Raw genomic sequence first — 55,932 nt, forward strand, 5'->3', positions numbered from 1 at the left:
CAGGCTGCATCGCCACCACGTCGAGCAGGCCGCCACAGAAGCGCTTGTCGCGCAGCTTCAGCGCGTACTCCCACAGCCGCGGCTGGCGCTCGCGGAAGTGGCGGGCCATGCCGATGGTGGCGTAGACGTCGGACAGGGCTTCATGCGCGTCGCCGTCGCGCACGCCGTTGGCCAGCGCCAGTTGCTCCAGCTTGAACGAGGTGGCGCCGTCCTCGCGCCGCGGCCAGACGATGCCGTCCGGGCGCAGCGCGTGCATCAGCCGCAGCATGTCCAGCAGGTCCCAGCGCGAATTGCCGTTGCGCCACTCGCGTTCGTAGGGATCGTGGAAATTGCGGAACAGGCCGTGGCGCACGAACTCGTCGTCGAAGCGCAGCGAGTTGTAGCCCAGCGTGCAGGTCTGCGGCCGCGCCATCTGCTCGGCGATGCGCGCGAATGCATCGGCCTCGTTGACGCCGTCGCGCAGCGCCTGTTGCGGGGCGATGCCGGTGATCAGCGTGGCGATCGGCGAGGGCAGCAGGTCGTCGGCCGGTCGCACGAAGAAGCTGATCGGCTCTTCGATCACGTTCAGCTGCGCATCGGTGCGCACCGCCGCGAATTGGGCGATGCGCGTGCGCCGCGGATCGGCGCCGAAGGTTTCCAGGTCGTAGAAGAGGAAGCTGTCGGGCATGGGAATCGATTGGTGCGGGCAAGGCAGGCGAGGCGCGTGTGTAGGAGCGGCTTCAGCCGCGACGGGCGTTACCAGGCATGCTGTCGCGGCTGAAGCCGCTCCTACGAAGGATCGAGCGCCCGGGTAGGGTACGCCGGTTCAATGCGCGCCCTCCAGCGGCGCCAGCCGCGCGTGCACGATCCGCTCCAGCCAGGCCCAGTCGATCCGCGACAGGTCGCTGTGGCCCTGCGTGGCCTGCACCAGGATGTCGCGCTGGATCTCGCTGCGCTGCAGGGCCAGCGCGTACGGCGTGCGCAGGAAGGTGACCATCGTGTAGTGCGGCACGAAGCGGGTCGGGTAGCGCGTCTGCAGCGCCTGTTCCAGGTCGCGCTGCAGCAGGAAGCCGGCATCGCCGACGCGGTCGCGCATCTCGATGTAGTTCTCCAGCGCCATCTGCTGGATCGCGCTGGCACTGGGTTTGCGCTCGGCCTCGAACGCGGCATAGGCGCGCGCCAGGTCCGGTTCGCGCTGCAGGTGCGCGGCCAGCGCCACGCAATCCTCGAATGCGCAGTTCATGCCCTGGCCGTGGAACGGCACCATCGCGTGCGCGGCGTCGCCGAGCAGCACCGCGCGCCCGCCCAGGTGCCAGCGCTGCAGCCGCAGCGTGCCGAGCAGGCCCGGCGGATGCTGTTCCCAGTGCTCGGCCAACTGCGGCATCAGCGGCAGCGCATCGGCGAAATCGCGCGCGAACAGGGCCAGCGCCTCCTCGCCGTTGCGGGTGCTGGCGAAGCTCGGCTCGCCGGTGTTGGGCAGGAACAGGGTGACGGTGAAGGTGCCTTCGTCGTTGGGCAGGGCGATGCACATGTAGTGCCCGCGCGGCCAGATGTGCAGCGCGTTGGCCTCGATGCGGAAGCTGCCGTCGGCGTTGGGCGGGATCTCCAGTTCCTTGTACGAATGGTCCAGGAACTCGGTGTGCTCGGCCATCGGCGCCTTGCGCTGCATCGCCGCGCGCAGCGCAGAGCCCGCGCCGTCGGCGCCGATCATGCTGTGGAAGCGGATGTCGTGCGGCTGGTCGTCGCGGTCGTCGATGAAGCGCGCGTAGCCGGCATCGAAGTCCACCGTGTGCAGGCGGCGGTAGAAGTGGATCCGCGCGCCGGCCTGTTCGGCCAGTTCCAGCAAGGTGATGTTGAGATCGTTGCGGTGCACCGACCAGATCACCTCGCTGTCGTCGCGGCCGTAGCGCTGCAGTTGCTGGCGGCCATCGGCGAAGTGCACCATGCGCCCGCGCATCATCACCGCCTTGGCCATCACCGCGGCGTCGGCGCCGGCCTGGCGCAGCGCGTGCAGGCCGCGTTCGGCCAGGGCCAGGTTGATCGAGCGGCCGCGCTCGTAGTCCTGGATGCGCGGGTCGCCGCGGCGCTCGTAGACGGTGACGCGCCAGCCCTGGCGCGAGAGCAGGATGGCGAGCAGGGAGCCGGCCAGGCCGGCGCCGATCAGGGTGATGCTGCGGGGGGAGGCGCTCAAGGAGAAATCCGGCAGGACGCGCGGCCGTGGCCGCGCAGGAGGGGCGGCTCAGACGCCGGCCCAGGTTTCCACTTCCTCGACGAAGCGGTAGATGTCGCGATAGCGGCTGTACAGCGGCACCGGGCTGATCCGGATCACGTCCGGCTCGCGCCAGTCGCCGAGCACGCCGACCGAGTGCAGGTACTCGAACAGCGCACGGCCACGCTCGCGCCCGCCGACCACGCGCAGCGACAGCTGGCAGCCGCGGTGCGCCGGGTCGGTCGGAGTGAGGATCTGCAGGGTCTCGGCCAGGCGTGCGCGGATCAGCGTTTCCAGGTAACCGGTGAGCTGCAGCGATTTTTGCCGCAGCGCGGCCAGCCCGGCACGCTCGAACAGGTCCAGCGAGGCGCGCAGCGGCGCCATGCTCAGCACCGGCGGATTGCTCAGTTGCCAGCCGTCGGCGCCGGGCGCGGCGACGAAGTCCGGCCCCATCTGGAAGCGGGTGCGCTTGTCGTGGCCCCACCAGCCGGCGAAGCGCGGCGTGTCGCCGTGGCCGTGGCGCTCATGCACGAAGGCGCCGGCGACCGCGCCGGGGCCGGCGTTGAGGTACTTGTAGTGGCACCACACCGCGAAATCGGGCGCGGTGTCGTGCAGGGTCAGCGGGATGTTGCCCACTGCATGCGCCAGATCGAAGCCGACCGCGGCGCCGGCCGCGCGCGCCAGCCGGGTCACCGCGTCCAGGTCGAAGGCCTGCCCGGTGCGGTACTGCACGCCGGGCCACAGCACCAGCGCCAGACGCGGGCCGTGCTCGGCGATGGCGCGTTCGATCGTGGCCATCGAAATCAGGCCGTCGGCGTCGGGTTGCACCTCGATCAGGTCGGTGGCCGGATCGAAGCCGTGGAAGCGGATCTGCGACGCCACCGCATGCTGGTCGGACGGGAATGCGCCGGCCTCGATCAGGATCGCCGGGCGCTCGCGCGTGGGCCGGTAGAAGCTGACCATCAGCAGGTGCAGGTTCACCGTCAGCGTGTTCATCGCCACCACCTCGTGCGGCAGCGCGCCGACGATCCGCGCCAGCGGCGCGGCGAGCAGTTCGTGGTAGGTCAGCCACTGCGTGTCGCCGGTGAAGTGGCCTTCCACCGCCAGCGTCGACCATTTGTCCAGCACCTCCTGCACCGCGGCGCGGGCGCCGCGCGGCTGCAGGCCCAGCGAGTTGCCGACGAAGTAGGCCTGGTCGGCGCCCTGGTGCTGCGGGAACAGGAACTCGCGGCGCAGCTCGCGCAGCGGGTCGGCGGCATCGAGCGCGGTGGCGTGGTTGCGGGTCAGGAGGTCGTTCATCGGCGGCAGGTGACGGGACGAGGGCACAGTCTACCGGTCGGGACGCGGCGCTTCGTCGGCGGTCGCGGCAGCGGCGGGCAGCAGGGCGCCGCGCACCAGGTGGGTGAGGGTGCCGACGCTGTCGGCGACGCGGTCGCTGGTGTCGGCCAGCGCGGACAGCACGGTGGCGTCGGCGGCGTCCGCCGGGCACGCGGCCAGCGCCTCGGCCAGGCGGCGTTCGTCCTGGCGCAGCGTGGCCTGCACCGGCGCGACACCGCTGCCCAGGCTGTCGGCCAGTTGGGTCAGTGCCGCATGCGCCTGGCGCTGGAACTGCTGCAGTTCCGGCAACGGCGGCAGTGCCGGGCTGTCGCGCAGCACCGCTTCCAGCGACAGCGAGGCGCGGATCAGGCGGTTGCCGTTGGCCAGCACCGATTCGGCCAGGGTCAGTTCGCGCAGGTTGCGCTTGCGGCGCGGCTCGCCGCGCAGGCGCTCGATCGAGGCCTGCACGTTGGTGCGCGCGGTGCGCGCCGCGGCGCGGGTTTCCGGCAGCGCCTGCAGGCGGCCGTCGAGCAGGGCGGCGAGGTGGTCGCGGTAGGCCAGCAGCAACTGCGCCAGGGTGGCGCGGATGTGGCGTCGCTCCCAGGTCGGCCACAGCGCGTAGGCGACCAGCGCCAGCGCGCTGCCGAGCACGGTGGCCTGGATGCGCTCGCCGATCGCCTCGCCCGGGGCCATGCCTTCGAACGACAGCAGCAGCACTAGCATGCCGGTCAGGCAGGCCACGCCGAGGCCGTAGTTGACCTGGGTCAGCAGGCGGAAGCCGAGGCAGAACACGGTCAGCAACAGCAGCCGCACCACCGCGCCGTCCATCGTGAAGTGGGCCAGCACGGTGGCCAGCAACAGCCCGGCGAAGGTGCCGGCCACGCGCAGCGCGCCGAAGCTGAGGGTGCCGCCGAAGTCGGGCTTGAGCACGATCGCGGTGGTCATCGGGATCCAGTAGCCGTGCGGGATCGCCTGCCAGCGTTCGAACAGCACCGCCAGGCTCAGGCATACGCCGCAGCGCAGCGCATGGCGGAACGCCACCGAGGACAGGCGCAGGTTGGCGCGCAGGGTCTGCAACGGCGCCAGCGGCCGCAGCGCGGCCGGCAGCCGGGCCTCGGCCAGCTCGGCCTGGATCTCGCCGCGGCTGCTGGCCCAGTGGCCGTTGCGGACCAGGGCGCGCAACTGTCCGCCCAGGCCCTGGGTGCGGGCGACGGCGATGCGCAGCAGGCGCCGCGCGCGGGTGTCCTCGGCCTGCGCCTGGGCCTGCGCCAGCGCCTCGGCCAGGTCGTCGAAGCCGGTCATCGAGGCCTCCGCCGCGGCCGGGTCCTCGGCGTTGTCCAGCGCGTAGGCGAGCTGGTCAAGCACCACCGCGCTGCGCTCCAGCACGCGCTCGATCGGCAGTCGCGCCTCCGCCGCGCCCTCCAGGCGCCCGTGCAGGTCGGCCAGGGTCAGCAGTTCCAGCCGCGCGCGTTCGCACAGTTCGGCGATGATCCGGAACGACTGCACCGCCAGGCCGCGCGCGCGATGCTCGCCGTGCAGCATCACCATCGCTTCCAGCACCGCCTCGGTGGCCGGCGGCGCCAGCGTCGCGCTCGGCCGCTGGCGGGCGATGCCGGCCAGTTGCCGCATCAGCTCGGCCAGCGCGAAGCGTTCCGGGCGGTAGCGCTGCAGCGGCCAGGCGGCCAGCGCCATCAGCATCTGCAGCACGCCGCCGGCGAAGATCAGCGCGGCCACGCCGACGCTCTGCAGCGGCGGCAGGCGCACGTCGGCGCTGACCACCAGCAGGATCATGCTGGTCAGCCCGACCCGCGCCGCGACCGGCCCCAGCGCCACCAGCAGGCCGCCGCCCAGGCCCAGCAGCAGCGCCGCCAGCGCCAGCGCCGGCGTGTGCGCGCCGATCAGCATGCCCAGCAGCGCGGCGGTGCCGGCCGCCAGCGCGGCCATCAGCATGCGCTGCATGCGCGCCCGGTACGGCCCGGGCTGGTCGGAGAACATGGTGTTGAGCGCGCCGGTGGCCATCGCCAGGCCGAGCGCGGCGTGGCCGCAGGCCACGCCCACCGCGAGCGGGGCCACCACCGCGAAGGTATTGCGCAGGGCGACGCGCAGCGGGACGTCGCGCGGCTTCAGCGCGATCAGGCTGTGCAGCATCGCCGCTCCGCGCGAGGCTCGATGCGACTCACCGCGCGGCGGCGGGCGCTGGCACCGGGTGCACCTGCCCGCAGCGGCTGCAGGTGCGCAGCGCCTCGGAGGCGTAAAAGCGCGCGAACACCGGCGGGAAATCGGTCTCGATGTCGCGCAGCGGGAAGTACTCTTCGTACAGCAGGTGATTGCAGTGTTCGCAATACCACTGCAGGCCGTCGTTCTCGTGCGGCAGGCGCCGGCGTTCGATCACCAGTCCCACCGAGTCGGGCATGCGCTGCGGCGAATGCGGTACCTTGGGCGGCAGCAGGAAGGTCTCGCCGGCGCGGATCGGAATCTCGCGCACCGCGCCGTCCTCCTGGATCCGCAGCACCATCTCGCCTTCGAGCTGGTAGAACCACTCCGGGCCTTCGTCGTAGTGGAAGTCCGAGCGCGCGTTCGGCCCGCCCACCGCCATCACGATGAAGTCGCCGGCGTAGATGCACTTGTTGCCCACCGGCGGCTTGAGCAGGTGGCGGTGCTCCTCGATCCAGGCGTGCAGGTTCAACGGGGCGGGCAGCATGCGGATCCTCCTTGGCCAAGGCGCGCCGGCGGCGCGCTCAGCGGTCCTCGCGGTCGGCGCAGATGCGCGCCAGCGCGGCGTCGTAACGTGGGGCCAGGTCCTCGATGCGCTCCAGCTCCATGCCCAGGTCGTGCACGCGGCCGTCGCGCAGGCTGTAGACCCAGCCGTGCACGGTCAGTTCCTGGCCGCGCGTCCAGGCGTCGCGCACGATGGAGGTGCGGCTGACGTTGACCACCTGTTCGAGCACATTGAGCTCGCACAGGCGCGCGTGCTGGAGGCTCTCGTCGCCGGCGCGCTGCAGGCACTGCTCGTGCTTCTCGGCCACGTCGGTGACGTGGCGGATCCAGTTGTCGACCAGGCCCAGCCGCGCGCGGGTCAGGCCGGCGTGGACGCCGCCGCAGCCGTAGTGGCCGACCACCAGGATGTGCCGCACCTTCAGCACTTCCACCGCGAACTGGATCACCGACAGGCAGTTGAGGTCGGTATGCACGACCACGTTGGCGATGTTGCGATGGACGAACACTTCGCCCGGCGCCATGTCGATGATCTGGTTGGCCGGCACCCGCGAATCCGAACAGCCGATCCACAGATATTCCGGGGTCTGCTGTTTGGATAGGCGACTGAAGAACTCCGGGTCCTCGCGGTTGATGCGATTGGACCAGGCGCGGTTGTTGTTCAGTAGCTGATCGATTTTGCTCATTGCGCGCATTATTCCAGAAGCCGGCACGTATCGGGGTGCCGCTCGCGCCTGGCCGCGGATGCGGGGACGGCGCCGATTGCACACGCCTGCGTATGGCGTGATCGCGTGATCTGGATGTCCAGCGCAGGCGGGCAGCCGTGCCGCCGCGCCGTACGCCCGCGCTCAGGGCGTGGCCAGGCGCGTACGCATCAGTTCCGCCACCGCCTGCGCGCCCGGGTCGTCCATCGCCTGCAGCGCCTGCGCCACGGCCTGTTGGTTGGCCTGGGGATGATTCTGGTTGAGCTTGAACTTCAGTTCGGCGCGCTCGACCTCGATCCGGAAGCCGACGATGCCGCGCAACTGGCGGCGATGCGCGGGGTTGTGCGGCTCGTAGCGCCAGTCGCTATCCAATGCGCGTTCGTGGCGTTCGCTCAGTCGCGCCACCAGGTCGGCGAGCTGCGCTTCGTCCTCGCTGCGCTGCAGTTGCCCATGCAGGTGCGCGGTCGCGTAGTTCCAGGTCGGCACGCGCGCCAGCGCGTCCTTGTCCGGATACCAGCCCGGCGACACGTAGGCGTGCGGGCCGTGCACGATCAGCAGCGCCGGCCCGGTATGGCTGGACTGCGGATTGGCCCGCGCCCAATGGCCTTCGATCACGATGCGCGCGCCGTCGCGGCGGTACAGCACCGGCAGCGGCGTGGCGCAGGGCAGGCCCTCGGCCACGGTGACCAGGGTGGCGAACGGATTGCGTGCGATCAGCGCGTCCAGCGCGCCCAGGTCGGCTTCGGCGAAGGCGGGCGCAACGTGCATCGGTTCAGGCGCGCGCGCCCAGCGTCTGGGTCATGCGCCCGCGCAGCCCCGCATCGTCCTCGGCCTGTGGCGGCGACACCTCGGCCAGCGAGAAGCCGCGCGCCAGCGCATCCTCCTCGTCCAGCCCGTCGTAGGCGACGAATTCGGCGTCGAACAGCGCCGCCTGCGCGGTGTCCTCGCTGTCGTAGCTGAGCGTGTTGCCGTCGCTGTCCAGCACCTCGGCGGTGCCGGCGGCACGCACACGCAGGCGCGCCCACACCAGGATGCGGCCTAGGCTGGCCAGGAACCAGCGGTCGGCGGGAAGGTCGGAGGTCATGGAATCACCGTGGAAAGCAGCCAGAGCAGGGCGGCCATGCCCAGGCCGAGGAAGATGGTCAGCAGCGACAGCCAGGCCGGCGTCGCCAGCCCGGACAGCGCGCGGTCGCCGAGCGGGCGGTAGCGCCGCGCCAGCAGCCAGCCCAGCGCCACCGGCTTGAGGAAGGCGCCGGGGCCGAACGCGGCGACCAGCGGCGGATGCCGGTCGCGGATATGCACCAGGGTCAGCGGCCAGAAGATCACGAAGGCGCTGAAGCCGGCGATCGCCACGCCGACGAAGCACAGGGCGAAGAACAGGATCATGGCGTCGGCTCGCTGCCGTCGAAGCGGCCGACGATCTCGATCGGCCCGACGATGTTGTCGTTGAACGCCTCCAACTGCTCGGCCGGGATCCACCATTCGGTATGGTGCGCGCCACCGACCTTCTGCACCGGATAGGCGGCCATGAAGTCCGCGCGCACCGCGAAGCGCGCCACGTAGCCGACGCCGCTGTCCTTGACGTTCCAGCGCGCCGAGATCTCCTCGGCGTAACGCTGGTTGGTCACCGGATAGAAGATCGGCTGCTCCGGCAGCCGCGGCGGCCAGCGCCGGAACCCGCTGGCGCGCACCAGTTCGAGCTCCTCCGGCCCGAGCGGGCGATACATGGTGATCGTCGCGGCGTCGCCGGCCATGCTCAGAACTCGGCGCTGCCCGGCGCGCGCGGGTAGGGGATCGCATCGCGGATGTTGCTCAGCCCGCAGACGTAGACCACCAGGCGCTCGAAGCCCAGGCCGAAGCCGGCGTGCGGCACCGTGCCGTAGCGACGGAAATCGCGGTACCAGCCGTAGTGCGCCGGATCCAGGCCGAACTGCACCATGCGCGTGTCCAGCACGTCCAGGCGGTCCTCGCGCTCGCTGCCGCCGATGATCTCGCCGATGCCCGGCGCCAGCACGTCCATCGCCGCGACGGTCTTGCCGTCGTCGTTCAGGCGCATGTAGAAGGCCTTGATGTGCTCGGGGTAGTTGGTCACCACCACCGGGCGACCGACGTGCTGCTCGGTCAGCCAGCGCTCGTGCTCGGTCTGCAGGTCCAGGCCCCATTCCACCGGGAACTCGAACTTGTGCCCGGACTTCTGCAGTAGGGTGATCGCGTCGCCGTACTCGATGCGCTCGAACGGCGAGTTGATGAAGGTCTCCAGCCGCTCGATCGCGGTCTTGTCCACGCGCTCGGCGATGAACGCCAGGTCGTCGGCGCGCTCCTCCAGCACCGCGCGGAACAGGTACTTGAGGAAGTCCTCGGCCACGCGCGCGTTCTCGGCCAGGTCGGCGAAGGCGATCTCCGGCTCGATCATCCAGAACTCGGCCAGGTGGCGGGTGGTGTGGCTGTTCTCGGCGCGGAAGGTCGGGCCGAAGGTGTAGACCTTGCTCAGCGCCAGGCAATACGCCTCGACGTTGAGCTGACCGGACACCGTCAGGAAGGTTTCCTTGCCGAAGAAATCGCGGCCGAAATCGACCTGGCCCCTGGCGTCGCGCGGCAGGTTGGCCATGTCCAGGGTGGAGACGCGGAACATCTGCCCGGCGCCTTCGGCGTCGGAGGTGGTGATGATCGGCGTGCTGATCCAGTTGTAGCCGTTGAGGTGGAAGTAGCGGTGCACCGCCTGCGCCAGGCAGTTGCGGATGCGGGTCACCGCGCCGAACAGGTTGGTGCGCGGGCGCAGGTGCGCGACCTCGCGCAGGAACTCCGGCGACATCGGCTTGGGCTGGATCGGATAGGTCAACGGCTCCTCGACCCAGCCGACCACGTCGACCGCACTGGCCTGGATCTCGTACGACTGGCCCTTGCCCTGCGACTTCACCAGCACGCCCTTGGCGATCAGCGAGCAACTGCCGGTCAGCCGCTTGATCTCGTCGAAGTTGGGCAGCGCGTCGGTCGCCACCACCTGGATCGGGGCGAAGCAGGAGCCGTCGGTCACGTTGATGAAAGCCAGTCCGGCAGAGCCGCGCAGCGTGCGCACCCATCCCCGCACCGTGACTTCGCCGCCTTCGGGGATCTTCCCCGCCAGCGCATGTGCAACGCTCACCACCGTCATGACTTGAATCCTCGCCGCAGCGACTCGATATGGAAGGGGCAAGTGTACTGGCTGGAGCGCGGCGCTTGCGAGGCGTGACGGCGATCGGCCGTCGTTCTTTTCCTATAATGCGCGCTCGCAGTTCCCGGAGTCGTTGCCATGGCCATCCGTCTTACCCCCGTCGCCCACGCCCGCGTGCAGCGTTTCGTCGCGCAGACGCCCGGCGCGCTGGGATTGCGCTTCGGCGTCGAGCGCACCGGCTGCTCCGGCTGGGGCCACGTCACCGACCTGGCGCGCGAAGCGCATTCGGACGACGCCGTGTTCGAGCAGGACGGGGTGCGCATCTACGTCAATGCCGCCAGCCTGCCGCTGGTCGATGGCACCGAGATCGACTTCGCCAAGCAGGGCCTGGGCGAGACCTTCATCTTCCGCAATCCCAATGCCACCGCCGAATGCGGGTGCGGCGAGAGCTTCACCACCGACGCCGAACACGCCGGCGCGCCCTGAGGCGTCGCCGCTACCCGGCGGCTTCCCTGGAGAGCGCCGGGCATCCGCTCGCATGCAGCCGCCGCCGTTCCGCCATCACCCCAACGCCTATGCGCTGTGCTTCGCGCAGGAGCGGGGGGTGTGCGACTGCTGCGGCGCAACCCGCGCATGGCGCTACCAGGGTCCGTTCTACTGCGCCGGCGACGGTCCGCAGTTCCTGTGCCCCTGGTGCATCGCCGATGGCCGCGCCGCGGCCCGCTTCGACGGCGAGTTCACCGGCTGGACCGAGATCGAGGGCGTCTCGCCCGACCCGGACGACCCGCCGCCGTCGATCGATGCCGCGCTGTTGCAGGAGATCTGCACGCGCACGCCGGGCTACTCGGCCTGGCAGCAGCCGGTCTGGCTGACCCATTGCGACAGGCCTTGCGCCTTCCTCGGCTACGCTGGCCGCGACGACCTCGCGCCGATCCTGGAGCAGGTCAGGCCCGACATCGTCGAGGTCAATCCGCGCGATGCGGACTGGCTGCTGGCGCGGTTGTCCCGCGACGGGATGCTGGTCGGCTGCCTGTTCCGGTGCCTGGCCTGCGGCCAGCATCGCCTGCATGTCGACATGGGCTGACTCAAGCCTTTGATTGGATTCGGTTCGAGGCCTTCGCGCGTGCGGTCCCAGGCGCGGTCGAGCGCTGCGCCATCGAAGTGAGCGCCTTGCTTGCGGGTGCCGTCACCACGCGTAGTGGGTGAGCACCAGTTGCGGATCTAGGTCCAGCCGCGCGAAGCCGATCACGCAGACCTGTCCGGCGACGAACTGGGCGCAAAGCGTTTCGGTCAAGCGCAGGTGCAGACGCTGCTGCGCCAGGTCGATCGCGCAGACGCGGGCGGCGGCGAAGTCGAAATAGCGTCCGACCACGCCGAACGCGGCCTTGAACAGGCTTTCCTTGGCCGAGAACAGGGCGGTCAGCAGCGCGTCGTACGGCCACTGCGCATCGGCGGCCGTCGTCAGCAGCGCGGCCTCCGCGGCGTCGATCGCCACGTCCAGCACCGCCTCGCGCGCGGCGGGCGCGAGCAGCCGCTCCAGGTCGATGCCGATGCCCTGGCCCCGGTCGCCGGCCAGCGCCAGCGCCGCGGCGCAGCCGTCGCTGTGGGAGATGCTGCCCAGGCTGCCGGGCGGCCAGCACGGCTGGCGCGAGGCGCCGATCGCGATCTCGGCTTGCGCCCGCGCCGGCCCGAGCGCCTCGCCCAGCGCCAGGCGCGCGGCCAGGCGCCCGAACAGGAATTCGGCCTGGCGCTTGCGCACGCTGCGCGCCACGCTGTCCGGGCAGGCGATCGCCGCCGCGGCGAAGGCCCGCGCATCGAAGCGCGTGGCATCGAAGGCCAGCACGTAGAGCGGCGTGGCGACGCCGAGCAGATAGCGCCGTGCTCCCCGCGACGCGGCGGCGACCGCCGGCGGCAGGTCCAGTCGCAGCGGCTGGCCGATCAATGGGGCGGTCTTCACTGTGCGCCTTTGGCGCCGATGGCGCGTAGCGGCGCCTCGGAAAGCACTGGCGCAGTCGGGCGCCGCCAGGCCCGTCCCGGGCCGGGCTTGGCGGTGGCGCCGACGAGCGGCCGCGCCCAGGCGCCCGCGGCGCGTGGGGTGGCAGACAGGTGCGGAAGGTTCGGGGGGCGGGCGTTCACCCGGCCAGTGTCGCAAAACCCGCACTTGCTCGGCACCGCCACCGCCGCGGGGGAGGGCGCAAGGTGTCCGGCCTTGCGGCGCGGTCCCCGCACTGCCATACTTTCCGGCTTCCTGTGCCCGTCGTGGCAGGAACCCTTGCTCCACCGCACCCGTCCCGGGCTCGCGGGGGGCTGTCCGGCCCTCGGGCCACATCCGAAAGGTATACCCACATGAGTCGTCATTACGAAATCGTGTTCCTGGTCCATCCGGACCAGAGCGAGCAGGTCCCGGCCATGATCGAGCGCTACAAGTCGCTGGTCGAGAACGGCAGCGGCACCATCCACCGCCTGGAAGACTGGGGCCGCCGCCAGCTGGCGTACCCGATCCAGAACCTGGTGAAGGCGCACTACGTCATGCTGAACATCGAAGTCGACCAGGCCATCCTGGCCGAGCTGGTCGAGAGCTTCCGCTTCAACGACGCCGTGCTGCGCCACCTGGTGATCAAGCGCGACGGCGCCGACACCGAGCAGTCGCTGATCATGAAGAGCAAGGACGAGAAGGGCGACAAGCCCGAGCGCAGTGAGCGCCGTCGCCGCGACGACGAGGAAGGCGAAGCGCCTGCCGCCGCCACCGATACCGACGGCGACGCCGCCGAAGCCGCCTAAGGAGCACTGCCATGTCCAAGTTCTTCCGTCGTCGCAAGTTCTGCAAGTTCACCGCCGAGGGCGTCAAGGAGATCGATTACAAGGATCTCAACACCCTGCGCCAGTACCTCACCGAGAACGGCAAGATCGTGCCGAGCCGCGTGACCGGCACCAAGTCCAAGTACCAGCGCCAGCTGGCCACGGCGGTCAAGCGCGCGCGTTTCCTCGCGCTGATCCCGTACACGGACAACCACGACGTTTAATTCCGGGTCTCCCGGCATGTAATGGCCCGCACCTCCCGGTGCGGGCATTCGAACGAAGTCTGGCGATTGAAGAGTGCGGTGCGGTCGGGACGCGATTCCCGATTCCCGTTTCCCGATTCCCGGCTTCTCCTATTCGGACAGCACCCGTTGCGGCGGCCACGTGCCGACGCTAACGAATAACGGAGCAAGACCATGCAACTGATTCTTCTGCAGAAAGTGACCAACCTGGGCGGCCTCGGCGACAAGGTCGACGTCAAGCCGGGCTACGGCCGCAACTACCTGGTGCCGCAGGGCAAGGCCGTGCCGGCCACCGCCGCCAACATCGCCGAGTTCGAAGCCAAGCGCGCCGAGTACGAAGCCAAGGCCAAGTCGATCCACGATGACGCGCAGGCCCGTGCCGCCAAGCTGGAAGGCGCCAGCGTGACCATCAAGGCCAACGCGTCCACCGAAGGCAAGCTGTACGGCTCGGTAGGCCCGCGCGACATCGCCGAGGCCTTCACCGCCGCCGGCCTGCCGCTGGAAAAGGGCGAAGTGGTGCTGGGCGAAGGCGCGTTCCGCAACATCGGCGAGTACGACGTGCTGGTGCGCCTGCATGCCGACGTCGAGACCTCGGTCAAGGTCGTGGTCGAAGCCGACGCCTGATCCTCGGCGTCGTACGCTGTACCGAAACGGGCGCCGCAAGGTGCCCGTTTCGTTTGCGGCGCGCGGCCCCGGCGCCCGCCATGGCCGTTATACTCACCGGTTCGTGCCTGTTTCCTGTCCGGCGATCGTAGTCGTATCAAGGGGTTGGAGGCGGGACTTCACCTGGATATTCATTAGCGGCAGCGCGTGCCGGCCTGCCGGCCGCGCGCCTGCCATGGATTGCCCGACCCATGCGCCTGTCGACCATCAAGCTGTCCGGCTTCAAGTCCTTCGTCGATCCGACCACGCTGCACCTGCCGACCAACATGACCGGCATCGTCGGTCCGAACGGCTGCGGCAAGTCGAACATCATCGACGCGGTGCGCTGGGTGATGGGCGAAAGCTCGGCCAGCCGCCTGCGCGGCGACTCGCTGACCGACGTGATCTTCTCCGGCTCCTCGGCGCGCAAGCCGGTGTCGCAGGCCACGGTCGAACTGATCTTCGACAACTCCGACCACACCATTTCCGGCGAGTACGCGGCGTTCAACGAGATCTCGGTCAAGCGCCAGGTCAGCCGCGACGGCAGCAGCAGCTACTACCTCAACGGCACCAAGTGCCGGCGCCGCGACATCACAGACCTGTTCCTGGGCACCGGCCTGGGCCCGCGCAGCTACTCGATCATCGAGCAGGGCATGATCAGCCAGATCATCGAGGCGCGCCCGGAGGACCTGCGCGTGTACTTGGAGGAGGCTGCCGGCATCTCCAAGTACAAGGAGCGGCGCAAGGAGACCGAGACCCGCATCCGCCATACCCGCGAGAACCTGGAACGCCTGGGCGATTTGCGCGAGGAGATCGGCAAGCAGCTCGAACACCTCAAGCGCCAGGCGCGCCAGGCCGAGCAGTACCAGGCGCTGCAGGAGGAACGGCGGATCAAGGACGCGCAATGGAAGGCGCTGGAATACCGCGGCCTGGACGGACGCCTGCAGGGCCTGCGCGAGGCGCTGGGCCAGGAAGAGACGCGGCTGCAGCAGTTCATCGCCGAACAGCGCGATGCCGAGGCGCGGATCGAGACCGGCCGCGTGCGCCGCGAGGAAGCCGCCGAGGCGCTGAGCAAGGCCCAGGCCGAGGTCTACCAGGTCGGCAGCACCCTGGCCCGCATCGAGCAGCAGATCCAGCACCAGCGCGACCTGTCGCAGCGCCTGCACAAGGCGCGCGACGAGGCGCAGCTGGCGCTGGCCGAACTCGGCCAGCACATCAGCGGCGACGAGGCCAAGCTGGCGCTGCTGCGCGAATCGGTGGACGTGGCCGGGCCGCAGCTGGAGGAATTGCAGGAAGACAACGAATTCAAGCAGGAAGCGCTGCGCGAGGCCGAGGCGCGCCTGGCCGACTGGCAGCAGCGCTGGGAATCGCATCAGCGCAACACCGCCGAGGCCTCGCGCGCCGGCGAAGTCGAGCGCACCCGCGTCGACTACCTGGACCGGCAGTCGCTGGAGGCCGAGCGCCGCCGCGAGGCGCTGGTCGCCGAGCGCGCCGGGCTGGATCTGGACGCGCTGGCCGCCGCGTTCGAGCAGATCGAACTGCAGCACGAGACCCAGCGCGCCGCGCTGGATGGCCTCAACGAGCAGGTCGAGACCCGCAAGCAGGCGGTGGTGGCGCTGCAGGAGCAGCAGCGCGGCGCGCAGGCCGAACTGGCCGAGGTGCGCAAGCAGGCGCAGGCCGCGCGTGGCCGGCTGTCGTCGCTGGAAACCCTGCAGCAGGCCGCGCTTGGCCAGGAGCAGGGCGCCGCGGTGGCCTGGCTGAAGGCGCGCGGGCTGGACTCGGCGGCGCGCGTGGGCGAGCGCATCAGGGTGGAGAGCGGCTGGGAGAACGCGGTCGAAGGCGCGCTCGGGCAACTGATCGAAGGCGTGCTGGTCGATGCGCCGGAAACCCTGGTCGATGCGCTGGGCGAACTCGGCGAAGGCCGCATCGCGCTGGTCAGTGGCGCCGAGGCGGCCGGCGATTTCGCGCCGACCTCGCTGGCTGCCAAGGTGCAGGGGCCGATCGCGATCCGCCGGCTGCTGGCGCGGCTGCACGTGGCCGAGGATCTGGCCACCGCGCGCGCCTTGCTGCCGCAGCTGGGCGAGGGCGATTCCATCGTCACCCGCGATGGCGCGCGCCTGGGCGAGGGCTGGCTGCGCGTGTCGCGCTCCGGCGCGGCCAAGCAGGGCGCGCTGCTGCGCGAACGCGAGATCCAGACCCTGCGCGGCCAGATCGACGCGCTGCAGGAGCGCGAGGCGGAACTGGAACAGCGCCTGGCGAATCTGCGCGAGCAATCGCTGGCCGCCGAACAGCAACGCGAGGAAGCGCAGCGCCAGTTGTACCAGGCGCACCGCAGCGTGTCCGAGCTGGCCGGGCAATTGCAGAGCCAGCAGGGCAAGGTCGACGCCGCGCGCACCCGCATCGAGCGCATCGAGGCGGAGATCGCGCAGTTGCTGGAGACCCTGGACAGCAGCCGCGAGCAGGCGCGCGAGGCGCGCTCCAAGCTGGAGGACGCGGTCACCAGCATGGGCGACCTGGAGTCGGTGCGGCACGCGCTGGAAAGCGAACGCCGCCAGCTCACCGAGGCGCGCGACCTGGCCCGCGACGCCGCGCGGCGGGTGCGCGAGGCGGCGCACGCGCTGGCCCTGACCCTGGAGTCGCAGCGCGCGCAGATCGCCTCGCTGAGCCAGGCGTTGGAGCGCATGGGCAACCAGCGCGGGCAACTGGATACGCGCCTGGGCGAACTCAGCGCGCAGTTGAGCGAAGGCGACTCGCCCGTGGTCGCGCTGGAAGCCGAACACCAGGCGGCGCTCAGCGAACGCGTGCGCACCGACCGCGTGCTCGGCGAGGCGCGCACGCTGCTGGACGGCATCGACCACGAACTGCGCGCGCTGGAGCAGACCCGCCAGCAACGCGACGAACAGGCGCTGGCGCAGCGCGAGCGCATCGCCCAGCGCCGCCTCGACCAGCAGGCGCTGGTGCTCAGCGCCGAGCAACTGTCGGCGGCGGTGGTCAAGGCCGGCTTCGTGCTCGAGGACGTCATCAACGGCCTGCCCGAGCAGGCCGATCCGGCCGAATGGGAACAGGCGGTGCAGCAGATCGACGCGCGCATGCGCCGGCTGGAGCCTGTCAACCTGGCGGCGATCAGCGAGTACGGCGAGGCCGCGCAGCGCGCCGAGTACCTGGAAGCGCAGGACGTGGACCTCAACACCGCGCTGGAGACCCTGGAGGACGCCATCCGCAAGATCGACCGCGAGACCCGCGGCCGCTTCAAGGACACCTTCGACCGGGTCAATTCCGGCGTGCAGGCGCTGTATCCGCGCCTGTTCGGCGGCGGCCACGCCTACCTGGAACTGACCGGCGAGGACCTGCTCGACACCGGCGTGGCGATCATGGCGCGGCCGCCGGGCAAGCGCGTGTCCAGCATCTCGCTGCTGTCCGGCGGCGAGAAGGCGATGACCGCGGTGGCGCTGGTGTTCGCGATCTTCCAGCTCAACCCGGCGCCGTTCTGCCTGCTCGACGAGGTCGACGCGCCGCTGGACGAGGCCAACGTCGGCCGCCTGGCGGCGATGGTGCGGGAAATGAGCGAGAAGGTGCAGTTCCTGTTCGTCAGCCACAACAAGGCGACGATGGAAGCGGCGCATCAGCTCAGCGGCGTCACCATGCGCGAGCCCGGCGTCAGCCGCCTGGTCAGCGTGGACCTCGAGGAAGCTGCGCGTTTGGCGGGCGCGGCCTGACGTGACATGCTAGATCAGTTGCATTTCCCCTACGCACCCCTGCCGGAGTAACCCCCGAATGTCCGACATGGCAATGCTGCGCATCGGCATCCTCGCCGCCGGTCTGCTGTTGATCGCGGCGATCTTCCTGTTCGGCCGCCCGAAGAAACCCACCCAGGGCCGGCGCGTGGACGCGGCCGATCCCGCCGCCGCGCCGCGTCGCGAACCCTCGCTCGGCGACGCCGCGCTGCCGGCCGACGGCGACAGCGGCGTTGCCGCCGAACAGGATGGCGCCCTGGGCCAACCCGAGCTGGGCCTGCCCGCCGCCGAATCGGCCACGGCCGACCTCGGCAAGCGGCCGAGCCAGGATTTCGACAAGATCGTCTCGCTGTACGTCGCCGCGCGCGCCGGACAGGTGCTGCGCGGCGAGGACATCGTCGTCGCCGCGGAAAAGACCGGCCTGGTGTTCGGCCACATGAACGTGTTCCACCGCCTGGTCGAGGGCCATCCCGAGCGCGGCCCGATCTTCAGCATGGCCAGCATCATGAAGCCGGGTAGCTTCGACATGGCGCACATCCGCGAGATGGAGACCCCGGCGATCGCGTTCTTCCTGACCCTGCCGGCGCCACTGACCGCGCTCGACGCCTGGGAGAAGATGCTGCCGACCGTGCAGCGCATGGGCGAACTGCTCGACGGCGTGGTCCTGGACGACAGCCGCAACGCCCTGGGCCGCCAGCGCATCGCGCACATCCGCGACGACCTGCGTGCCTACGACCGCCAGCATCAGGCGCCGCCGTTGACGAAGTCCCCACGCTGGTAGCGTGGGGACGGGAATGGGGAGTCGGGAATGGGGAATCGTAAAAGCGGCTCCCCGGCGCTGATCGTCCGCCGCGCTTTTCCCTTCTCCCTGCGGGAGAAGGTGCCCCGCAGGGGCGGATGAGGGTACGACAGCCGCGGACGCAAGAAGCCTCCGCTTGGCTTGCCAATCTCCACTCCTAGGCGCGCTGAAGCCGGGACAGAGAATCTGCGTGCCTACGACCGGCAGCATCAGGCGCCGCCGTTTACGAAGTCCCCACGCTGGTAGCGTGGGGCCGGGAATGGGGAGTCGGGAATGGGGAATCGTAAAAGCGGCTCCCCGGCGCTGATCGTCCGCCGCGCTTTTCCCTTCTCCCTGCGGGAGAAGGTGCCCCGCAGGGGCGGATGAGGGTACGACAGCCGCGGACGCAGGAAGCCTCCGCTTGGCTTGCCAATCTCCACTCCCAGGCGCGCTGAAGCCGGGACAGAGAATCGGAAAACCGGAAAGTGGGAAGCCGAAGGAAGGCTGGCCAGCGTGACCCGCACGGAACCCGCCTTCACGATTCCCCATTCTCCATTCCCAATTCCCAGCTACTTACGCGCCTTCAAAAACGCCTCACGAAACCGCAGCATCTCCGCCTCGGTGCCGACCGTGACGCGGACCAGCTTGGGCCAGATCGGCCAGTTGCGGCCGACCATCACGCCCTGCTTGGCCATCGACGCGGCGAAGGCCTTGCCGTCGCGCTTGACGTCGACCATGAAGCAGTTGGACTGCGAGGGCAGGCACTTGTAGCCCTTGCTCTGCAGCCAGGCGATGGTGTCGTTGCGCACGCGGGCGTTCTCGGCGCGGCGCGTCGGCACCAGTTGCACGTCGCGCAGGCTGGCGATGCCGGCGGCGACCGCGGTCACCGCCACCGGGTTCTCGCCGAACGCCGCCAGCTTGGTCAGCAATCCCGGCGAGGCCACCGCCAGGCCCAGGCGCAGGCCGGCCATGCCGTACAGTTTGGAGAAGGTGCGCAGCACCAGCAGGTCCTGGCGCTGGCCGATCAGGTCGATCACCGAGGGTTGCTCGCTGTAGTGGATGTAGGCCTCGTCCACCAGCAGCACGCTGGAGGCGGGCTTGTTGGCCAGCAACCACTCGATGTCGGCGCGCGCGGTGATCGAGCCGGTCGGGTTGTTGGGGTTGCACAGGTAGATCAACCCCGCGTTCGGATCGGCGCTGGCCATGGCCTTGACGTCGTGCCCGCCGTCGGCGCGCAGCGGCACCCGCCGCACCGGTGCGCCGTTGGCGGCGGCGACATCGGCGACCGCCTCGAAGGTCGGGTCGGCCACCACCACGCCGGCGCGTGCCGAGGTGAAGGCGCGCGCGGCGCGGTTGAGCGGATCGCTGGAGCCGGGATAGACCGCGATGTGGTTGCTGGGCAACTGATGCTCGCCGGCGAACAGCGCGATCAGGTCGTTGGGCAGCTCGAACAGGTAGCGGCCGGCGCGCGGCAGGATCGCCTGGGCGGCGTCCAGCGCGGCCGGGGACGGGCCCAGCGGGCATTCGTTGAAGTTCAGATAGACCGGGCCGGCCGCCGGCGCCACCCCGGGCGTCGCGGCGGCCGCGGCCTTGCGCTTGGCCGCTTCCGCGCCGGGGGCCAGGCCCAATGCCCCGACCGCCAGACCCGAGGTCGCGAGGGAAAGAAAGGAACGACGCGAAACCGGTAGCGACACGGCGATGCTCCAGCGAGGACGGGGAGGGGAGCGCAAACCTAACGTTCTCTTAACGATGCGGCAAGCACCATCGCGCCGCGGAAGCGGGGCCGCGTGACCGGAAGCCCGGAAAGAGCGCCATATCACCATCCCAGGTTGCATCGGCCGGGCTGCGTCGCTTGCCTGGGTGCGGCGGGCTGCAGGCCGCCGCGCGCGCATTTTCCCCTCGCCGGTCCCGCAGTTACTATCGCCTCCCTCTCCGTCACCTCCGGCCGCGCATGACCGCCACGTCCGATCTCCAGCAGCGCGTCGCTGAGTTGCGCCGCCGCATCGAAGACGCCAATGATCGCTACTACGTGCACGACGATCCGTCGATCCCAGATGCCGAGTACGACGCGTTGCTGCGCGAGTTGGAGGCGCTGGAAGCCGAGCATCCGCACCTGGCCAGCGACGACTCGCCGACCCGCCGCGTCGGCGCGCGTCCCGACGGCGGCTTCCCCGAAGTGCGCCACGCCATCCCGATGCTGTCGCTGGCCAACGCCTTCGAGACGCCAGGCGTGGCCGAGGACGCCGACGATCGCACCCGCTTCGCCGAGGTCGCCGATTTCGAGCGGCGCATCGAGCGCGAACTGGAGCTGGCCGCGCCGGTGTTCTCGGTCGAACCGAAGCTGGACGGCCTGGCGATCAGCCTGCGCTACGAGGACGGCCGGTTCGTGCAGGGCGCCACCCGCGGCGACGGCGCCACCGGCGAGGACGTCACCGCCAACCTGCGCCAGGTGCGCTCGGTGCCGCTGAAATTGCGCGACCTCGGCATGCCGTTCCCGGCCGTGCTGGAAGTGCGCGGCGAGGTCTACATGCCGCGCGCGGCCTTCGCCGCCTGGAATGCGCAGGCGCTGGAGCGCAACGAGAAGCTGCTGGCCAATCCGCGCAACGGCGCCGCCGGCTCGCTGCGCCAGCTCGATCCGGCGGTCACCCGGCGCCGGCCGCTGGCGTTCTTCGCCTACTCGGTCGGCGAGGTGCGCGGGCTGGAACTGCCCGAGACCCATTCGCAGACCCTGGAGCTGCTGCGCCGCTTCGGCTTCCCGGTGGCGCCGGAAGTGGCCACCGCCACCGGTTTCGATGGCCTGATCGCCTACTTCCGCCGCATCGGCGCCGCGCGCGACAGCCTGCCGTACGACATCGACGGCGTGGTCTACAAGCTCGACGACTACGACCAGCAACAGGCGATGGGCTTCGTCTCGCGCGCCCCGCGCTGGGCGCTGGCGCACAAGTTCCCGGCGCAGGAGCAGTCCACCGTGCTGCGCGCGATCGAGGTGCAGATCGGCCGCACCGGCGCGGTCACCCCGGTGGCGCGGCTGGAGCCGGTGCAGGTCGCCGGCGTCACCGTCACCAACGCGACCTTGCACAACGCCGACCAGATCGCGCGGCTGGATGCGCGCGAGGGCGACACGGTGATCGTGCGCCGCGCCGGCGACGTGATCCCGGAAGTGGTGCGGGTGATCGAGGAGCGGCGGCCGCCCGGCACCGTGCCGTGGACGATGCCGGCCACCTGCCCGGTGTGCGGCTCGGACCTGGTCAAGGAGGAGGACGCGGTGGCCTGGCGCTGCAGCGGTGGCCTGGCCTGCGCCGCGCAACGCAAGGAGGCGCTGCGCCATTTCGCCTCGCGCCGGGCGATGGACATCGAGGGCCTGGGCGACCGCCAGGCCGATGCGCTGGTCGAGTTCGGCTTCGTGCAGTCGCTGGCCGATCTGTACGCGCTCAGCGTCGAGGACCTGGTGCGGATGAAGGTCGCGCTGGACGCGGCGACCGCCGCCGATCTGGAGCAGGCGGTCACCGAGAGCAAGGGCGCGCTGGCGCTGGATGCGCAGGCGCACGCGACGCTCGCGCAGCAGGATCCGCCTGACTGGCGCCGCGCCGAGTTCCTGCGCGCGCACCTGGCGGTCGATCTGGGCGGCAAGCTGGCGACGAAATGGGCCGAGAACCTGGTCGCCGCCATCGCCGCCAGCCGCCACACCACGCTGCCGCGGTTCCTGTTCGCGCTGGGCATTCCGCATCTGGGCGAATCCACGGCCAAGGCGCTCGCGCACTGGCTGGGCACGCTGGCGTTCGTGCGCAGCACGCCGGCGGTGCTGCTTCAGGCGTTGCCCGATATCGGCGGCGAAGTCGCGCGCTCGATCGCCACCTTCTTCGAGCAGGCCGGCAACGCCGCGGGGGTCGATGCGCTGATCCAGGCGGGAATCGGTTTCTCCGACGAGGGCCAGCCACCGGCGCAACTGCGCGAGCGCCTCGACCTGGCGCACCTGCTGAGCACGCTGCCGGTGGACAAGCTCGGCGGCAAGAGCGCGCAGCGCCTGGCCGCGACCTACGGCACCCTGGACGCGTTGCTGAAAGCCAACGAAAGCGGCTGGACCGGCGCCGGCCTGTCCGCCGCGGGCGCCGCCAACCTGGCCGCGTACCTGGCCGACGCGGAGAGCCTGCGGGCCTTGCGCGAGGCCGACGCGGCGATGCAACGGCTGCTGGAGGCGGCGCCTGCGCAGGCCGAGCGCCGCGCCGCGCCGTTGGACGGCAAGACCGTGGTGCTGACCGGCACCTTGCAGCAGCTCACCCGCGACGCGGCCAAGGAGCGGCTGGAAGCGCTGGGCGCGAAGGTCGCCGGCAGCGTGTCGAAGAAGACCAGCTTCGTCGTCGCCGGCGCCGAGGCCGGCTCCAAGCTGGACAAGGCGCAGGAGCTGGGCGTGCCGGTATGGGACGAGGCACAGCTGCTGGCGCTGCTGGGCGAGCACGAGGGCCAGGAATGAGCGGCGCGCCGCCCATGCCGCGTCGGTCGGGCGCAGCGCGGCGATGAGCGCTGCGCCGGATCTGGACGGGTTGCGCCTGCGCGCCGCGCTCAACGCCCGCATCCGTGCCTTCTTCGCCGCGCGCGACGTGCTCGAGGTGGAGACGCCGATGCTGTCGGTGGCCGGCAACACCGAGCCCAACATCGACAGCTTCCAGACCCGCTTCAGCGGCCATGTCGATGCCGGCCCGGCGCTGCGCTGGCTGCGCACCTCGCCCGAATACCCGTTGAAGCGGCTGCTCGCCGCCGGGGTCGGCGACTGCTACGAATTGGGCCGGGTGTTCCGCAACGGCGAGGCCGGCGGCCGCCACAATCCCGAGTTCACCATGCTGGAGTGGTATCGGGTCGGCTGGAATCACCTGCAACTGGTGGACGAGACCGTGGCGCTGGTGCGCGAGGCGCTGGCGTTGGTCGCGCGCAGCGCTACGCTGCACGTTGTCACCTACCGGCAATTGTTCCTTGAGACGCTGGGCCTGGATCCGTTCCAGGCGCCGCTGGAGGCGCTGCAGCAGCCGTTGCGCGAGGTGCGCATCGATGGCGACGGGCTGACCCGCGACGATTGGCTCGATCTGCTGATGACCCACCGGCTGCAGGTCGCGTTCCCGGCCGAGCGCATCACCGTCGTTCACGACTGGCCGGCCACCCAGTGCGCGCTGGCGCGCATCCGCGACGACGAGCCGCCGGTGGCCGAGCGCTTCGAGTTGTACCTGGGCGGCTACGAACTGGCCAACGGCTACCACGAACTCAACGATGCCGCCGAGCAGCGCCGCCGCTTCCTGCGCGATCACGCGCTGCGCCACGCGCGCGGCGCGGTGCTGCCGCCGTTGGACGAGCGTTTGCTGCAGGCCTTGCCGGGTCTGCCCGACTGCGCGGGCGTCGCGGTCGGCGTGGATCGGTTGCTGATGGCGATGCGCGGCACCGCGCGCATCGCCGACGTGCTCGCCTACGATTTCGCGCGTGCCTGAACGGCGCTGCGTTCAGCGCGCATTTTCTTGCTTTGTCGACACAGATGATGGTTTGATCCAGCCACGCATGCGGTCGATGCGCGGTGGAGTCGTTTCGTTGTTCAGGTTCTACGCACGGGGGCAGCGCCAGGCATGAAGTGGTCGTACGGGCTCGGCAACTGGTGTTGGCTGGGATTGGCGGTCGGCGCGTGGCCGACGGCGGTGCCTGCGCAGGCGCAAGACGGCTATGCGGCCGCGGTGGTGCGCTGCGAGTCGCGCGACATGAGTTGGGTGCATTGCCCGATGCCGACCGAGCAGGGCGTGGAACTGATCCGGCAGTTGTCCGACAACGACTGCATCCGCGGCAGCGAATGGGGCGTGGACGGCAGCGGCGTGTGGGTGACGCTGGGCTGTCGCGCCGAATTCCGCGCCAATCCGCCCGAGCCGGCGCGCAGCGCGATGCGCCGCGTCCTGCGCTGCGAATCCGACGGCCGGGTCGAGACCTGCCCGGTGATGCTGCGCGGCGCGCCGGTGCGGCTGATGCGCCAGCTGTCCTCGGTGCCGTGCCGCGAGGAGCGCAGTTGGGGCGTGCGCCGCAACGAGATCTGGGTGTCGCGCGGCTGCCGCGGCGAGTTCGAGATTGGCGCCAGCGACGGTTCCGGCTTTCCGGCAGGCGCGCGTGCGGTGCTGTGCGAATCCAAGGGCCGCGCGCGCCGGCGCTGCGGCGTCAGCATCCATGACGGCGCGCAGTTGCGGCGTCAGTTATCCGGCACCGCCTGCGTGCAGGACGAAAGCTGGGGATGGGACCGCGACGGCATCTGGGTGGACAAGGGCTGCCGCGCGGAATTCAGCGTCAACTGAACGCTCCATCCCCATAGCGCGCCGGCGGGCGCTGGCAGCCTCCATGCCTGCCGCGGCCGCATTCCGCGGCCGCATTTGCCCATTCCTCTCTCCACTCCGTCATGCGGCGCCGTCTACAATGGGACGATGAACGCCGCCCCCGCTATCGACTACGCCCGCTACGACCATATCCGCCCGATCCTGTGGACCGGCGATGCGCTGGAACTGCTCGACCAGCGCAAGTTGCCGTTCGTGGTCGAGCACGTGCGCTGCACCGACAGCGACCAGGTCGCCGAGGCCATCCACACGCTCGCCGTGCGCGGTGCGCCGGCGATCGGCATCGCCGCCGGCTGGGGCGTGGTGCTGGCCGCGCGCGACCTCCAGGCCGACGATGGCGCGCAGGCGCTGGCCAAGCTGGAGCCGGCGCTGCAGCGGCTCAACGCGGCGCGTCCGACCGCGGTGAACCTGGCCTGGGCGCTGGCGCGCATGCGCAAGGCGCTGGCCGCGGCCGGCGCCGACTGGCGCGAGACGATCGCGCGGCAGGCGCAGGCGATCGCCGAGGAAGACCTCGCCGCCAATCGCCACATGGGCGCGCTCGGCGCCGGCCTGATCGCGCCCGGCAGCGGCGTGCTGACCCATTGCAACACCGGCTCGCTGGCCACCGCCGGCTTCGGCACCGCGCTGGGCGTGATCCGCGCCGGCATGGCCCAGGGCCGCATCGCCAAGGTGTTCGCCGGCGAGACCCGGCCGTGGCTGCAGGGCGCGCGGCTGACCGTGTGGGAACTGCAGCAGGACGGCATCGACGCGACCCTGATCGCCGATTCGGCCGCCGCGCACCTGATGAAGACCGGAGCGGTGCAGTGGGTGATCGTCGGCGCCGACCGCATCTGCGCCAACGGCGATACCGCCAACAAGATCGGCACCTACCAGCTGGCGATCGCCGCGCGCCATCACGGGGTCAGGTTCATGGTGGTGGCGCCGTCGTCCACGGTGGACATGGACACCGCCGACGGCGCGCGGATCGAGATCGAGCAGCGCGATCCCGGCGAGCTGTACGGGGTGGGCGGGGTGCGCACCGTGGCCGACGGCATCGCCGCCTGGAACCCGGTGTTCGACGTGACCCCGGGCGAGCTGATCGACGCCATCGTCACCGAGCGCGGGGTGATCGAGCGGCCGGATGCCGAGCGCATGCGCGCCGCCTTCGGCGGCTGACCCGGACACCGCCGCGCGGTCCCCGAAACTGACTCCGAAACGGCCCGCGAGCTCACGCAAGTGCTTGTTCGCGCCGGCAAAAACCCGGGCATTCGCGGGCCTGTCATGCTAGAATCCGGCGGTTCGATCGACCGCTGTGCGCCGTAGGTTCTCGGCGCCGGCAGGCCCGCGTGCCGCGGGCCGACGTCGTGGTCGATTAGCCACCAGACTTACGGAACCCGAATGGCAGAATCCGCCAAGGAAATCATCCAGGTCAACCTGGAAGACGAGATGCGCAAGAGCTACCTCGATTACGCGATGAGCGTGATCGTGGGGCGTGCCCTCCCGGATGCGCGCGACGGCCTCAAGCCGGTGCATCGCCGCGTGTTGTTCGCGATGAACGAGTTGGGCGCGCACAGCAACAAGCCCTACTACAAGTCGGCGCGCATCGTCGGCGACGTCATCGGTAAGTACCACCCGCACGGTGACCAGTCGGTGTACGACACCCTGGTGCGCATGGCGCAGCCGTTCTCGCTGCGCTACCTGATGGTGGACGGGCAGGGCAACTTCGGTTCGGTCGACGGCGACTCGGCGGCGGCGATGCGCTACACCGAGGCGCGCATGTCGCGCCTGGCGCACGAAATGATGGCCGACATCGACAAGGAAACCGTCGATTTCCAGCCCAACTACGACGAGAAGGAACAGGAACCGTCGGTGATGCCGACCCGGTTCCCGAGCCTGCTGGTCAACGGCTCGGCCGGCATCGCGGTGGGCATGGCCACCAACATCCCGCCGCACAACCTGACCGAGTCGATCAACGCCTGCCTGGCGCTGATCGACAATCCGCAGATCGACGTCGACGGCTTGATGGAATACATCCCCGGCCCGGATTTCCCGACCGCCGGCATCGTCAACGGCACCAGCGGCATCGTCGCCGGCTACCGCACCGGCCGCGGCCGCGTGCGCATGCGCGCCAAGGCCGAGATCGAGATCCAGGACAACGGCCGCGAAGCGATCGTGGTCACCGAGATCCCGTACCAGGTGAACAAGGCGCGGCTGATCGAGAAGATCGCCGAGCTGGTCAAGGAAAAGAAGCTCGAGGGCATCAGCGAGCTGCGCGACGAGTCCGACAAGGACGGCATGCGCATCTACATCGAGGTCAAGCGCGGCGAAGCCGCCGACGTGGTGCTGAACAACCTGTACCAGCAGACCCAGATGGAGTCGGTGTTCGGCATCAACATGGTGGCGCTGGTCGATGGCCGCCCGCAGCTGCTGAACCTCAAGCAGATGCTGGAGGCGTTCGTCCGCCACCGCCGCGAAGTGGTGACCCGCCGCACCATCTTCGAGCTGCGCAAGGCGCGCGCCCGCGCGCACATCCTCGAAGGCCTGACCGTCGCGCTGGCCAACATCGACGAGATGATCGAGCTGATCAAGACCTCGGCCAACCCGCAGGAAGCGCGCGAGCGCATGCTGGCCAAGACCTGGCAGCCCGGCCTGGTCGGCGCGCTGCTCGGCGCGGCCGGCGCCGAGGCCTCGCAGCCGGAGGATCTGCCGGCCGGGGCCGGCCTGGTCGCCGGCGGCTATCAGCTGACCGAGGTGCAGGCCACGCAGATCCTGGAGATGCGCCTGCACCGCCTGACCGGCCTGGAGCAGGAACGGCTGACCGAGGAATACAAGCAGTTGCTGGAGGCGATCGCCGGGCTGATCCGGATCCTGGAGAACCCCGACGTGCTGTTGCAGGTGATCCGCGACGAGCTGGTCAGCATCCGCGAGGAATACGGCGACGCGCGCCGCACCGAGATCCGCCACAGCGAGGAAGACCTCGACATCCTCGACCTGATCGCGCCGGAAGACGTGGTGGTGACCCTGTCGCATGCCGGCTACGCCAAGCGCCAGCCGGTCAGCGCCTACCGCGCGCAGCGCCGCGGCGGCCGCGGCCGCAGCGCGGCGGCGACCAAGGAAGAGGATTTCATCGACCAGCTGTGGCTGGTCAACACCCACGACACGCTGCTGACCTTCACCAGCAGCGGCAAGGTGTTCTGGCTGCCGGTGTACCAGTTGCCGGAGGCCGGCCCGAACGCGCGCGGCCGCCCGATCATCAACTGGATCCCGCTGGAGAACGGTGAGCGCGTGCAGGCGGTGCTGCCGGTGCGCGATTACGCCGACGGCCGCTACGTGTTCTTCGCCACCCGCAACGGCATGGTCAAGAAGACGCCGCTGAGCGAGTTCGCGTTCCAGTTGCGCCGCGGCAAGGTCGCGATCAACCTCGACGAGGGCGACGCCCTGGTCGGCGTGGCGCTGACCGACGGCGAGCGCGACGTGCTGCTGTTCGCGTCCAACGGCAAGACCGTGCGCTTCTCCGAGCGTCCCAAGGACGACGAGGCCGAGGACGTGGTCATCGACGACGCGGTGAGCGACGACGCTGCCGCGGCCGACGACGAGGTCGCGGGCGAGGAGGGCGAGGACGCCCGCGGCGCGCGCCGCAAGAGCCGCGGCGGGGTCAAGCCGACCGGCCGCAGCAGCCGTGGCGTGCGCGGCATCCGCCTGGCCAAGAGCGAGTACGTGGTCAGCCTGATCGTGGCCGAGCCGGCCGTCGGCCAGGACGAGGACGCCGACGACGTCGACGCCGCGGCGGACACAGAGGTCGAGGCCGAGGCGCGTAACGGCGACGAGGTCGATGCCTACATCCTCACCGCGACCGAGAACGGCTACGGCAAGCGCACCCCGCTCGGCGAGTACCCGCGCAAGGGCCGTGGCACCCAGGGCGTGATCGGCATCCAGACCAGCGAGCGCAACGGCAAGCTGGTGGGCGCGGTGCTGTTGAGCGCCCGCGACGAGGTGCTGTTGATCTCCGACGGCGGCACCCTGGTGCGGACCCGCGCCTCGGAAATCTCCCGCGTCGGCCGCAATACCCAGGGCGTGACCCTGATCCGGCTGTCCAAGGGCGAGAAGCTGCAGGCGGTGGAGCGCCTGGACGGCTCGCTGGTCGAGGACGAACCGGTCGAGGCGGTCGCCGGCGAAGAGGGCGGCGTCGACGTCGCCAGCGAGTTGCCGTCGCAGGACTGAGTCCTGCGCAAGCGGTAGGCGACGACGCCGGCGCTATGCCGGCGTCGTCGTTTCTGCAAGCCCGCAAGTGCAACATCCTTGCCGCGATCGCCTACGGATTGGCCACAAGCAACTTCCACGCGTGGGAGATGCCTGTCTGATGCAGAGAGGTCGCCTGATGCGTCAGGAAGGATGGGTCGCCGTCGGCACCGTTCAGTACATGCACTTCGGTCTTGCCGTTACCACCGATGTGGACACGGACGAGGACAATGGCGACCACGAGATCGGACTGGCCAAAGCCGTCGAGGACGGCGACGACGCGTGCAACCAGCGCCGCGAGGACCGCTGCGGGGGGCAAGCCGATCGGACGCCGCCGCGGCAGCGTATGGGGCATCCGACTGGCCAAGAGCGAAGACGTGGTCAGTCTGATCGTGGTCGAGCCGGCCGAGGGCCAGCACGAGAATGCCGAGGACATGGAGACAGCGCCGGAGGCCGGCGTCGAGGCCGAGGCCGTGGTGCGCGATGGAGACGAACCCGATGCCTGCATCTTCATTGCCACGGTGCCTGTAGCGCTATCGCCAGCGCGCTTTCGCGGCAGCGCGCGGAAACGGCAGCGTTGCGGCCTGCCGCGTGCATGCCGGCAATCCTGATGGAACGCAGCATGTCGTCTTCTGTGCCGCGATAGAACGCGCCGTGTTCACTTGCGGCTTGGGATAACGGTCCGCGGCGCGATCGCGCGCATGCCGCAGCGGATGTTCCGCGCGGCGCTTCCTGCGAGGAATTTTTCATGAACGATCTTGATCAAACACAGCGCCGCGGCCGTTGGCCGCTGCTGCTGCTGGGCAGCGCCTGCGCGCTGATCGGCCTGGTGCTGGCGGCCGGCGGTGTGTGGCTGCTGGCGCTGGGCGGCTCCTGGTATTACCTGGTCGGCGGGCTGGGTCTGCTGCTGTCGGGCGTATTGCTGGCGCGTGGCAGGCGCAGCGGCGCGGTGTGGTTCGCGGCGACTTTCGCAGTGTCGCTGCTGTGGGCGGCCTGGGAATCGGGCGCCGATTACTGGCGCTGGGTGCCGCGCATGGGCCTGATGGTGTTCCTGGGCCTGTTGGTGGCGCTGGCCTTGCCGCGCTTGCAGCGTCCGTTCTCGCGCGGCCTGTCGCGCGGCCTGGCCGTGGCGCTGGCGCTGGTGTTCGTGGCCGCCTTCGCGCTGGCCTTCGTGCCGTATGGGGTGACCGAGGCCGACGGCCTGCTCGCGCACGCCGCCGGCATCGCGGCGGCGGCGCGGACGCCGCGTGCCGGCGCGCAGCCGGCCGAGGCGCCGGCCGACGCCGACTGGGCCGCGTACGGCCGCGACAACGCCGGCAGTCGCTACAGTCCGCTGCGCCAGATCACGCCCGGCAACGTGGCGCAGTTGCAGACCGCGTGGACCTTCCGCACCGGCGACCTGCCGGACAAGCGCTGGGGCGCGGAGACCACGCCGCTGAAGATCGGCGACAGCCTGTACCTGTGCACCGCGCGCAATCAACTGATCGCGCTGGACGCGCGCAGCGGGCGGCAGCGGTGGCGCTACGATCCGAAGGTGGCGGACAACTCGATTCCCTACACCGCCGCCTGCCGCGGCGTCAGCTACTACGAAGTGCCGGACGCGGCCAATGCCGCCTCGGCGGCGGCGCAGGACGGCGTGGCGGGGCAGGTCGCCCCAGGCAGCGCGCCGCGCGCCTGCCGCAGCCGCATCATCGAGGGCACCCTGGATGGCCGCCTGATCGCGGTCGATGCCGCCAGCGGCACGCCATGCGAGGACTTCGGCACGCACGGCCAGGTCGACATCACCGTCGGCATGGGCGAGACGCCGCCGGGCTACGTCTCGATCAATTCGCCGCCGACCATCGTGCGCGGCGTGGTCGTCACCGGCCATCAAGTGCTGGACGGACAGCAGCGCTACGAGCCCTCGGGCGTGATCCAGGGCTTCGACGCGGTGACCGGCGCGTTGCGCTGGGCCTGGGACATGACCCGGCCGGACTGGAACGGCACACCGCCGCCGGGCCAGACCTGGACCCGCGGCACGCCCAACATGTGGACCTCGGCGGCGGGCGACGAGCAACTGGGCTACGTCTACCTGCCGATGGGCAATTCCAGCGCCGATTACTGGAGCGGTTCGCGCACCGCGGCCGAGGACAAGTACGCGACCTCGCTGGTCGCCCTGGACGTCACCACCGGCAAGCCGGTGTGGAATTTCCAGACCACCCACATCGACGTGTGGGATTACGACCTGGGGTCGCAGCCGACGCTGGTGGATTTCCCTCGCGATGGCGGCACCGTGCCCGCGGTGATCCTGCCCAGCAAGCAGGGCGAGATCTACGTGCTCGATCGCCGCAGCGGCACGCCGCTGGTCGGCGTCGAGGAGCGGCCGGTGCCCGGCGGTGGCGTCGAACCGCGGCGCCGCGCCAAGACCCAGCCGTTCTCGCGGTACCACTCGCTGCGCAAGCCGGACCTGAGCGAGCGCGACATGTGGGGCATCACCCCGATCGACCAGTTGGTGTGCCGCATCCAGTTCCGCAGCGCCAGCTACAAGGGCATCTACACGCCGCCGGAGGCCGATCGCCATTCGATCGAATATCCCGGCTACAACGGTGGTTCGGACTGGGGCAGCGTGGCGGTGGATCCGCAGCGCGGGGTGATCGTCGCCAATTACAACGACATGCCCAACTACAACCGGCTGGTGCCGCGGGCCAAGGCCGACAAGCTCGGCTGGGCGCCGCGCGATCAGGTGCGTGGCGATGCGGGCGGCGCGGAAGGCGCGGGTGATCCGCAGGCCGGCACGCCGTACGCGATCAACGTCAATGCCGGCTGGCGGCTGCCGTTCACCGGGTTGCTGTGCAAGCAGCCGCCGTACGGCGGCATCCGCGCGATCGACCTGGCCAGCGGCAAGACCCTGTGGGACCGCCCGCTGGGCAGCGCGCGCGGCAACGGCCCGTTCGGCATCCACTCCGGCCTGCCGATCGAGATCGGCACGCCGAACAACGGCGGCGCGGTGATCAGCGCCAGCGGCTTGATCTTCATCGCCGCGACCACCGACGACATGATCCGCGCGATCGACCTGGCGACCGGCAAGCGCGTGTGGGAGGCCAAGCTGCCCGCTGGCGGCCAGGCCACGCCGATGCTGTATGCGGTGGATGGCCGCGAGTACCTGGTGATCGTGGCCGGCGGCCACCACTTCATGGAAACGAAGAAGGGCGACTATGTGATCGCCTATGCGTTGCCGGCGTCGTAAGCGCGCGGCGAACGCAGCGACGCGTCGCTGTCTGTGCGGGGTGCCGCTGCGCACGGTCGTCCTATCTTCGCCGCGTCTTCTGGAGCGGCTTCAGGGCATCTTGGATACCCCGCTTTGCCGCGGCTCGGCGGGACGCCTCGCGACCCTCGCAGGAGCGTGTCCAGCTGCGGCGGACATTTCCGGAAGAGCCCGTCGCGGCTGAAGCCGCTCCTACAGTGAGGCTTGCGTGGCTAACAGAGGCGCCTGGCGACGCGCAGCGGCGAGCGCTGGTCGCGCAGAAGGGCGGCCTGGAAAATGTCGGATTCCGGCTATTCCAACTGCTCGGCGGCGAAAGCCGCGTCCAGCGCCTCCATCGCATCGCGCGGCTTCAGCTTGGCGGCTTTTTCGAAGGCGGCCGCGGCCGCATCCTCGCGCTTGTCGCCATACAGCAACAGCAGCACGTTGGCGTGTTCGACGTGGGCGATCGGGGCGTCCGGAACCAGTTTCAGCGCCTGCTGGATGTGCTGCTCGGCGGTGGCCGCCTTGGCGCCGTAGGTGAGGCCGCCGATCATCGCTCCGACCTTGCCGATGATCTCGGCGTGGTACAGGGCCAACGCCATGTGCGCCTCGGCATGCTTGGGTTCCCGTTCCAGCGCCGCTTCCAGCGACGCGCGCACCTTGCCGGCGATGCCCTGCTTGAGCGCCTTGACGATGCTCAGGCCCTGGCTATACCGGCCCAGCGCGAAGGCGTGGCGGTAGTGGCTGTTGGCTTCGTCCGGCAGCGCGGCGATCGCCGCCTCGGCCAGCGTCGCGGCCTGCTGCAGCCGCTGCAACTGCTCCTTGTCGTCTTCGACCAGATAGCCGGCGTGGATGCCGATCGCCTTGACCGCGACCGAGGCGCCGAACACGCCCAGCGCCTTGCCGGCCTCGTAGGCCTGCTGGAACTGTCCTTGGTGGAAGGCGCGCCAGGCCTCGATCAGCGCCGCCGACAAGGTTTGCGCATCGTGGCCTTTGCCCGCTTTGCCGGCGGCATCGAGCAGCGCTTGGGCGCGCGCCGGATCGGGGTAGGGCTCGCGGTCGCCGGCGTGCAGTTTCGGCCACGCCTTCTTCAACGCCTCGCCCGGATAGGCGTAGGCCTTGGCGTCGTGCGGAAACGGCGCCCATGCGATCGGTTTTGCTGCCATGCCTGGCCTCCCTGTGGTCGCGCCGAGCATGGCGCGGCGGCGACGGCCTGGCAAGCTGCAGCGCGGATAGTGTGTTTGCTCAAGCCGCGCTCGCCAGCATGCAGGGCATCGATGCCGCCGCAGGCATCCAGGAGAGCACGATGGCGACCAAGAAGCGTTCCACCTCCACCCCGCGCAGCGAGGCCCTGGCGCCGCGCCACCTGTGGCTGGCCGGCCTGGGCCTGGTCTCGCTGACCCGCAAGCGCGCGTTGGCCGCCGCGGCCGATGCCAGGACCGGCGCCAATGCCGTGAAGGCGGCGCTGGCGCAACTGGCCGACGACGCCGAGGCCGGCGTGCGCGAGGGCGCCGCGGCGCTGCGCGGGCAGGTGCGGCCGTTGAGCGCCGAGGTCGAGGCGCGGCTGCAGCCGGTGCTGGTCAAGCTTGGCCTGCAGCCCGCCGCGCGCGCCTCCGCGCGCAAGCGTCCGGCCGCGGCCAAGCCCGCCAAGCGCGCGACCAAGAAGACCGCCGCTGCGCGGCGTCCTCGCCCGGCCGCCAAGCGCAGCGCGCGTTCTAGGTAACGGCGGCGCGGGCCTGGCGCGTGATGGGACGCGCCAGGCTCACCCAGGGTTTGGAACGGCATGAAGCCAGCCTCCAAGGCCGCATGGGGCCTGGCGGATCAGCTACCCGCGTTGCAAGGAAATGCATGGCCTTGTCGGTCCAGGGGCTGCGGCGCTGATCGACTGCATCTTTGTGGGAGCGACGTCCAGTCGCGACGGGCATTCCCGCTAGAGCGTCGCGACTGGACGTCGCTCCCACAAGGTGTCGAGACGGCATCGCTAGCGCGGCGGACGCACCATGCGTTCCAGCAGGTGCTCGAGCACCTGCTCGGGGTGCAGGGTGCGGCCGACATGCGCCGAGGACATCTGGATCACCGAGCTGCGCTTCGCGGTCAGCCAGTGGAAGCGCGCGCGTGGCGGCAGCAGCGCGATCGGGCCGGCGTCGGCGTCGCCGCGGCAGATCGCCGGGATCGCGTCGAGGTAGGGACGCAGGCGCTCGATGTCCAGGGTCGGGTCCAGCGCGTGCAGGCGTGCCGGCTGCAGCTCGATCGCCGCCTGCAGCAGCTTGGAGGTTGGGCACGACACGATCACCCCGACGTTGACGAATTCCTCGCGCTCCACCCGCGGCACCACGCGGATGACCGCGTAGTCATAGGTATGCGGCGTGCGCACGCAGCGCCTCCTCGACGAAGCCGGCGCGCTGCGCCAGACGCCGTTTCAGGTAGTCGGCATAGGCCTGACGATGCGCGTCCAGGGTGTCGAAGCAGGCTTCGGCCTGCAGCCAGGCATCCGGGATCCGCGCCACGATCGCATCGATGACCGCATCGGTCAGCCGCGGCGCCAGTTCCGCGTCGGCCTGGGCGATGGCGCTGGCGTAGGGCAACAGCACGTGGTCGCGGATGCGTGGGAACGCCGAGGCGCTGGCGCCGCCGGCATGTTCCCAGTCGTGGTGGAAGTACAGCGCCGCGCCGTGGTCGATCAGCATCAGCTTGCCGTGCCAGACCATCAGGTTGGTGTTGCGCGCGGTGCGGTCGACGTTGGTCACGTAGGCATCGAACCAGACGATCGCCGACGCCAGCGCGGGGTCCGGGCGCAAGGCGGCCGGATCGTAGTTGAGCGCGCCGGGCAGGTAGTCCAGCGCCAGGTTCAGGCCCTCGCTGGCGCGGATCAGGTCCTGGATCTCCGGGTCCGGCTCGGTGCGCGCGAACTCGCGGTCGAGCAGCGCGAACACCAGCTCCGGCATGGGCAGGCCGAGCACGCGCGCCAGTTCGCCGCCGAGCAGTTCGGCGATCAGCGCCTTGGGGCCTTGCCCGGCGCCGCGGAACTTCAACACGTACAGGCCGTCGTCGTCGGCCTCGACCACCGCGGGCAACGAGCCGCCTTCGCGCAGCGGGGTCACGTAGCGGGTGGCGACGACGGTTCTCACGCGGATGGCGGGCGGCGGCGAGGGCAGGGCGGCAAGCCTAGCCGATGCCGGCGGCGCTTGGCGAATCGGCGCGAGCGTCGCGGATCAGCGGCCGTGTCGGCAGCACATCGCGGACAAGATGGTCGAACGCTGCGAGTCGTGCGGTGCGAGGCGGCGACCTCGCGCGCGGCCGGCGCGCTCGGGCATACTCGCCCGACATGATCCGAGACGGCGACACCATGCAGATCCGGCTCGCCACCCACGACGATGCCGCCGCGATGGTCGCGGTGCAGAACGCCATCTTCGCCGCCGGCCTGCGCAAGGCGCCGACCGACCTGGCGGTGGTCCGCGCCACCTATCTCGATCATCCCGATCGCCTCCAGTGCGTGCTCGCCGACGACGGCGACGGCGACGGCGACGGCGGCATCCTCGGCTTCCAGTCGCTGCGCATCGCGCGTCCGGGCAACCTCTACGACGTGGCCGAGGGCTGGGGCATCATCGGCACCCATGTCGACCCGCGGGCCGCGCGCCGCGGCGTCGGCAGTGCGCTGTTTCGGGCCACCTGCGCGGCGGCGCGCCGCGCCGGACTGACCCGGATCGATGCCAGCATCGCCGCCGACAATGCGCTCGGGCAGGCGTACTACGACGCCATCGGGTTTCGCACGTATCGCACGCCGCCGGGGCTGGTGTGCAAGGTCTATTCGCTCGACGGTGGCGTGCCGCGTGCTGCAGCCGAATGATCGGCGTCGCGCCCGGCGCTGCGCGTAGGCGCACGCGGGGCAGGGCGACTCAGTCCAGGTAGGCGTCCATCAGCGCAGCCAGATGCGCGCGTTCGGCGTCGCGCAGGAACGGCGCGATCAGCCGCATCACCTGCACAATGCCTTGGCGGATCGCCAGTTGCTCGTCCTTTTCGCCGCGCGCGGCGGCGTAGTTGAGCCAGAACGTGGCGACCACCAGCACGTTGGTGGCGATGCCGCCCAGGTCCTGCGCGCTGACGCGCATCGCCCCGGCTTGCGCCAGTCCCTGGAACACCGCCTGCACGCTGTCGTCGGCGCGGCGCAGGATGCGCGCGAAGCGCAGGCGCAGGCGCCGGCTGCGGCTGAGGATCTCGATCAGGTCGCGATACAGGAACCGGTAGTCCCAGATGCACTCGAACACCAGGTGCAGCTGCAGCCAGATGTCCTCCAGCCCCGGCAACCGTGCGCTCGGCAAGGCCAGCGCCGCGTCCATGCGCTCCTCGTAGCGCGCGAACAGGTGCTCGATGATGTCGTCCTTGTTGCGGAAGTGGTAGTACAGGTTGCCCGGGCTGATCTCCAGCTCGTCGGCGATGTGGTTGGTGGTGACGTGCGGCTCGCCTTGCGCGTTGAACATCGCCAGCGCGGTATCGAGGATGCGTCGCCGCGTGTCGCGTGCCATCAGGCCAGCAGCTTCTTCACCAGGTCCACGTATTTCTTCTGCGCCTCGGCCTGCGGCATGCCCTTGAGCTTGGCCCAGGCCTCGTACTTGGCAGTGCCGACGAAGTCGAAGAAGCCGGGCTTGGCGCCGGCGACGTCGCCTTCGGCGCCCTGTTTGTACAGCGCGTACAGGCGCAGCAGGGTGTCGTTGTCGGGGCGCTCCTCGCGCTGCTTGATGTCCTGGGCCGCTTTTTCGAAGGCTGCCTTGATGTCCGCCATGGTGTCGCTCCCTCCCTGACCGGCACGCATCACAGCACGGGCGGCTGGCCCGGTCAACGCAGGACGCCGGCAACGCCGGCAGCGGGGCGCTGGTGCCGTGGCGGCAGCGCGCGCCGGCGGCTTTGGCCCGCGCGGATCAGGCGGCCGAGGCCGTCTGCGCGGGCGCGGCGGCCTGCAGTTGCAGCTGCGCCTGTTCCTGGCGGGCCAGCGAGGCCTTGGCCGCGATCGAGCGGATCGCGTCGGTCACGTCGGCCAGCGGGACATGGCTGCTCAGGCGCTGGAAGGTGTCGCGGCTGTTGTAGCCGGAACCGTCCTTGAGATATTGCTCGTACATCGACAGCAGCTCGGTGCAGGCCGCGGTCAGGGTATCGACGTTGCCGCGGGCCAGCGCATGGCCGATCTGGTCGAGGCTGTGCAGGCAGTCGGACAGCCAATGCAGGTCGTAGCGGGCGTTGCTCGGCTCCGGCGCGTTGTGGCCGCGGCTGTAGGCGCTGTAGCGGCGGATGCTCCTGGCCACGCGCGCGACGTGCGCCAGCAGCGTGCCGATTTCCCCGGAGATATCCAGGCGTTCCATCACCTGGATCGGCACCGGCGGCGGCGCCACGGCCGGCGGCGCGGTTCCCGGCTCCTGCGTCTGCTGGTCCACCGTCTGCCGCAGGTTGGCGTAGGCCTGTTGCAGTGCTTCGAGTTCGCGCGCGCCGGCCGCCGCGCGCGCCTTCAGCTGTGCCAGCGCCATCTGGTGACGCTCCAGGCTGTCCTGCGCGCTCGCCTGTTGCTGTTGCTCGTCGCGCATGCGCCCGTAGAACATCCAGGCCAGGATGCTGGCGGCGAGTGCCCAGAGCGCGAGGGCGGGAGTCAGATAGAGCAGGATGCCCATGAAGGCTCCTCGAAACGTTGCATCTCTTGTCGGCGCGCCTTGGGCAATCTTGAGTGCGTGTGTCGCAAGACGTGACTTCGATCGCGCTGGAGTCTGGACGGCAGCAGCAGCGCCGGGTATGGGCCTGCGCGAAGTGCCGGCGCGCGCGCAGCCACACCAATGCCGCGCCGGACGTGGCGGAATGCTGCGTACCTCGGCGTCGGCGTCAGCGTGGTGACGGTCGGCGAGATCGCGAACGAAGCGGGCAGCTCCAGCATGCTGCCGCGCTCCGCGCGATCGCGGTGGCGCTCGGGTTCCCTGCGCGAGGGGCTGGCGGGTTCGGTGAAACCCGCGCGGACGTCTTCAGCCCAGAATGCCGGGCAGATCCAGCCCCTTCTCCTTCGCGCAGGCCAGCGCGATCTCATAGCCCGCATCCGCGTGGCGCATCACCCCGCTGGCCGGGTCGTTCCACAACACACGGGCGATGCGCTTGGCCGCCGCCTCGGTGCCGTCGCAGACGATGACCATGCCGGCGTGCTGCGAGAAGCCCATGCCGACGCCGCCGCCGTGGTGCAGCGAGACCCAGGTGGCGCCGCTGGCGGTGTTGAGCAGGGCGTTGAGCAGCGGCCAGTCGGAGACCGCGTCGGAACCGTCGGCCATCGCCTCGGTCTCGCGGTTCGGCGAAGCGACGCTGCCGCTGTCCAGGTGGTCGCGGCCGATCACCACCGGTGCCTTCAGTTCGCCGCTGGCGACCATCTCGTTGAACGCCAGTCCCAGGCGGTCGCGCTCGCCCAGGCCGACCCAGCAGATGCGCGCCGGCAGGCCCTGGAACTGGATCTTCTCGGCGGCCATGTCCAACCAGCGGTGCAGGTGCGGGTTGTCCGGGATCAGTTCCTTGACCTTGGCATCGGTCTTGGCGATGTCTTCCGGATCGCCGCTCAGCGCGGCCCAGCGGAACGGGCCGACGCCGCGGCAGAACAGCGGGCGGATATAGGCCGGCACGAAGCCGGGGAAGTCGAAGGCATTGGCCACGCCTTCCTCCAGCGCCATCTGCCGCAGGTTGTTGCCGTAGTCCACGGTCGGCACGCCCAGCGCGTGGAAGCCGAGCATGGCGCGGATGTGGTTGGCCATCGAGGCGCGCGCGGCCTGTTCCACCTCCTTCGGCGCGGACACGCGCTTTGCGTCCCACTGCTCGACCGTCCAGCCCTGCGGCAGGTAGCCGTTGACCGGGTCGTGCGCGGAGGTCTGGTCGGTCAGCAGGTCCGGCTTGACCCCGCGCGCCAGCAGCTCGGCGAGCACGTCGGCGACGTTGCCGAGCAGACCGACCGAACGCGGCGTCTTCGCCGCGCAGGCTTCGGCGATCAGGCGCAGCGCCTCGTCCAGCGAATCGGTCCAGGTGTCCAGGTAGCCGGTGCGCAGGCGCATGTCGATGCTGCTCTTGCGGCACTCCACCGCCAGGCATGAGGCGCCGGCCATCACCGCGGCCAGCGGCTGCGCGCCGCCCATGCCGCCGAGGCCGCCGGTGAACAGCCACTTGCCGGACAGATCACCGCCGTAGTGTTGCCGGCCCATCTCCACGAAGGTCTCGTAGGTGCCCTGGACGATGCCCTGCGCGCCGATGTAGATCCAACTGCCGGCGGTCATCTGGCCGTACATCGCCAGGCCCTTCTTATCCAGTTCGTTGAAGTGGTCCCAGTTGGCCCAGCGCGGCACCAGGTTGGAGTTGGCGATCAGCACCCGCGGCGCGTCGGCATGGGTGCGGAACACGCCGACCGGCTTGCCCGACTGCACCAGCAGGGTCTGGTCGTCCTCCAGCCGGGTGAGCGTCTCGACGATCGCGTCGAAGCTCTCCCAGTCGCGTGCGGCGCGGCCGATGCCGCCGTACACCACCAGTTCCTGCGGACGCTCGGCCACGTCCGGGTGCAGGTTGTTCATCAGCATGCGCAGCGGCGCTTCGGTCAGCCAGCTCTTGGCGGTGAGGGTGCTGCCGGCGGGGGCGTGGATGCGGCGGGTGGCGTCGAGGCGGGTCATGCGGGAATCCTCAGGTGGATGCGCGGAAGGCGGAACGCGGTGCGCGCGTCAGTCGGCGGCGCGGCTGGACGCGGCGGGGCTGCGGGCGAAGGCGAGGCAGGCCTGCAGCACCTGCTGCAGCACCGCGCGCAATGGCGCGGCATAGTCGGGTTGCCAGGGCGAGGGCCAGATAGTGGGATCGACCGTCTCCGGCTCGTGCATGTAGCCGCGACAGGCCAGTTCCATCTGGATGGCGTGCACGCCATCGGTCGGCGCGCCGTGGTGGCGGGTACTCCAGCCGCCCTTGAAGCGGCCGTTGCGCACATGGCTGAAGCCGCTGTCGGCGCAGACGCGTTCGACCGCATCGGTCAGCGCTGCCGCGCAACTGCTGTCCACCGCGCCGGAGGCGCCGGCGCTGCCGATGTTGAACTGCGGCAGCTCGCCGTCGAACAGGTGCGGGATGCGCGAGCGGATCGAGTGCGCGTCGTACACCACGATCGCCGGGTGCAGGGCGCGCAGGCGCGCGATCTCCGCATCCAACGCGGCGTGGTACGGCGCGAACCACTGCACGCGGCGTCGTTCGATCTCGGCCGCGTCGGGTTCGGCGCCGGGCCGGTACAGCGGCTGCGCATCGAAGGTGGTCAGCGGGCACAGCCCGGTGGTGTTCTGCCCGGGATACAGCGACACCCCGGCCGGGTCGCGGTTGACGTCGATCACCGAGCGCGAGATCGCGGTGCGCACCGTGGTCGCGCCGAGCGCTTCGGCGAAGTCGTACAGCAGGTGCACCCACCAGTCGGCATCGCGCTGCGCCAGCCATGGCGAGACGAAGCGGTCGGCCAGCGCCTCCGGCAGCTCGGTGCCGGTGTGCGGGAAGCTGAGAATCAGCGGCGCATCGCCGCGGTGCACACTGAGCCAGTCTGGGAGGGATGTCATAGGGCCTCGCGCGTTGTGCTGTTCTGTAGGAGCGGCTTCAGCCGCGACCGGGCTTTCCCGGGAAGGCCCGGTCGCGGCTAAAGCCGCTCCTACAAGGGGGCGTCGGATTAGACACTGACCTCGGGCAACGGCATCCCCACCGCCGCGGCCAGTGCGCCGGCGCGCACCAGCGCGGTGGCGGCGAGCATGTCCGGGTGGAAGTAGCGGTCGTCCTGCAGCGCCGATACGCGGCCACGCAGCAGCGCGCGTGCCGCTTCCAGCGCCGCGCTGGAGCGCAGTGGCGCGTGGAAGTCGCAACCCTGCGCGGCGGCCAGCAGCTCGATGCCGACCACGTTGGCCGCGTTCTCGGCCATCGCCAGCAGGCGCCGCGCGCCGTGCGCGGCCATTGACACGTGGTCTTCCTGGTTGGCCGAGGTCGGGATCGAGTCGACGCTGGCCGGATAGGCGCGCTGCTTGTTCTCCGAGACCAGCGCCGCGGCGGTGACCTGCGGAATCATGAAGCCGGAGTTGAGGCCGGGCTTGGGCGTCAGGAACGCCGGCAACCCGGACAGCGCCGGGTCCACCAGCATGGCGACGCGGCGCTCGCTGATCGAGCCGATCTCGCACACCGCCAGCGCCAGCATGTCGGCGGCGAAGGCCACCGGCTCGGCGTGGAAGTTGCCGCCGGACAGCGCCTCGCCGGTGTCGCTGAACACCAGCGGGTTGTCGGAGACGCCATTGGCCTCGGTGGCCAGGGTGGTGGCGGCCTGGCGCATCACGTCCAGCGCCGCGCCCATCACCTGCGGCTGGCAGCGCAGGCAGTACGGATCCTGCACGCGCACGTCGTTGTCGCGGTGCGAATCGCGGATCGCCGAGTCGTGCATCAGGGCGCGCAGCGCGGCGGCGGTGGCGATCTGCCCGGGCTGGCCGCGCAGCGCATGGATGCGCGGATCGAACGGGGTGTCCGAGCCCTTCGCGGCCTCGGTGGACAGCGCCCCGGCGACCAGCGCGGCATGGAACACGCGCTCGATCTCGAACAGCCCGGCCAGCGCGTAGGCGGTGGAGAACTGGGTGCCGTTGAGCAGCGCCAGGCCCTCCTTGGCGCCCAGCGTCAGCGGCTGCAGCCCGGCCTGGGCCAGTGCCTGCGCCGCCGGCAGGCGCGCGTCGCCGACGAAGGCCTCGCCGACGCCGAGCATCACCGTCGCCAGGTGCGCCAATGGCGCCAGGTCGCCGGAGGCGCCGACCGAGCCCTGGCACGGCACCACCGGGATCACCTCGTGGTGCAGCAGCGCTTCCAGCAGCGCCAGCGTCTGCGGCTGCACGCCGGAGGCACCCTGGGCCAGGCTGGCCAGCTTCAGCGCCATCATCAGCCGCACCACCGGCACCGGCATCGGCGCGCCGACCCCGGCCGCGTGCGACAGCACGATGTTGCGTTGCAGGGCTTCCAGGTCCTCGCGCTCGATGCGAACGCTGGCCAGCTTGCCGAAGCCGGTGTTGATGCCGTACACCGGCGCGCCGGTGGCGACGATCGCCTCCACGGTCTGCGCGCTGCGCAGCACCGCCTCGGCGCAGGCCGGGTCCAGGCGCACGCCGGCGCCGCGGTACACGGCGCGCCACTGCGCCAGGCTCACCGCGCCGGGGCGCAGCAGGATCTCGTCGTCGCTCATTGTCCTCTCCAGATACGCGCATGCAGCGGGTTAAAGCCCATGCGATAGACCAATTCGGCCGGTTCGGCGATGTCCCAGATCGCCAGGTCGCAGGCCAGCCCGGCGCGCAGCCGGCCGACCTGGTCCTGGCGCCCGAGCGCGCGCGCCGCCTCGCGGGTGAAGCCGGCGATGCACTCGGCCACGGTCAGCCGGAACAGCGTCGCCGCCAGGTTCATCGCCAGCAGCGGGCTGGTCAGCGGCGAGGTGCCGGGGTTGCAGTCGGTGGCCAGCGCGCGCGGCACGCCGGCGGCGCGCAGCGCGGCGATCGGCGGGAGATGGGTGTCACGGGTGAAATAGAACGCGCCCGGCAGCAGCACCGCGACGGTGCCGGCGGCGGCCATCGCGGCCACGCCGGCGTCATCGAGGTACTCGACGTGGTCGGCCGACAGCGCCCCGTAGCGCGCCGCCAGCGCCGCGCCGCCCTGGTTGGACAACTGCTCGGCATGGATCTTCAGCGCCAGGCCGTGGCGCTGCGCGGCCTGGAACACCTGTTCGGTCTGCGCCGGGGTGAAGGCCAGATGCTCGCAGAACACGTCCACCGCCTCGGCCAGGCCTTGCGCGGCGACCGCGGGGATCATCCGTTCGCAGACCTCGTCGATGTAGGCCTGCGCCTCGGCGCCGGGTGGCACCGCGTGCGCGCCAAGGAAGGTCGGCGACACCGCGACAGGGCGCAGTTCGCCCAGCCGCCGCGCCACCCGCAGCAGGCGCAGTTCGTCGTCCAGGGTCAGGCCGTAGCCGGACTTGATCTCCACCGTGGTCACGCCTTCGGCCAGCAACGCGTCCAGCCGCGGCAGGCTGGCGGCGAGCAGGGCGTCCTCGTCGGCGGCGCGGGTGGCGCGCACCGTGGAGACGATGCCGCCGCCGGCGCGGGCGATGTCGGCGTAGCTGGCGCCGAGCAGGCGTTGCTCGAACTCGCCGGCGCGGGTGCCGGCATAGACCAGGTGGGTGTGGCAGTCGATCAGGCCGGGGCCGATCCAGCGTCCGCCGCAGTCGATGCTGCGCCGCGCCGACAGCGGACCGGGCAACTGCGCGGCGGCGCCGGCATAGACGATGTGGCCGTCGTGGCAGGCCACCACGCCGTCGCGGACCAGGCCCAGGCCGCCGTCCTCGGCGTCCAGCGTCATCAGGTGCGCGTTGTGCCAGAGCGTGTCGCAGGGCATGGTCACGGGCGGGCTCGTCGGTTATTTTGTATATACAATATTGCGGTCGATGGAGGGTGTCCAGTGCAGACCCAGGCGCAACAGCAGGCCAGCGGCAACGCGGGATCGGGCGAATTCTGGTGCGCGCACGCGCTGCTGCCGCAAGGCTGGGCGCGCGACGTGCGCATCGGTGTGCGCGGTGGTCGCATCGCCACGGTGGAGCGCGGCGTGGCCGCGGCCATGGGCGATCGGTGCCTGGACATCGTGGTGCCCGGGCTGGGCAATCTGCACAGCCACGCCTTCCAGCGCGGGATGGCCGGGTTGACCGAGATCGGCGGACGCAGCGGCGACAGCTTCTGGAGTTGGCGCGAGCTGATGTACCGCTTCCTGCAGCGGCTGAGCCCCGACGATCTGCAAGCCATCGCCGAGCAGGCCTACGTGGAGATGCTCGAGGCCGGCTTCACCCGGGTCGGCGAGTTCCACTACGTGCATCACGCGGCCGACGGCCGGCCCTACGCCGACCGTGCCGAGATGGCGCAGCGCCTGGCGGCCGCGGCCCAGACCAGCGGCATCGGCCTGACCTTGCTGCCGGTGTTCTACGCGCATGCCGACTTCGGCGGCGCCGCGCCCAACCCCGCGCAGCAGCGCCTGCTGCACGACGTCGACGGGTTCGCCGCGCTGCTGGACGGCAGCCGCCGCGCCCTGCAGGGGCTGGACGATGCGGTGCTGGGCCTGGCCCCGCACAGCCTGCGCGCGGTCACCCCGGACGAACTGGCGGCGCTGCTGCCGCTGTGCGATGGCCCGGTGCACATCCACATCGCCGAACAGACCCGCGAGGTCGACGCCTGCCTGGCCTGGAGCGGGCAGCGGCCGGTGCAATGGCTGCTGGCGCACGCGCCGGTGGACGCGCGCTGGTGCCTGGTCCATGCCACCCATGTGGATGCCGCCGAAGTGCGCGGCATCGCCGCCAGCGGCGCGGTGGTGGGGTTGTGCCCGATCACCGAGGCCAACCTCGGCGACGGCCTGTTCCCGATGCCGGACTTCCTGCGTGCCGGGGGGCGCTTCGGCGTCGGCTCCGATTCCAACGTGCTGATCGATGCGGCCGAGGAGCTGCGCCTGCTCGAATACGGCCAGCGCCTGACCCTACGCGGGCGCAACGTGCTCGCCGGCGACACCGCGTTGTCCAGCGGCCGCCTGCTGTTCCAGTCCGCCGCGCAGGGCGCGGCGCAGGCGCTCGGCGTCGAGCAGGGCCTGCACGTGGGCGCGCCGGCCGACCTGGTCGAACTGGACGCCGCGCACCCGGCCTTGCAGGCGCGCCGCGACGACGCCTGGTTGGATAGTTGGATCTTCGCCGCGCGCGGCGGCGCAGTGCGCGCGGTGTGGCGCCACGGCCGCGAGTTGGTGCGCGATGGACGCCATCTGCAGCGCGACGCGGTGGCCGCGCGCTACGCCCGCGCGCTGACGCGGCTGCTGGACGCATGAGGCGCGACGCGCGCGCGGCGTGGTCCGCCTGCCGCGGCACGGGGCGCCGATGAGCCCGGCCGCCCCGGCGCTGCCGCTCAACCAGCGCATCCGCCGCGACATCGAGGCGCACATCCGCAGCGGCGCGTGGCCGCCGGGCCACCGCATTCCGTTCGAGCACGAGCTGATGGCGCAGTACGGCTGCTCGCGGATGACCGTCAACAAGGTGCTGGCGCTGCTCGCCGACGCCGGCATGATCGAGCGTCGGCGTCGCGCCGGTTCGTTCGTGGCGCGCCCGCATCCGCACATGGAGCAGGTGGCGCTGGAGATTCCGGACATCCCGGTCGAGGTCGCCGCGCGCGGCCATGACTACCGCTTCGAACTGCTGGAGCGGCAGCAGCGCGCACCGCGCGCGGCGCTGCCGCAGGAAGCCGAGGTCGCCGCGGACGGCAGCCTGCTGGCGCTGCAGTGCCTGCACTACGCCGATGGCCGTCCGTTCGCGCTGGAAGAGCGGGTGATCAATCCGGTGGCGGTGCCGGAAGCCTTGCGGATGGACTTCGCGGTCACCGTGCCCGGCAGCTGGCTGCTGCAGCACGTGCCGTGGACCCGCGCCGAACACCGCATCAGTGCGGTCGGCGCCAGTGCCGCGCAGGCGGCGCGCTTACAGGTGCCGGCCGGCACCGCCTGCCTGCTGATCGACCGCCGCACCTGGCGCGGCGAGCAGGCGGTGACCTTCGTGCGCCAGGTCTTCCTCGGCGACACCTACGACCTGGTCGCGCGGTTCTCGCCTGGCGCGCGCTGAGTCCCGCGCGCCGCGCGCGAACGCGCTCGCATCGGCGGCGCGCGAGGCCGTCGATGTCGCGGTGCAGCACGGTGTGAGCGCTCACCATACTGCGGCGTGCGTTTGTCCTGCCCGCCGCACTCTGGCAAGTTAGCGCCGAGGCTGGGCGAGGGGCCGTGGCCGCGGAACGAGGGATGGTTCGGCATGACGTATTTCGTAACAGGCGCCACCGGTTTCATCGGCCGTTATCTGATGGCCAACCTGATGCGGCGCAAGGGCGTCGTGCACGTCCTGCTGCGCAAGGAGTCGCAGCGCAAGTTCGACGCGCTGGTGCGCGAGCAGGGCTGGGATCCCAAGCGCCTGGTGGTGCTGCATGGCGACGTCGGCGCCGAGTGTTGCGGGCTGGACGCGGCGCAGCGCAAGGCGTTGCAGGGCAAGGTCAAGCACTTCTTCCACCTCGCCGCGCTGTACGACCTCACCGCCAAGGCCGAGGAACAACGCATCGCCAACCTCGACGGCACCCGCAACGCGCTGGAGCTGGCCGCGCAGATCGGCGCCGGGATCTTCCATCACACCAGTTCGATCGCGGTGGCCGGGCTGTACCCGGGCATCTTCCGCGAGGACATGTTCGAGGAAGCCGAGGGGCTGGACGATCCCTACCTGCGCACCAAGCACGACGCGGAGGCGCTGGTGCGCGCCGAGACCCGGATCAAATGGCGCATCTACCGCCCGGCGATGGTGGTCGGCGATTCGCGCACCGGCGCCATCGACAAGATCGACGGTCCGTATTACTTCTTCCCGCTGATCAAGAAGCTGCGCCAGCTGTTGCCGCCATGGGCGCCGATGCTCGGCATCGAGGGCGGGCGCATCAACCTGGTGCCGGTGGACTTCGTCGCCGACGCGATGGACCACATCGCGCACAAGCCCAAGCTCGACGGCCACACCTTCCACCTCACCGACCCGGAGCCGCTGCGCGTGGGCGAGGTGCTCAACGTGTTCTGCCGCGCCGGCCACGCCCCGGAAATGACCTTGCGGGTGGACGCGCGCATGTTCGCGTTCGTGCCCTCCAGCATCCGTGCCGCGGTCGGCAGCCTGCCGCCGATCCGCCGCTTCACCGGCATGCTGCTGCGCGACTTCCGCATCCCGCGCGAGGTGCTGAAGTTCATCACCTATCCCACGCGCTTCGACAGCCGCGAGACCGAGCGCGCGCTCAAGGGCAGCGGCATCGCGGTGCCGCGCCTGGAGGACTACGCCTGGCGCCTGTGGGACCACTGGGAACGGCACCTGGACCCGGACCTGTTCGTCGACCGTTCGCTCAAGGGCAAGGTCCGCGGCAAGGTGGTGCTGATCACCGGCGGCTCCTCGGGCATCGGCCTGGCCACCGCGCAGCGCGTCGCCGAGGCCGGCGCCATCACCGTCATCGTGGCCCGCGGCGAACAGGAACTGCATGCCGCGCGCGATGCGATGAACGCCAAGGGCGGCAAGGTCTTCGCCTATACCGCCGACCTGTCCGACCTGGCCGACTGCGATCGCCTGATCAAGACCGTGCTGGAGGCGCACGGCCATGTCGACGTGCTGATCAACAACGCCGGCCGCTCCATCCGCCGCTCGATCGAGCTGAGCTACGACCGCTTCCACGATTTCGAGCGGACCATGCAGTTGAACTACTTCGGCAGCCTGCGCCTGATCATGGGCGTGCTGCCGGGCATGACCGCGCGGCGCAAGGGCCACATCATCAACGTCAGCTCGATCGGCGTGCTGGCCAACTCGCCGCGCTTTTCCGCCTACGTCGCCTCCAAGGCGGCGCTGGATGCCTGGAGCCGCTGCGCGCAGGGCGAACTCTCGGGCAAGGGCATCAGCTTCACCACGGTCAACATGCCGCTGGTGAAGACGCCGATGATCGCCCCGACCAAGATGTACGACAGCGTGCCGACGCTGAGCGTGGACGAGGCCGCCGACCTGATGGTCAAGGCGATCATCGAACGCCCCAGCCGCGTGGCCACCCGCCTGGGCATCTTCGCCGCCCTGGTCAACGCGGTGGCGCCGAAGGCCTACGAAGTGGTGATGAACACCGCCTTCGAACTGTTCCCGGACTCGGCCGCGGCCAAGGGCGACCGCAAGGCGCTACGCGAGACCAAGCCCAGCCAGGAGCAGATCGCGTTTGCCGCGCTGATGCGGGGCGTGCATTGGTAGGAGCTGGGAATGGGGAATTGGGAGTCGGGAATCGGAAAAGCGCTGGCTGCACGCGGTGCAGCTACTGTCTTACCAGACAGAGCTTCCTGCGCCCATGCTCGCTGCGTAAGAGCCGGGAGTAGAGAATCGGGAATCGGGAATCGGTAAGCGCTGGCTGCACGCGGCGCTGCTACTGCCTTATCGAACAGAGCTTCCTGTGCCCATGCTCGCTGCGTAAGAGCCGAGAGTAGGGAATCGGGAATCGGGAAAGTGCTGGCTGCACGCGGTGCAGCTACTGCCTTACCAAACAGAGCCTCCTGCGCTCATGCTCGCTGCGCGCCGATAGCCCGCTCCAACGATTCCCCATTCCCCAATCCCCATTCCCGGCTCCTCAGAACGTCCTACATTGCCGCCACCGCACCGGCTCGTCGCGGTCCGGGCGGGGGTTGAGCTGGATGCGCACGGTGCGCAGCGAGGGATAGCGCTCCACTTCCCTGCAGATCAACGGCCAGACCTGGGCGTCGTCGCCGCTGCGGTCGATCACCAGGGTCATCTGGGTCTGCCAGATGCCGCGGATCACCCCGGGCGTGCGTGCCAGCGTCTTCGACAGCGCCTGGCGATAGCCGGCCTCGGTGGCGGCGTCGGGTTGTGCGGTGGCCGGCGCGGTCTCGGTGGCGGACGGTGGAACAGCGGCGTTCGTCTCGGCACCCGGTGCTTTGTCCGCTGCCGGCGCCGGTGCGGGGGCGACAGGCGCGGACGATGCCGCGGCGGGGAGCGTTGGCGCGGGCGCTGCGGCGATGGCGGCATCCGCGCGGCGTTGCTGCAACGCCAGGCCGCCCAGTCCCACCATCAGGCCCAGCGTCACGCAGGCCAGCGCGGCGATGGCGATGTGCCGCTGCGCGCGCCGGCGCGACGCGCCGACCACGCCGTCCTCCAGCTCGCTCGGCAGGTAGCGCTTGAGCATCGGCCAGATGCGGCGTCCGTCGAGGATTTCGACCGACTGCTTGTCGGCGGCGGCGACGCCGTCGCGTTGCACCTTGCCCTCGGTGACCAGGATGCCGCCCTGCGCGCCCATCAGCCGCGCCGCGGCGCCCAGTTCGTTGACCGCGGCCGAGCCGATCCGGTACGCGCGGCCGTGCTTGCACGACAGCAGCCAGCGCGCATCGCCGCGGGTCATGACGAAATCGCTCTGCGGTTCCACCGCCGGGTCCTCGTCGGCGTCGTCGTGCAGGTCGCGTTGCTCGCGCATCGCGCGTCGCACCATGCGCGAGAAGTCGCGCCAGTGCAGTCCGGCCAGGGCGTGCAACCCGGCCGTGGTCTCGTTCTCGCGGCGGCGGACCAGCCATAGGTAGAGCGTGGCGGCGAGCCAGGTCGCGAGCGCCAGCACCATTGCCACTATCCAGGGAAACATGCACGCACCCGCGTAACGCTGATCGATGACGCCAGTTTATCGCCAGCGTGTCACGGCGCCGGGAAGGCGGCAGCGGGGAACGGCGGACAGGAGAAGACCCGCCAGTCCGAAGCCGAGAGGGGAGGGGAGCAAACGGTCTTCAGATGGACTGGCGGGTCCGTCCCGATTGTCGGAAAAAATCTGCTGCTTTGCAACAAAAGGTCATTCGGAGGCGGCGGGGGGCGCCGCGCGCTTGCGGCTGGCGCGTTTGGGCGCAGGCGTGGCGCTGGCGACGACCGGGCCGGCGCGACGCCGCGCCGGTGCCGGCTGCTTGGCGGCGCGGGGCTTGGGCGCAGCGGTCTTGGCCGCTTTTTTGGCGGCGGGCGCCTTGGCCGGCGCCTTGCGCGCGCTGCGGGCGCCGCCGAGATTGCGCAGCTCGGCGTTGAGCGCGTCCACACGCTCGACCAGCGAACCGAGGTCCTCGCGGCTGGGCACTTCCAGCCGGCGCAAGGCGCGCTGCACGCGGTCCTCGAACACCTTCTCCAGCCGGTCCCAGGTGTCGGCGGCGCGTTCGCGCGCCTGGCCGACCCGGTTCTCCACCACATCGCGGACCGCGTCCACGCCGCCGCCGGCCAGCTTGCGCGTGCTCTGTTCCAGGGTCAGGCCTTCCTTCACCAGCGTCTCGAACAGCTTGCCGCCCTCGGCCTGGGCGCGGCCGAAGGCGCCGACACCGGCCAGCCACACCTGCTGGGCCGATTCGCCCAGCCGCTTGGACAGTTTTTCCGCCTGCGCCTGCAGGCCTTCGTCGGCGGCGGCCGTCTTCTTCTTGCGCGTGGACTTCTTCAGTGTGGCCATGGCGATGCGGTTCCTTCGGCAGTTGGGTGGCTGGATTCGAGACTCACGGCGTTGCTTAGAGTAATCACACCAGCGCGGCGGCGGATCAGTCGGCGTGTGGCGGCGGGCGTCGGGTGCGGCGCGTGGCGCGGCGCGCGGCGATGACCTGGTCGACGTCGTCGAGCGCTCGGCGCAGGCGCGCGGTGGTTTCGGTCATGCGCCGCGGCGATACGTCCACGCCATCGGTGAAGGTGCGGTGGCGATCGTTGAGGATCGCGTGGCGCAGGGCGATGCCATGCGCGGCCAGCATCGGTTCCAGCACCTCGGCGTTGCGGCGCAGGTCGGCCAGGGTGTTGCGGTAGGCCAACTGGCAGACGCGGTGGCGCGCGGCATAGCTGAACAGATTGGTGAAGAACAGTTCGCTGTTGTCGGCATTGGGCTCGAACACCACCTGGTCCACCCGCGGATACTGCCGCGCGTACTTTTCCAGCCCGACCTGCATGCGCGACTGCAGCAGGGTGCGGAAGGTCTGCGACAGCACCGCCGGCAGGCCGCCGCTGAGCAGGCGCGCGCGGTCGATCTGGCCATTGCGGCGCGGCGCGTGGGTGGCGTCGTAGGGCACCAGCGGATTGATCCCGATCATCAGGTCGATGCCGCGCTCGAGCAGCGTGGAGGCGTGCATCGTGCGCCGCAGCGCGCCGTCGACGTAGTGATGGCCGCCGATCTCCACCGGCGGATATAGCCCCGGCAACGCGGCGCTGGCCTGCACCGCCAGCGAGATCGGCACGTGGTCCAGGCCCGGCTCGCCGAAGCGCACGGTGCGGCCGCTGTCCAGGTCCACCGCGACCACGAACAGGTCGGCCTCCAGCGTGCGGAAATCGTTGCTGCGGCCGCGCCGGCTGAACACGTCCTGCATGAAGCGCTCGACCCCGGCGTTGTCGAACAGGCCGCTGGGCACCAGCCCGCCGAAGCGGGTGATCAGGTCCGACCAGCGGGTCTTGCGCGGCTCGGTCAGCAGGTCGTACCACCAGCCGTAGGCGAGCTTGGGCAGGGTCGCGGCGCGGCGCAGGTATTCGTAGACGTTGGGGCGCAGGAAGTCCTCGGGGCGGAAGCGCGCGTCGTCGCTGTTGCCGGTGACGAAGATCCGGCAGATCTCGGCGCTGCTGATGCGGTTGGCCAGCCCGGCGGTGAGGAACGCGCCGGAACTGACGCCGACGTAGCAGTCCAGCCGGGTCAGGTCGAGCCCGTCCAGCGCATCGTCCAGCGCGCGCAGCGCGCCGAGCCCGTACATGCCGCCGATCGGGCCGCCGCCGGCGATGGCCAGGCCGATGCGGCCATGCGAGCGGGGGCGGGGCGAGGCGCTGTGGAGGGAGAGCATGCGCGGTCTGCGAGAGGCGTTGGCCGGAGTGTAGCCGAGCGGCGTGATGCTTGCGGTCGCGCGCGGCTGCCACCATCATCGGCGCCCATGGCGCGCAGCAATCCCGTCCTGGAACGACTCGGCCGCCGCCTGGCGTGGCACCAGGCCGTGCACGACCCGGTCCGCGAGCCGCGCAATGCGCTGCGCTGGCTGCAGGAACTGCGGCGCTGGCAGTCCGAGCGGCTGGAGCGCAGCTTCGAGCATTTCCTGGAAGACCCGCAGCGGCGCCCGGCGGCGATGTTCTTCCTCACCGATGTGTATGGCGACCGCGATTTCAGTCGCCGCGACGCCGACATCATCAAGGTGCTGCCGATGATGCAGCGGCTGATGCCGGCCTCGCTGCTGGACACGGTCGCCGACGGCATCGAACTGGGCGCGTTGACCCATGCGCTGGACCTGCGCATGGCCGAGGCGCTGCAGGCCTTGGCGCCGCGCCGCAAGCGCCTGGACGACGAACTGTATGCCGAGGCGTATCGGCACACCGGGCTGCGTCGCCTGCGCCTGCACCAGATCGACCTGATCGCCAGCGTCGGCCTGGGCCTGGCCGGCGCGGTGCACACCCCGGGCGTGCGCATGCTGCTGCGCTTCGCCCGCGGCCCGGCCAAGGCGGCGGGATTGTCGGAGTTGCAGGGGTTCCTGGAACGCGGCTTCGATGCCTTCTCCAAGCTCGGCGACGCCGAAGGCTTCATCGGCGATATCGAGACCACCGAGCGCGAGGTGTCGCGGCGCCTGTTTGCGGGGCACCCGCAGCCGTTTGCTTTTGAGTGAGCGGGGTGTGGAGTGGTCAGCGAGTCGCTTCGCGCCGGACCCTCACCTCCCTCCCGGTGGGAGAGGGGCTCGGCTCTTCCTTCTCCCATCGGGAGAAGGTGCCCCGCAGGGGCGGATGAGGGTACGGGCGCAGCCTCGTGTGCCCGAGCACCGCGAGTCGCTTTCGCGCCGGACCCTCACCCCAACCCCTCTCCCGGCGGGAGAGGGGCTAGTGGCCGTTCCTTCTCCCATCGGGAGAAGGTGCCCCGCAGGGGCGGATGAGGGTACGGGCGCAGCCTCGTGTGCCCGAGCACCACGAGTCGCTTTCGCGCCGGACCCTCACCCAACCCCTCTCCCGGCGGGAGAGGGGCTTTACGGCTCAGCCCAGCTTTTCCGCCAGCACGCGGCGGATCTCGCTTTCCACCGTGCCCTTCAGCGCCGACAGCAGGAAGCCCAGTTCGGCGGTGACATGCACTTGCTTGGGCAGCAGTTCGATGCGCCCGTCCACGCCGGAGCGCGAGAACAGCAGCGCATCGCCGTCCCAGTGCGATTCCAGGTCGAAGCGTTCGGACAGCTTCTTGGCGGCGGTTTCGATCGCCTTGCGCGCCTGCGCCGGGGTCTTGTCGTGGTCGTGGCGGATGTCGATGCTGGACATGCTGGCTCCTGTGCGGGCATGCGGCCCGCGTAAACGATCACGCATTGTGCGTATGCGCGGAGTGTTGTCCAGACGCCGCGCGCTTCTGCCGGCGCAGGCAACCTGCTAGGCTGCCCGCCGTGCCCGACCTGCAAGTCCATTTCAGCAACCGCCAGCAACCCGACCGACCCCTGCGCGCGGGCGTGCATCGCATCGTGCGGCAGGCGTCCGGGCATGTGCGCGTGGTCGACGAGACGCAGGGCGCGCTGCTGCTGGCGCAGTTCTGCCTGGACCGGCGCGGGCTGTGGCTGCAGGTCGCCAACGGCAGCCGCGGCATCCATGTGAACGGGCGGCCGGTGCGGCGCATGGCGCTGTTGCGCGCCGGCGACGCGGTATATGCCGACGGCGTGGAAATGGTGGTCCAGGGCGGATGCGAACCGCTGCAGCGACCGCCCGAGGCGGCCGAGGCCGGCGAACGCGACGATCCACGGCTGGTGCTGCGCGGGGTCGGCGGCCAGCACCATGGCCGCAGTTACACGCTGGACCGGGCGCGCAGCATCGGCCGTCTGCGCGAATGCGACATCTGCATCGACGACCCGGCCTTCGCCGAGCGCCACGCGCGCCTGGAGCGGCATGGCGAGCGCGTCCTGTTGCGCGGTCTCGGCGATGCGCAGACCCAGGTGAACGGCAATACGGTGCGCGATTGCTGGCTGCAGCCAGGCGATCAGCTGGTGTTCGATGCGCAGCACCGCTTCGTGCTGGAGGTGCCGCTGGCGGCACCCGGCGAGCCATTGAAGCAGGATGGCGGCGCCGCGCCGGCGTCTGCCGCGCCCGCGCCAGCCCCGCGCGCGGCGACCGCCTTGCGCTGGCCGTGGCTGCTGCTCAGCGCGCTGCTGCTGGCGGCCGCGCTCAGCGGGCTGTTGTGGTTCGGCGCGCGCTGAGCGCGCGCCAGCCGCGCCAACCCAGCAGCAACGCCAGGATCGCCGCGTACAGCAGCGGCTCGCGGATGTCCGACTTCACCAGCCACCAGAAGTGCAGCACGGCGAGCACGCCGATCGCGTAGATCGCCTTGTGCAGCTTGCCCCAGTTGCGCTTGAGCCGGCGCATCCAGCCCTGGGTGGAGGTGATCGCCAGCGGGATCAGCAACAGCCAGGCGAGGAAGCCGACGGTGATGTAAGGGCGTTTGACGATCTCCTCGAAGATCTGGGTCCAGTAGCCGCGCAGGTCCAGCCCCAGGTAGGCCGCCAGATGCACGGTCGCGTAGAAGAACGCATACAACCCGAGCATGCGCCGGAAGCGCAGCAGCACCGGCTGCCCGGTCAGCTGCCGCAACGGGGTGATCGCCAGGGTCAGCAGCAACAGCCGCAGCGCCCACAGCCCGGTGCGATGCTCCACCTCGGCCACCGGATCGGCACCCAGCGCATCGCTACCGGCCTGCCATACCTGCCAGAACTGCCAACCCAGATACGCCATCGGCGCCAACGCCAACGCATGCACCACCGCCTTGGCGGCGATCAACGAAGCAGAGGTCTTAGCCATGCGCCGTCATCGCGCCGTGGTGGCACGGATGCCACGAGACGGGAAGGCTGCGGTTCCAGCCGTTGCGCGGCGCAACCATCGGGCACCGCGCTTTTCCGATTCCCGATTCCCAACTCCCCATTCCCAGCCTCCACTCAATACCATTTCTTCAGATCCATCCCCGCATACATCGACGCCACCTGCGCGGCATAGCCGTTGAACGGCTGGGTCGGAATGCGCTCGGCGAACAGCTTGCTGGCCTTGCCGGCGATGCGGCGCTCGGTCTTCTGGCTCCAGCGCGGATGGTCCACCGCCGGATTGACGTTGGAGAAGAAGCCGTACTCGGACGGTTGCAACTCGTGCCAGGCGGTCTCCGGCATGCGTTCGACGAAGCGGATCTCGACGATCGACTTGATGCTCTTGAAGCCGTACTTCCACGGCACCACCAGCCGCAGCGGCGCGCCGTTCTGCTGCGGCAGCGGCTTGCCGTACAGGCCGGTGGCGAGCAGGGTCAGCGGGTGCATCGCCTCGTCGATGCGCAGGCCTTCCTTGTACGGCCAGTCGATCGACCGGTAGCGGATGCCGGGCATCTGCTGCGGGTCGGCCAGCGTGGTGAAGGCCACGTACTTGGCCTTGGAGGTCGGCGCGAAGCGCTTGAGCACCTCGCCCAGCGGCACGCCCAGCCACGGAATCACCATCGACCAACCCTCCACGCAGCGCAGCCGGTAGATGCGCTCCTCCGGCGTACTGCCCTTGAGTAGGTCGTCCAGCGCCAGGGTGCCGGGCTTTTCGCATTCGCCGGAGACCTTCACCGACCACGGCGCGGTGCGCAAGGTCTTGGCCGCGCTCGACGGATCGGTCTTGCCGGTGCCGAACTCGTAGAAGTTGTTGTAGCTGGTGACGTCCTCGTAGCGGGTCAACTCCTCGCTGGTGCGGAAACCGCTGCGCGCCTGTTTCGGGGTGACCACGGTCTTGGGCGGGGCCGGCGGCTCGGCGTCGGCGCAGCCGACCAGGCCCAGCGCCGGGCTCAACGCCAGCGCCTGCAGCAACCTCCGGCGGTCGCGGTAGACGGCCTCGTCTGTGATCTCGCGGCTGGGAAGGGAGAGGGCATCGCGCAACGACATGGCTGACTCCTGGTGCGGGCGACCGCGGGCGGCTTCCATCAAGACTACGCCGGCGCCGGTCGAATGGATGCAAATGCAACCTAAATTGCCCGGGCCGCAAGCTGTTGCGCTGCGGCATACTAGGCGTTCTGTCCGATAGGTGCCCCATGACGCGCGCGTTCAATTTCAGTGCCGGCCCCGCTGCCTTGCCGGAATCGGTCCTGCGCCAGGCGCAGGCGGAGATGTTGGAGTGGAACGGCGTGGGAGCCTCGATCGTGGAACTGAGCCACCGCGGCGCCGAGTTCATGGCGGTGGCCGCGGAAGCCGAAGCCGACCTGCGGCGCCTGATCGGCATCTCCGACGACTATGCGGTGCTGTTCCTCTCAGGCGGCGCCACCACCCAGCAGGCGC

The 55,932-nt window shown here is 70.4% G+C and carries 51 protein-coding genes and 1 pseudogene (2 of these 52 only partly in view); 22 read left to right on the forward strand and 30 right to left on the reverse strand.

Features of this window, described 5'->3' with window-relative positions; genetic code table 11:
* The 11 genes and pseudogenes from sbcB to asnS form a co-directional block, all read right to left on the reverse strand.
* On the reverse strand, positions 1 to 667 hold the 5' portion of the coding sequence (gene sbcB / locus AB3X07_RS09610) for an exodeoxyribonuclease I (protein ID WP_369944282.1). 773 nt of this gene lie to the left of the window's left edge; only the first 667 of its 1,440 coding nucleotides appear in the window; it begins with the start codon at positions 665 to 667; its stop codon lies beyond the left edge, outside the window.
* A 138-nt stretch (positions 668 to 805) separates the two neighbouring features.
* Positions 806 to 2,170: an FAD-dependent oxidoreductase gene (locus AB3X07_RS09615; protein ID WP_369944283.1), complete on the reverse strand. Its 1,365-nt coding sequence runs from the start codon at positions 2,168 to 2,170 to the stop codon at positions 806 to 808.
* Positions 2,171 to 2,218: 48 nt separating this feature from the next.
* Positions 2,219 to 3,487, reverse strand: coding sequence for a kynureninase (gene kynU, locus AB3X07_RS09620; RefSeq protein WP_369944284.1), 1,269 nt, complete (start codon positions 3,485 to 3,487; stop codon positions 2,219 to 2,221).
* A gap of 30 nt (positions 3,488 to 3,517) precedes the next feature.
* Positions 3,518 to 5,653 (reverse strand): FUSC family protein, encoded by a 2,136-nt coding sequence (locus tag AB3X07_RS09625; protein ID WP_369944285.1) that lies wholly within the window; start codon positions 5,651 to 5,653, stop codon positions 3,518 to 3,520.
* Between the two features lie 28 nt (positions 5,654 to 5,681).
* On the reverse strand, positions 5,682 to 6,206 hold the full coding sequence (locus AB3X07_RS09630; RefSeq protein ID WP_369944286.1) for a 3-hydroxyanthranilate 3,4-dioxygenase: 525 nt from the start codon (positions 6,204 to 6,206) through the stop codon (positions 5,682 to 5,684).
* A 37-nt stretch (positions 6,207 to 6,243) separates the two neighbouring features.
* Entirely contained in the window at positions 6,244 to 6,906 is a 663-nt protein-coding gene (gene can / locus AB3X07_RS09635; protein ID WP_369944287.1) for a carbonate dehydratase, read from the reverse strand.
* A 162-nt stretch (positions 6,907 to 7,068) separates the two neighbouring features.
* Complete coding sequence (locus AB3X07_RS09640; RefSeq protein WP_369944288.1) at positions 7,069 to 7,692, reverse strand: FMN-binding negative transcriptional regulator; 624 nt, start codon at positions 7,690 to 7,692, stop codon at positions 7,069 to 7,071.
* 4 nt (positions 7,693 to 7,696) lie between these two features.
* Positions 7,697 to 8,008, reverse strand: coding sequence for a hypothetical protein (locus tag AB3X07_RS09645; protein WP_369944289.1), 312 nt, complete (start codon positions 8,006 to 8,008; stop codon positions 7,697 to 7,699).
* Complete coding sequence (locus AB3X07_RS09650; RefSeq protein WP_369944290.1) at positions 8,005 to 8,310, reverse strand: hypothetical protein; 306 nt, start codon at positions 8,308 to 8,310, stop codon at positions 8,005 to 8,007. The genes AB3X07_RS09645 and AB3X07_RS09650 overlap by 4 nt, the downstream gene beginning before the upstream one ends.
* Positions 8,307 to 8,724 (reverse strand): annotated as a pseudogene (locus AB3X07_RS09655) (ADP-ribosylation/crystallin J1). The gene AB3X07_RS09650 and the pseudogene AB3X07_RS09655 overlap by 4 nt, the downstream one beginning before the upstream one ends.
* The gene (gene asnS, locus AB3X07_RS09660) at positions 8,681 to 10,075 is read right to left on the reverse strand and encodes an asparagine--tRNA ligase (RefSeq protein WP_369944291.1); all 1,395 of its coding nucleotides are present in this window, start codon (positions 10,073 to 10,075) and stop codon (positions 8,681 to 8,683) included. Before asnS ends, AB3X07_RS09655 begins: the two are co-directional and overlap by 44 nt.
* Before the next feature lie 138 nt (positions 10,076 to 10,213).
* Between asnS and AB3X07_RS09665 the strand changes: the two genes are divergently transcribed.
* Positions 10,214 to 10,561 (forward strand): HesB/IscA family protein, encoded by a 348-nt coding sequence (locus AB3X07_RS09665; protein ID WP_369944292.1) that lies wholly within the window; start codon positions 10,214 to 10,216, stop codon positions 10,559 to 10,561.
* 52 nt (positions 10,562 to 10,613) lie between these two features.
* Positions 10,614 to 11,159, forward strand: a complete 546-nt coding sequence (locus AB3X07_RS09670) for a CbrC family protein (protein WP_369944293.1) — start codon at positions 10,614 to 10,616, stop codon at positions 11,157 to 11,159.
* 102 nt (positions 11,160 to 11,261) lie between these two features.
* Here AB3X07_RS09670 and AB3X07_RS09675 read toward each other — a convergent pair whose 3' ends face one another.
* Complete coding sequence (locus AB3X07_RS09675) at positions 11,262 to 12,032, reverse strand: 4'-phosphopantetheinyl transferase family protein (protein ID WP_369944294.1); 771 nt, start codon at positions 12,030 to 12,032, stop codon at positions 11,262 to 11,264.
* Positions 12,033 to 12,421: 389 nt separating this feature from the next.
* Here AB3X07_RS09675 and rpsF point away from each other — a divergent pair, with 389 nt between their 5' ends.
* From rpsF to zipA, 5 genes are all read left to right on the forward strand, one after another.
* On the forward strand, positions 12,422 to 12,856 hold the full coding sequence (rpsF, locus tag AB3X07_RS09680) for a 30S ribosomal protein S6 (protein ID WP_369944295.1): 435 nt from the start codon (positions 12,422 to 12,424) through the stop codon (positions 12,854 to 12,856).
* A gap of 11 nt (positions 12,857 to 12,867) precedes the next feature.
* The gene (rpsR, locus tag AB3X07_RS09685; protein WP_002804494.1) at positions 12,868 to 13,098 is read left to right on the forward strand and encodes a 30S ribosomal protein S18; all 231 of its coding nucleotides are present in this window, start codon (positions 12,868 to 12,870) and stop codon (positions 13,096 to 13,098) included.
* Between the two features lie 192 nt (positions 13,099 to 13,290).
* Entirely contained in the window at positions 13,291 to 13,740 is a 450-nt protein-coding gene (gene rplI, locus AB3X07_RS09690; RefSeq protein ID WP_369944296.1) for a 50S ribosomal protein L9, read from the forward strand.
* A gap of 230 nt (positions 13,741 to 13,970) precedes the next feature.
* A complete protein-coding gene (gene smc, locus AB3X07_RS09695; RefSeq protein ID WP_369944297.1) occupies positions 13,971 to 17,474 on the forward strand; it encodes a chromosome segregation protein SMC in 3,504 nt (1,167 codons plus the stop codon).
* Positions 17,475 to 17,532: 58 nt separating this feature from the next.
* Positions 17,533 to 18,273 (forward strand): cell division protein ZipA, encoded by a 741-nt coding sequence (gene zipA, locus AB3X07_RS09700; RefSeq protein WP_369944298.1) that lies wholly within the window; start codon positions 17,533 to 17,535, stop codon positions 18,271 to 18,273.
* 566 nt (positions 18,274 to 18,839) lie between these two features.
* On the opposite strand, the gene AB3X07_RS09705 is transcribed toward zipA, so the two are convergent.
* Positions 18,840 to 19,964 (reverse strand): pyridoxal phosphate-dependent aminotransferase, encoded by a 1,125-nt coding sequence (locus AB3X07_RS09705; RefSeq protein WP_369944299.1) that lies wholly within the window; start codon positions 19,962 to 19,964, stop codon positions 18,840 to 18,842.
* 257 nt (positions 19,965 to 20,221) lie between these two features.
* Here AB3X07_RS09705 and ligA point away from each other — a divergent pair, with 257 nt between their 5' ends.
* The 5 genes from ligA to gyrA all read left to right on the forward strand — a co-directional run bounded on the left by ligA (position 20,222) and on the right by gyrA (position 28,820).
* Entirely contained in the window at positions 20,222 to 22,741 is a 2,520-nt protein-coding gene (gene ligA / locus AB3X07_RS09710) for an NAD-dependent DNA ligase LigA (protein ID WP_369944300.1), read from the forward strand.
* 43 nt (positions 22,742 to 22,784) lie between these two features.
* Positions 22,785 to 23,744, forward strand: a complete 960-nt coding sequence (gene epmA, locus AB3X07_RS09715; RefSeq protein ID WP_369944301.1) for an EF-P lysine aminoacylase EpmA — start codon at positions 22,785 to 22,787, stop codon at positions 23,742 to 23,744.
* A 132-nt stretch (positions 23,745 to 23,876) separates the two neighbouring features.
* On the forward strand, positions 23,877 to 24,584 hold the full coding sequence (locus tag AB3X07_RS09720) for a DUF3011 domain-containing protein (protein WP_369944302.1): 708 nt from the start codon (positions 23,877 to 23,879) through the stop codon (positions 24,582 to 24,584).
* Between the two features lie 126 nt (positions 24,585 to 24,710).
* Positions 24,711 to 25,775, forward strand: coding sequence for an S-methyl-5-thioribose-1-phosphate isomerase (gene mtnA, locus AB3X07_RS09725; RefSeq protein WP_369944303.1), 1,065 nt, complete (start codon positions 24,711 to 24,713; stop codon positions 25,773 to 25,775).
* A 222-nt stretch (positions 25,776 to 25,997) separates the two neighbouring features.
* The gene (gene gyrA, locus AB3X07_RS09730) at positions 25,998 to 28,820 is read left to right on the forward strand and encodes a DNA gyrase subunit A (RefSeq protein WP_369944304.1); all 2,823 of its coding nucleotides are present in this window, start codon (positions 25,998 to 26,000) and stop codon (positions 28,818 to 28,820) included.
* Between the two features lie 91 nt (positions 28,821 to 28,911).
* Here the strand turns inward: gyrA and AB3X07_RS09735 are convergent, their stop codons facing one another.
* On the reverse strand, positions 28,912 to 29,193 hold the full coding sequence (locus AB3X07_RS09735) for a hypothetical protein (RefSeq protein WP_369944305.1): 282 nt from the start codon (positions 29,191 to 29,193) through the stop codon (positions 28,912 to 28,914).
* Between the two features lie 22 nt (positions 29,194 to 29,215).
* On the opposite strand from AB3X07_RS09735, the gene AB3X07_RS09740 reads away from it, so the two are divergent.
* Entirely contained in the window at positions 29,216 to 29,449 is a 234-nt protein-coding gene (locus AB3X07_RS09740; RefSeq protein WP_369944306.1) for a hypothetical protein, read from the forward strand.
* A gap of 137 nt (positions 29,450 to 29,586) precedes the next feature.
* Complete coding sequence (locus AB3X07_RS09745; protein ID WP_369944307.1) at positions 29,587 to 32,064, forward strand: membrane-bound PQQ-dependent dehydrogenase, glucose/quinate/shikimate family; 2,478 nt, start codon at positions 29,587 to 29,589, stop codon at positions 32,062 to 32,064.
* 308 nt (positions 32,065 to 32,372) lie between these two features.
* Here the strand turns inward: AB3X07_RS09745 and AB3X07_RS09750 are convergent, their stop codons facing one another.
* A complete protein-coding gene (locus AB3X07_RS09750) occupies positions 32,373 to 33,227 on the reverse strand; it encodes a hypothetical protein (RefSeq protein WP_369944308.1) in 855 nt (284 codons plus the stop codon).
* Positions 33,228 to 33,367: 140 nt separating this feature from the next.
* On the opposite strand from AB3X07_RS09750, the gene AB3X07_RS09755 reads away from it, so the two are divergent.
* Complete coding sequence (locus AB3X07_RS09755) at positions 33,368 to 33,784, forward strand: hypothetical protein (RefSeq protein WP_369944309.1); 417 nt, start codon at positions 33,368 to 33,370, stop codon at positions 33,782 to 33,784.
* A gap of 258 nt (positions 33,785 to 34,042) precedes the next feature.
* Here the strand turns inward: AB3X07_RS09755 and AB3X07_RS09760 are convergent, their stop codons facing one another.
* Complete coding sequence (locus AB3X07_RS09760; protein WP_369944310.1) at positions 34,043 to 34,435, reverse strand: DUF3037 domain-containing protein; 393 nt, start codon at positions 34,433 to 34,435, stop codon at positions 34,043 to 34,045.
* A complete protein-coding gene (locus tag AB3X07_RS09765; protein WP_369944311.1) occupies positions 34,413 to 35,189 on the reverse strand; it encodes a HipA family kinase in 777 nt (258 codons plus the stop codon). Before AB3X07_RS09765 ends, AB3X07_RS09760 begins: the two co-directional genes overlap by 23 nt.
* A gap of 44 nt (positions 35,190 to 35,233) precedes the next feature.
* Between AB3X07_RS09765 and AB3X07_RS09770 the strand changes: the two genes are divergently transcribed.
* Entirely contained in the window at positions 35,234 to 35,908 is a 675-nt protein-coding gene (locus AB3X07_RS09770; RefSeq protein WP_369944312.1) for a GNAT family N-acetyltransferase, read from the forward strand.
* Between the two features lie 49 nt (positions 35,909 to 35,957).
* Here the strand turns inward: AB3X07_RS09770 and AB3X07_RS09775 are convergent, their stop codons facing one another.
* The 7 genes from AB3X07_RS09775 to hutI all read right to left on the reverse strand — a co-directional run bounded on the left by AB3X07_RS09775 (position 35,958) and on the right by hutI (position 43,485).
* Positions 35,958 to 36,584, reverse strand: a complete 627-nt coding sequence (locus AB3X07_RS09775; protein ID WP_369944313.1) for a TetR/AcrR family transcriptional regulator — start codon at positions 36,582 to 36,584, stop codon at positions 35,958 to 35,960.
* Positions 36,584 to 36,841 carry an acyl-CoA-binding protein gene (locus AB3X07_RS09780; RefSeq protein WP_369944314.1) on the reverse strand — a complete coding sequence of 86 codons (258 nt, stop codon included), beginning with the start codon at positions 36,839 to 36,841 and terminating at the stop codon, positions 36,584 to 36,586. The genes AB3X07_RS09775 and AB3X07_RS09780 overlap by 1 nt, the downstream gene beginning before the upstream one ends.
* Positions 36,842 to 36,977: 136 nt before the next feature.
* Positions 36,978 to 37,718 carry a hypothetical protein gene (locus AB3X07_RS09785; RefSeq protein WP_369944315.1) on the reverse strand — a complete coding sequence of 247 codons (741 nt, stop codon included), beginning with the start codon at positions 37,716 to 37,718 and terminating at the stop codon, positions 36,978 to 36,980.
* A 342-nt stretch (positions 37,719 to 38,060) separates the two neighbouring features.
* The gene (gene hutU, locus AB3X07_RS09790; RefSeq protein ID WP_369944316.1) at positions 38,061 to 39,728 is read right to left on the reverse strand and encodes a urocanate hydratase; all 1,668 of its coding nucleotides are present in this window, start codon (positions 39,726 to 39,728) and stop codon (positions 38,061 to 38,063) included.
* 48 nt (positions 39,729 to 39,776) lie between these two features.
* Positions 39,777 to 40,640 (reverse strand): N-formylglutamate deformylase, encoded by an 864-nt coding sequence (gene hutG / locus AB3X07_RS09795; RefSeq protein ID WP_369944317.1) that lies wholly within the window; start codon positions 40,638 to 40,640, stop codon positions 39,777 to 39,779.
* Between the two features lie 107 nt (positions 40,641 to 40,747).
* Entirely contained in the window at positions 40,748 to 42,286 is a 1,539-nt protein-coding gene (gene hutH / locus AB3X07_RS09800; RefSeq protein WP_369944318.1) for a histidine ammonia-lyase, read from the reverse strand.
* Positions 42,283 to 43,485, reverse strand: coding sequence for an imidazolonepropionase (gene hutI / locus AB3X07_RS09805; RefSeq protein WP_369944707.1), 1,203 nt, complete (start codon positions 43,483 to 43,485; stop codon positions 42,283 to 42,285). Before hutI ends, hutH begins: the two co-directional genes overlap by 4 nt.
* 63 nt (positions 43,486 to 43,548) lie before the next feature.
* Here hutI and AB3X07_RS09810 point away from each other — a divergent pair, with 63 nt between their 5' ends.
* From AB3X07_RS09810 to AB3X07_RS09820, 3 genes are all read left to right on the forward strand, one after another.
* Positions 43,549 to 44,946, forward strand: a complete 1,398-nt coding sequence (locus AB3X07_RS09810; RefSeq protein WP_369944319.1) for a formimidoylglutamate deiminase — start codon at positions 43,549 to 43,551, stop codon at positions 44,944 to 44,946.
* Between the two features lie 49 nt (positions 44,947 to 44,995).
* Positions 44,996 to 45,727 (forward strand): histidine utilization repressor, encoded by a 732-nt coding sequence (gene hutC / locus AB3X07_RS09815; protein WP_369944320.1) that lies wholly within the window; start codon positions 44,996 to 44,998, stop codon positions 45,725 to 45,727.
* A 183-nt stretch (positions 45,728 to 45,910) separates the two neighbouring features.
* A complete protein-coding gene (locus AB3X07_RS09820) occupies positions 45,911 to 47,899 on the forward strand; it encodes an SDR family oxidoreductase (protein WP_369944321.1) in 1,989 nt (662 codons plus the stop codon).
* 370 nt (positions 47,900 to 48,269) lie between these two features.
* On the opposite strand, the gene AB3X07_RS09825 is transcribed toward AB3X07_RS09820, so the two are convergent.
* The 3 genes from AB3X07_RS09825 to AB3X07_RS09835 all read right to left on the reverse strand — a co-directional run bounded on the left by AB3X07_RS09825 (position 48,270) and on the right by AB3X07_RS09835 (position 51,480).
* A complete protein-coding gene (locus tag AB3X07_RS09825) occupies positions 48,270 to 49,289 on the reverse strand; it encodes a restriction endonuclease (RefSeq protein WP_369944322.1) in 1,020 nt (339 codons plus the stop codon).
* Between the two features lie 201 nt (positions 49,290 to 49,490).
* Positions 49,491 to 50,123 (reverse strand): phasin family protein, encoded by a 633-nt coding sequence (locus tag AB3X07_RS09830; RefSeq protein ID WP_369944323.1) that lies wholly within the window; start codon positions 50,121 to 50,123, stop codon positions 49,491 to 49,493.
* 85 nt (positions 50,124 to 50,208) lie between these two features.
* Entirely contained in the window at positions 50,209 to 51,480 is a 1,272-nt protein-coding gene (locus AB3X07_RS09835) for a patatin-like phospholipase family protein (RefSeq protein WP_369944324.1), read from the reverse strand.
* Between the two features lie 87 nt (positions 51,481 to 51,567).
* Between AB3X07_RS09835 and AB3X07_RS09840 the strand changes: the two genes are divergently transcribed.
* The gene (locus AB3X07_RS09840) at positions 51,568 to 52,287 is read left to right on the forward strand and encodes an FFLEELY motif protein (protein ID WP_369944325.1); all 720 of its coding nucleotides are present in this window, start codon (positions 51,568 to 51,570) and stop codon (positions 52,285 to 52,287) included.
* A gap of 358 nt (positions 52,288 to 52,645) precedes the next feature.
* On the opposite strand, the gene AB3X07_RS09845 is transcribed toward AB3X07_RS09840, so the two are convergent.
* Positions 52,646 to 52,921, reverse strand: a complete 276-nt coding sequence (locus AB3X07_RS09845) for a polyhydroxyalkanoic acid system family protein (RefSeq protein WP_369944326.1) — start codon at positions 52,919 to 52,921, stop codon at positions 52,646 to 52,648.
* A 119-nt stretch (positions 52,922 to 53,040) separates the two neighbouring features.
* Between AB3X07_RS09845 and AB3X07_RS09850 the strand changes: the two genes are divergently transcribed.
* Positions 53,041 to 53,841: an FHA domain-containing protein gene (locus AB3X07_RS09850; protein WP_369944327.1), complete on the forward strand. Its 801-nt coding sequence runs from the start codon at positions 53,041 to 53,043 to the stop codon at positions 53,839 to 53,841.
* Here the strand turns inward: AB3X07_RS09850 and msrQ are convergent.
* A complete protein-coding gene (gene msrQ / locus AB3X07_RS09855) occupies positions 53,810 to 54,439 on the reverse strand; it encodes a protein-methionine-sulfoxide reductase heme-binding subunit MsrQ (protein ID WP_369944328.1) in 630 nt (209 codons plus the stop codon). The two genes, AB3X07_RS09850 and msrQ, sit on opposite strands and share 32 nt — an antisense overlap.
* 134 nt (positions 54,440 to 54,573) lie before the next feature.
* Positions 54,574 to 55,542, reverse strand: a complete 969-nt coding sequence (gene msrP, locus AB3X07_RS09860; protein ID WP_369944329.1) for a protein-methionine-sulfoxide reductase catalytic subunit MsrP — start codon at positions 55,540 to 55,542, stop codon at positions 54,574 to 54,576.
* A 146-nt stretch (positions 55,543 to 55,688) separates the two neighbouring features.
* On the opposite strand from msrP, the gene serC reads away from it, so the two are divergent.
* Positions 55,689 to 55,932, forward strand: the 5' portion of a protein-coding gene (serC, locus tag AB3X07_RS09865; RefSeq protein ID WP_369944330.1) for a 3-phosphoserine/phosphohydroxythreonine transaminase. It continues 842 nt past the right edge of the window; 244 of the gene's 1,086 nt are visible here — the first part of the coding sequence; its start codon is at positions 55,689 to 55,691; its stop codon lies beyond the right edge, outside the window.

The organism is Xanthomonas sp. DAR 35659 (genome assembly GCF_041242975.1).
Lineage (GTDB): Bacteria > Pseudomonadota > Gammaproteobacteria > Xanthomonadales > Xanthomonadaceae > Xanthomonas_A > Xanthomonas_A medicagonis.

Coding starts and splice junctions, on each gene's coding strand:
- AB3X07_RS09830 (WP_369944323.1), bottom strand. CDS start 50,123: ATGGCCACACTGAAGAAGTCCACGCGCAAGAAGAAGACGGCCGCCGCC.
- AB3X07_RS09720 (WP_369944302.1), top strand. CDS start 23,877: ATGAAGTGGTCGTACGGGCTCGGCAACTGGTGTTGGCTGGGATTGGCG.
- AB3X07_RS09785 (WP_369944315.1), bottom strand. CDS start 37,718: ATGGGCATCCTGCTCTATCTGACTCCCGCCCTCGCGCTCTGGGCACTC.
- AB3X07_RS09825 (WP_369944322.1), bottom strand. CDS start 49,289: ATGTTTCCCTGGATAGTGGCAATGGTGCTGGCGCTCGCGACCTGGCTC.
- rplI (WP_369944296.1), top strand. CDS start 13,291: ATGCAACTGATTCTTCTGCAGAAAGTGACCAACCTGGGCGGCCTCGGC.
- epmA (WP_369944301.1), top strand. CDS start 22,785: ATGAGCGCTGCGCCGGATCTGGACGGGTTGCGCCTGCGCGCCGCGCTC.
- AB3X07_RS09735 (WP_369944305.1), bottom strand. CDS start 29,193: ATGCCCCATACGCTGCCGCGGCGGCGTCCGATCGGCTTGCCCCCCGCA.
- AB3X07_RS09645 (WP_369944289.1), bottom strand. CDS start 8,008: ATGACCTCCGACCTTCCCGCCGACCGCTGGTTCCTGGCCAGCCTAGGC.
- AB3X07_RS09755 (WP_369944309.1), top strand. CDS start 33,368: ATGGCGACCAAGAAGCGTTCCACCTCCACCCCGCGCAGCGAGGCCCTG.
- hutC (WP_369944320.1), top strand. CDS start 44,996: ATGAGCCCGGCCGCCCCGGCGCTGCCGCTCAACCAGCGCATCCGCCGC.
- mtnA (WP_369944303.1), top strand. CDS start 24,711: ATGAACGCCGCCCCCGCTATCGACTACGCCCGCTACGACCATATCCGC.
- AB3X07_RS09820 (WP_369944321.1), top strand. CDS start 45,911: ATGACGTATTTCGTAACAGGCGCCACCGGTTTCATCGGCCGTTATCTG.
- AB3X07_RS09835 (WP_369944324.1), bottom strand. CDS start 51,480: ATGCTCTCCCTCCACAGCGCCTCGCCCCGCCCCCGCTCGCATGGCCGC.
- hutH (WP_369944318.1), bottom strand. CDS start 42,286: ATGAGCGACGACGAGATCCTGCTGCGCCCCGGCGCGGTGAGCCTGGCG.
- ligA (WP_369944300.1), top strand. CDS start 20,222: ATGACCGCCACGTCCGATCTCCAGCAGCGCGTCGCTGAGTTGCGCCGC.
- can (WP_369944287.1), bottom strand. CDS start 6,906: ATGAGCAAAATCGATCAGCTACTGAACAACAACCGCGCCTGGTCCAAT.
- AB3X07_RS09845 (WP_369944326.1), bottom strand. CDS start 52,921: ATGTCCAGCATCGACATCCGCCACGACCACGACAAGACCCCGGCGCAG.
- AB3X07_RS09840 (WP_369944325.1), top strand. CDS start 51,568: ATGGCGCGCAGCAATCCCGTCCTGGAACGACTCGGCCGCCGCCTGGCG.
- zipA (WP_369944298.1), top strand. CDS start 17,533: ATGTCCGACATGGCAATGCTGCGCATCGGCATCCTCGCCGCCGGTCTG.
- hutU (WP_369944316.1), bottom strand. CDS start 39,728: ATGACCCGCCTCGACGCCACCCGCCGCATCCACGCCCCCGCCGGCAGC.
- rpsR (WP_002804494.1), top strand. CDS start 12,868: ATGTCCAAGTTCTTCCGTCGTCGCAAGTTCTGCAAGTTCACCGCCGAG.
- AB3X07_RS09640 (WP_369944288.1), bottom strand. CDS start 7,692: ATGCACGTTGCGCCCGCCTTCGCCGAAGCCGACCTGGGCGCGCTGGAC.
- smc (WP_369944297.1), top strand. CDS start 13,971: ATGCGCCTGTCGACCATCAAGCTGTCCGGCTTCAAGTCCTTCGTCGAT.
- msrP (WP_369944329.1), bottom strand. CDS start 55,542: ATGTCGTTGCGCGATGCCCTCTCCCTTCCCAGCCGCGAGATCACAGAC.
- AB3X07_RS09775 (WP_369944313.1), bottom strand. CDS start 36,584: ATGGCACGCGACACGCGGCGACGCATCCTCGATACCGCGCTGGCGATG.
- hutG (WP_369944317.1), bottom strand. CDS start 40,640: ATGACATCCCTCCCAGACTGGCTCAGTGTGCACCGCGGCGATGCGCCG.
- rpsF (WP_369944295.1), top strand. CDS start 12,422: ATGAGTCGTCATTACGAAATCGTGTTCCTGGTCCATCCGGACCAGAGC.
- AB3X07_RS09750 (WP_369944308.1), bottom strand. CDS start 33,227: ATGGCAGCAAAACCGATCGCATGGGCGCCGTTTCCGCACGACGCCAAG.
- gyrA (WP_369944304.1), top strand. CDS start 25,998: ATGGCAGAATCCGCCAAGGAAATCATCCAGGTCAACCTGGAAGACGAG.
- msrQ (WP_369944328.1), bottom strand. CDS start 54,439: ATGGCTAAGACCTCTGCTTCGTTGATCGCCGCCAAGGCGGTGGTGCAT.
- AB3X07_RS09650 (WP_369944290.1), bottom strand. CDS start 8,310: ATGATCCTGTTCTTCGCCCTGTGCTTCGTCGGCGTGGCGATCGCCGGC.
- hutI (WP_369944707.1), bottom strand. CDS start 43,485: ATGCCCTGCGACACGCTCTGGCACAACGCGCACCTGATGACGCTGGAC.
- AB3X07_RS09630 (WP_369944286.1), bottom strand. CDS start 6,206: ATGCTGCCCGCCCCGTTGAACCTGCACGCCTGGATCGAGGAGCACCGC.
- AB3X07_RS09665 (WP_369944292.1), top strand. CDS start 10,214: ATGGCCATCCGTCTTACCCCCGTCGCCCACGCCCGCGTGCAGCGTTTC.
- AB3X07_RS09745 (WP_369944307.1), top strand. CDS start 29,587: ATGAACGATCTTGATCAAACACAGCGCCGCGGCCGTTGGCCGCTGCTG.
- AB3X07_RS09780 (WP_369944314.1), bottom strand. CDS start 36,841: ATGGCGGACATCAAGGCAGCCTTCGAAAAAGCGGCCCAGGACATCAAG.
- AB3X07_RS09770 (WP_369944312.1), top strand. CDS start 35,234: ATGCCGGCGGCGCTTGGCGAATCGGCGCGAGCGTCGCGGATCAGCGGC.
- asnS (WP_369944291.1), bottom strand. CDS start 10,075: ATGACGGTGGTGAGCGTTGCACATGCGCTGGCGGGGAAGATCCCCGAA.
- AB3X07_RS09625 (WP_369944285.1), bottom strand. CDS start 5,653: ATGCTGCACAGCCTGATCGCGCTGAAGCCGCGCGACGTCCCGCTGCGC.
- kynU (WP_369944284.1), bottom strand. CDS start 3,487: ATGAACGACCTCCTGACCCGCAACCACGCCACCGCGCTCGATGCCGCC.
- AB3X07_RS09670 (WP_369944293.1), top strand. CDS start 10,614: ATGCAGCCGCCGCCGTTCCGCCATCACCCCAACGCCTATGCGCTGTGC.